The organism is Enterobacter sp. C3_dUdeg (assembly GCF_057536195.1).
Map to the genome: position 1 here is coordinate 1 of NZ_BAAKFX010000012.1, position 54,394 is coordinate 54,394.

Consider the following 54,394-nt stretch of genomic DNA (forward strand, 5'->3'; position numbering starts at 1 on the left):
CTTCCTTAAATTCAGGTGTAAATCGTGGTGTGCCCATACGCTCCTCCTATGCTCAAACTATAGGGCAGGATCGTCTAGCGGGGTCGGGTCAGACCACACAACAACTCAGAAGCGTCTAGATTATACGTGGCGATTCACTCACCTTTATTTTTCAATAGTAATCCAGTAATACTATTTTTTTAAAATTATCATTTCTCAGGTTGTGGATTTTTACTTTAATACCTCTGAAATGGAAATGCCCTTCATCAATATTACCCAAAAAAATCTCGTCCGAAATAGCAGGGTTATCTCTACATGCTAGCTTTATGTGTCCTGAAATGAAATGCCCCTTACACCCCGTGCTGGAAATGGAACCCGAGAAGAAGAGTAAATTAGCATGACCTACTGATATTGATGATGAAGCAATGAAAAACCAAAATGAAAGGACAATTAATTTCTGAACAAACATGAATACCAATCCATTAGAAAGTGAATAAACATTCTATAGCGGGGATTGAGCACCATCAAGGTCAAGAAAAGCGTTGTGTTATAATACAAACATTGTAGAAGTCAATAATAGATTGATTATAAAAGAAATTAAATTTTTCTTATTTAATTTTATTACTTTTTGTTATTAAAATAACGTGACAGACATCACATTTACTCAGCTAAAAAACCGATAGAAATTAAAAAAAACGCACAAAAAATGAATAAGAATTCACAATTGGCGTTAAGACGCTTCACCCTGGTAGTCAGTGTAAGTATTCCTGCAAAACGAACCATTCACTTCTAGAGATCTTCCGACATACTGATTATGTCCCCTGAAGAGATTGCTATGCGTAAGATCCGATTCACTGAACACCAGATCATCGCCGTATTGAAGTCCGTCGAAGCCGGACGTACCGTCAAGAATGTGTGCCGTGAAGCTGCTATTTCGGAAGCCAGCTATTACAACAGGAAGGCAAAGTATGGCGGGATGGAAGCGGCCGATATTAAAAGAATCAAAGATCTGGAAGATGAGAACCGGAGGCTTAAGCAGATATTTGCTGATCTCAGCCTTGAGTGCCGGGCACTGAAATATGTCTTCGAAAAAAGCTTTAAAACCAGCGATAAAGCGTGAACTCGTCAGCTATCTGACGACGCAATTTGCCATGAGTTTACGTCAGGCCTGCAGGACGTTATCGCTGAGCAGGACAGTCTATTTTTATCAGCCCGATACCCGACGTGATGAACCGGTGATCTGTGCGCTGACTGAACTGGCAGAACGCTATCCGCGCTACGGTTTTAAGAAGCTGTTCCAGCTGCTGCGCAGGCAGGGCCATACCTGGAACCACAAACGCGTTCACCGGATTTACTGCCCGCTGAAACTGAATTTTCGTCGTAAGGGAAAACAGCGGCTGCCGGTACGCAACCCGGTGCCACTGGTGACGTCTGAGGCACTTAACCAGAGCTGGTCGATAGACTTTATGCATGATGCGCTGGTCTGTGGCAGACGCTTTCGAACCTTTAAGGTGGTGGATGATTTTAACCGTGAAGCGCTGGCGATAGAAATCGACCTGAATATCCCGGCTCAGAGAGTTGTCTGGGTACTGGACAGGATAGTGAGAAACCGCGGTGATCCGCTAAAAATGAGGATGGACAACGGGCTAGAACTGGTCTCACTGGCGTTGGCACAATGGGCCGAAGAACATGGCGTGCAGCTCGAATTTATCAAGCCGGGTAAGCCAACACAGAATGCGTTTATCGAACGGTTCAACCGGACATACCGGACAGAGAACCTGTTCAGAACACTGAACGAAGCACGGAAAAATACATGATGTGGCCCCCTTAAAAGGCCCTCTGGTTTATGCCCTAACTGATACTCTTCGAAGGATAAGCCCAGTCTTTCGACGGGGCTTTTTTTTATTCAATTTCCAGCCATGCCCTGCGCCCTTCGAGGTGCAGCGCCTTGAGCATGTCGATCACCTCCTCAGAAGAGCGCCCGCCGTAGTTCAGTCGAGTCTGCCCGCCCTCAAACTCCACCACGATAATGGTGTCCAGCGTGACTGAAAGCAGCTCGCGCAGGTCGCGCAACATCTGCCCCGTGCTGCGCAGATGCATACAGCGGGTGATGGCCTCCTGACACAGCCCCTCAACGGCGTCGCGGTAAGCAAGACGCTGGCAGCGGTTGTTTTCTGTGTCACGGCCTGCTTCAGGGTTTTGATTTCAGACAATTTCGTTTTTGAGGAGCCTGACTGCTCCAGCAGGGATACGCTAGTCGCCGCTGCGGCATTAGGGGGGCTTGTCTATGTGTGCAGGTTCATCGTCATGGCTTGTTTCTCCGTCAGTGTGAATTTCGTCTTCGTATCGCCTGACGGTTCGGCCTCCCCGCCGTCGTTCCGGCCAGCAGGGGCGAGAAGCGTTCATATACCCTTGCGGGGCGGGTTGCGGTGGGGAACGATTACCGGAAGCCTGATACGCAGCCGAAAGGCAGCACAGGCGAAAATGACGATGCGCATGCGCGGGCTTAGCGCCCCTTATGCTGCGGTGCTGAAAAGGGTTGTAAGGTTAATGCCAGATAAACCTGAAAGTTGCCTTTCAGGTTTGCATATGATGTTAAGGAATAAATGATACGTTTTGCCTCGGCAGCGCGTTCCCTCATTGCATAAATCCCCTCATCATTCACACTGATTTTATATACAGTGTTTTGAGCGAATTTTTATGCCTCGACATTACGAAATCGATGCGGCCTGGCGCGCGGCAATCAGACGCGAAGCGAACGGGCACCAGACGGTCACAACCGGTGACTTTGTCCTTGAGCTGGAAAAGATCACGGGCACTGGTCGCCGCGACAGGCAAATCAGTGGATAGAAACATATGTGACGGTATTCCGGGATATCTCCACAGCGGAAGGGGAAAACCGCGCGTTTCAGCTCTTTAACCCCAACGGAGGGCGCTTACATATGACTCGAACGCATAATGCAGAGGGATGATTAAAGACTAAGCAGCCTCAGAAAAAATTTACTGTTCAATGCAATCTCTCAGTGTTTCATTTGCAAAAGTCATGAAAGTGCGGATTCTTGCCGAGTGATGTAAATCCTGATGTGTCAGAACCCATAAGCCTGTTTTAATCCTGTCAACCTCATGATTAGGTACACGCTGTAACCCAGCAGATGCATCACCAAGATAATGTGGCAGTATAGTAAACCCCATACCTGCTTCTGCAGCTTTTTTCAGACTGATTAACGAATCAGCCCGAACCGAGATCGCAGCGTCAGGAATATTTTTTTTTATCCAGTTAAAAATAGTCATACCACTTAATGTTATGTCAGGTATTACCCAGCGTTTATCTGATAAAATGCTTCCAGGACTATATTGTTGATTTAAAAATGGTGTGGCATAAACAGAAAAACCAGAATCACACGCTTTTCGTCCATAATACATCTCCTGTAGTGTGTCCCCAGTTCTGATAGCGACATCCGCGTCTCGTTGTGCACTGACAGAAACATAATTGCCGGTCGTAATGTCAAAAGTGATTTCCGGATTTGCAGCAGTAAACCTTTCCAGTAGAGTTGGAATCACTGAATCCATCAGCGTGTCACAGGTTGTCAGACGAATGCGGCCTTCAAGCCGGTGTTCTTTACCGGACAGACGGCGCTCCAAAGCTGAAACTGTCGCTTTGAGCTCCTGAGCGACCTGAAGTACTTCTTCCCCCGTCTCTGTCAGCGAACTTCCTGTTGCATTCCGTTCAAATAAACGGAGTCCGTTTTTTAGTTCAAAAGCGTTAATTCGCCTGAGCACCGTTGTATGGCTGACATGTAAAAATCTTGCTGCCCCAGACACGGATTTTTGCTCGACGACAGCCAGAAGGTATTTAAGGTCATCCCAGTTCCAGTTGTGCATTTTTGCACTCCAGATTCATTAAAGTTGCACATTGTCTGAAAGAAGTGACGAGTATAGCCTATGTTTCTGAATTTCCTGTAATGAGCACGGAGCTGTTTATGACTGATAAAAAATTAGCACCCTATGGAATATTTTTGCTGCGTATAGCCACGGGTATTGCCCTGCTGGCGCATTCTGCCTATTTAAAGATATTTATCTTTACCATGCCTGGAACCAGCAGTTTTTTCGAATCCCTGGGTTTGCCAGGCTGGATGGCATGGGCCACGCTTATAGTCGAAATTGTCAGTGGAACAATGCTCATTTTCGGTATGAAGCCAAGACTGGGCGCACTCATTGCTGTTCCGGGTATGTCAGGGGCCGTATGGGCACACGCCGGTAATGGATGGTTATTCAGCAATGTAAACGGTGGCTGGGAGTACCCATTATTCTGGACTTGCACCCTGATAGCTTTGGCGTTGCTGGGTGATGGGAAGTTTACCTTAATCCCGACTTTTACCAGACGTTGACATCCTCCCCGCCCGAAAGGGCGGGGATTCCTGCAACGTTCAGGCCGCGGCCAGAATCACCTCTGTGGGTTCCTGGTTCAACGGGCGGCCTGAGTGCGCCATCCCTCCACAGGCAAGCACGGCATGTCCTGCCACCATCGCTTTCACCACGTCAATTAAAGGGAACATAAATATTATGTTCTGATAATAATTAAAAAAATATGAGTTCACTTAATACTGAAAAATGAACATTCATTCAGAGTTCTATTTCTATATCACCTACTGGTAAACAACAACAGGGCAATATTTCATTTTCCTGAATAAATGCTAGCGGTTCTTGTACATAAATGATATCTCCTTTAAGAAGCTTCAAGCGGCATGCGCCACAAAACCCTTCCCTGCACTGAAACTCAACAGGTATTTTGTAAGATTCCAAGAGTGTAAGTAAATTAGAGTAAACTCCCGAGCAGTGCAGATTAGATCCGATATTACTCAGAGTTATAACAGATTTTTTTGTTCTAGAGTTTGAAATCATTAAATAAACTCTCATTTACTTCTGGATCTATTTGCCCAACCAGATATGAACTAACCTCAACCTCTTGTGGTGCCACTTGCACATTGTCAGAACTAAGCCATGAATTGATCCATGGGATAGGGTTAGAGCGAGCAGGAAAAGGACGTTCAAGTCCGACAGCCATCATTCTTTTATTGGTCAGGTATTCAATATATTGATATAGAATCTCTTTATTCAAACCAATCATTGATCCCCCACTAAAGAGATATTCAGCCCATTCTTTCTCCTGATTAGCAGCTTCCAAGAACAGGTTATAACAATCCTCCTCGCACTCCTGCGCGATAGTCAACATTTCGGGATCATCCTCTCCGGACCGCATAAGATTAAGCATATGCTGCGTACCTGTAAGATGAAGTGCTTCATCGCGTGCTATAAGCCGAATAATTTTTGCATTACCTTCCATGAGTTCCCGTTCTGCAAAAGCAAAGGAGCAGGCAAAGCTTACGTAAAATCGTATAGCCTCAAGGGCATTAACACTCATCAGACACATGTACAGCTTCTTTTTTATATCTCTCAAACTGACAACTATCTTTTTCCCTGAAATTTCGTGTACTCCTTCACCAAACTGGTGCCAGAGATTACTTGATACGATCAATTCATCATAATATTTAGATATATCTTTTGCGCGTGAAAGAATACGTTCGTTAGTTATTATCTCATCAAAAACAATAGAAGGTTCATTTACAATGTTTCGGATAATGTGAGTGTACGATCGTGCGTGTATTGTCTCAGAAAAAGCCCAGGTTTCGATCCATGTTTCCAGTTCAGGAATTGACACTAGTGGCAGAAGGGCAACGTTCGGACTGCGGCCCTGAATAGAATCCAGTAACGTTTGATATTTGAGATTACTGATAAAAATGTGCTTTTCATGCTCCGGCATTCCCTGAAAATCAATGCGATCACGTGAAACATCAACTTCTTCTGGGCGCCAGAAGAATGAGAGTTGTTTTTCAATCAATTTTTCAAAGATCTCATGTTTTTGCTGATCGAACCGGGCAACATTGACTGGTTGCCCAAAAAACATAGGCTCTTTCAGTTGATCATTCTGTATTTTTGAAAACGTGGTGTATGTCATCCCGAACTCCATCTACGTTAAATTGAAAGAAATCGCATATAGGTCACAACTTGCTTTGTAGTGAAACAAAAAACCACATAATGTGTGGATTCAACATCAATGGCACTATATGTTGCAATTCTTAACTATAAAGTGGATTGCGGCAAGTCATTTTAGTGCCCCTTATGACGGGGTGGTGAAAAGGTTTTTAAGACGCCGCGGCAGGGGCAGTAGAATGCGCGCTGGCTAGCCGGGGCGGCATCACCGGCGCTGACGCCAGGAATAATGCGCAAAAGGTTTATGCCGTGCAGAACGGGGGAAATGGTACGCTGTACATCCGGTCAGAGCGCCTTTCCCATAAACCGGGGGCGGTTTGTTTCCAGGGCGTTCTGGCCGGGTCCCCTTCCTCGCTTGCACAAAATCCCGCTTCAATTATACTGTGTTTATATACAGATCTCTTAGGTAATAATCCTATGCCCCGACGCTATGAAATCGACGCCGCCTGGCGTGCAGCCGTCACGCGCGAGCCGGACGGTCGCCAGACCGTGACGACCGGTGCCTTTGTGCGGGAGCTGCACAAATTCAACTGGCACTGGACACCACGGCAGAAACAGATGGATTGAAACTTACGTGACCGTGTTTACGCACTCACTGGAGTTTTATAGGGTGTGATGGGCTGATAGAGGTTCCGGTATCCAGCCGACTTATCGTCGATCATGGTGAGCCTCTTTTGCGTGCGGCGGTGGCTGGAATGGGGATACTGCTTCAACCCCAGGAACTTGTTGGACCGGCCCTAGCAAACGGACAACTTGTACAGTTGCTCCCTGACTTTAGTGTTCCAGCGCGACCGACTCACATTCTTTATGCTGCAGACAGGCAAATAACACCAAAACTTAGGAGCTTCATAGATTTTTCAGTTAATAGATTTGCCTGAGCATTTTGTCGCAGCTTAATAACAACTACCTTTCCAGTCGTCTTATCATTTGGTTAAGTAGCTGGATGATCATAAAGACCAGCTGGTAATTTCCACTCTTCGCTCAAAGCTTCCAGTCATCGTGGTTTATCTCTATTACCGCAGCCCAAAAGTACAAAAAACAACCTTAACGTACAATAATTTTCGATATCCAAACTGACCCCTTACTCTAAGCATCAGGTAGAACCGGCAGGCCATCAGTGGGTAATGCATTGCAGCAAACACCTTTTGACAGTTGGATAAGATGCACGAAATGGAAACTGGTAGCGCAGCGAAGCAAAAATATCGCCGGGGACGAAGGTGATTCCATTCTGGACACAAAAGTTTAACTTCACGTCGAGACTTGGTATTTCAGTTTATTGAAGACTACCCTGTTTTTTTGCAATATATGCAGGTATTAGTTGCTCTTTGCAAAACCGACAGGGAAGTTTTTTTACTGATTCAGTAAATGGTCCTCTGGAGTTGTGAGGACCATTGACCGGGAGGGAGACCGGTTGTTCGTCGAAATGCTTTATAAAAGCCTACCGATGAATGATATCCGACGTCAGCAGCAATTCGTTCTATTGGGCAGCCCCTTTGGATGAGTTTTTGAGCAACATTGATCCGTATGCGAGTCAGCATTTCATTTGGTGTGTACCCACTCAGCTCTTCGGTTTTGCGGATGAAGGTTGAGCGACTCATATGGACGTGCTCTGCCATAGATTCCACTGACCATGAGTTTTGTGGAGAGGCATGAATCGTCAGAATAAGGTCGAGAAAGTGCGCATTGTCAGATAGTTTTATGAGGTTGATATCCAGCGACTGTTTTTTGGTTGCCTCTTCAAGAAGATAAACCAACAGAAGATCTGTCAGGCGAGTGATTTTTATTTCGCAAGTATCATCTACCTCTATACATTCCATGCGAAGAAGTTGTAACAATGAGCTAAGACGATTATAGGCTGGGCAATGTGTGTTTATGATAATAAACTCAGGCATCAATGCGAAGAGAAGCTCAAGAGAACGTAGCTTGGCATTAAGAAAACCACAGATAAGTGATGTACTTTCTTCTTTCTTTTCTGCGAATGAGAGCATCTCACGAGCAGGTAACTCAGTAACGGGAGTTTTTTCAGAGGACATTATATAAAATGGAATATTGGTGAAGAAAAAGACCATATCACCGGCGTTTAGCTTCCTCCTTTTCTTATCATTATTAATCTGCAACCAGCAATGTCCATTCATTACGATATGGAAGCTGGGTTTTCCTGTATGGAAAGTAGATGCTTTCCATTGATGACAATAATTGCCCATGTGAAAAACAGAAGTAGCAGAATCGCTCTGCATGGCAAGCCATTTCTTTACATCCATCAATTAACCTTTTTTTGTGTTGTCGATAAAGTGTTTTGCACCGACAAAAGAATAATACCCACCATGTCATCGTTGATTTAACATTCTAATAGTTGACAATCGTTATTAACCATGACCTATCATTCCACATGGAGTCTAAATAATGGTATTTTTGTTAGTTGCCATGATGCGCCATGGCCCGTAAAGTAATCATTATTATCAATTGGTGCTTTTTATGGTTTTAGTCATCACCAGGGATTATTTCCTATTTACCGCAATTCAACATCTTTTACCAGACGAAAATGTTATTCAACTGAATGATACAAAAAAAATAAAAATCGCGCGCAATCAGAAAATAAAAATCATTATTGATAACTTCTATAATAACGTCATACATACATCACTAGTCAGGCAACTTGTATTTCTTTTTCCTGAAAAAGTAATTATTTTTTCAGGTTTCAAGATTAAGTTGTTATTTATGGGTGTAAATGTTACATGCCTTAACAGAAAAATAGCCCCGACTTTAATTGTCAATGCTATAAACGGTATTGACGTGTGGGAACAAAATCTAATTACACTGACTCGTAAACAGCATTATATTCTGACGGAAATTGTATCTGGAAAGCGGAATGATGAAATAGCAGATAAAATGAATGTTTCAGTTAAAACTATCGGAAGCCACGTCAGTCATATAAAGAAGATTATACAAGTTAGTCGTATGCACCTTATTACCAAAGTTCACGAGTATAAATACCTTATAACCAAATGAGTTAAAAATTGTATTACTTTATAGCTGAACCAATTTATAGCAATAATGGCCAGCTTTTTGCTGTGGAAATACTGACTCGCTTTACAAACCTTCTTTCTTCAAAGGATAGAGAGTCATTTTTTGCTAATATGTCAGCCACAGATAAACTATCCATTTTTATTGAACAGATTGATGCAATTAATAAAAAAGAAAATTTTTTCTCAGCTAACAATGTGTTATGCACCCTGAATATCGACTACGAATCACTGAAAAAACTTTGTAGATATCAGGATCTAGCTAAGACTATATTTTCCATTCCTCATTTGAGGATAGAGCTTAACGAAACCACAAATCCTTTTCAAATTAATTATCTCAACAACATATTAAGACCTCTAAGAATTAATCACTTAAGAGAATTTGTTTGGCTTGATGATTTTTGCAGGGAAAGATTCAGCCCTGAAATGTATTTGATATGGGGAAATGCCATCAGTTTTATTAAAATCGATAGATCTTTATTGCTGAATAAAAACTATAAAGAACTGGAGAAACAAATTGAACTGGTAAAGTCAAGGAATTGCAAGGTCGTAGTTGAAGGTGTTGAAACAAAAGAATGTGCCAATATTGCTTTTTCCTCCGGGGCTGATTATATCCAAGGATATTTATTCCCAAAGCATGAATTACAATACATTAATGGCATAATTCCAAAATATATATTTTAACCAACCTGTTTTCTTGATTAATAGAATATCAAGCTTGCATGTATAATACCTTGAGGTTTGCAATACACTGTCCTACATTAATTTGCAATGAATGTAGGACAGTGTATTTTAGAAGACTATATCACTGAGAGATGAAATATGTTTGTTTGATGAATCCTTAACTATATCCTCTGTATCCATTTTGGGTGATTGAAGGATAAGAGTGTATTAATGGAATTGAGAAGATATTAATTACCCCCCCACCCTAATTATAGGGCGAGGGAGCAATCACAGAATATTTAACAGATAATCATTATTTGTAGGTAACGGTATAAGTCATGCTGGAGCTTACACGCCCCGGAGCTAGATCACCCGACGTTCTGACCATTCTTGCACCAAAAGGAAATGTGTAAACCGGAGTATTAACTCCCGTGGTTGTATTCATCGATACTGTTGAAGCTAAATTTTGAGGCGTATACACATTACCTGATAATAAATAGCCAATTTGGATTCCCACTCCTGTTGCCGTGGAGCTTGAGTCGAGTCCAATTATGCCATTTTTTGAATCTATAATGCCGGCATTTGGGCTTAATGATACGTTCAGTACGACAGGTTGTTTCGCCCCTAATTCCTGCGGGTTTTGCCCATAGATATTAGTATATGTCCTACTGCCATTTGAGTTATTACCATAAAAGGTAGGGCAGTTAGTTAATTTAATTGGCGTATCTATCCACGGTGAGTTTTGTCTGTCTCCTGTAAAGCTCGTCAGACCCACAGTGAGCAAATCATAGGTGTAGTCAGGTGTCGTGCAGGTTGGTTGTTGAACACTAAATGAACCACCAGTAAAGTTAAATTGTCCAACTTTATAATTCACCCCATACTCAACAGCTTGAATGGTTAATACAGGGAATGCGCTGGTATTTACTACTCCAGGGCTGAGCGGCCCCATTATTATGAATTCAACATCCACTGATACTATATTATTTGGGATGAAACTATCAGCTAGTGCATATCTGGAACCAGAACCGTAGATAATATTAGGTGCACCCGTGACCTTGAAGCGAACACCTAATCCCTGAACGCCTGTCTGATATATATTTTCTGTCCCACTGCCATATAACACTCCTCCGATTGTATTAAATGTTAAATATGTCCCAGTATAACAATATACTGGTTGTGGTACACCAAAAAATCTCTGGAGCCTTATTACTGTTCCCGGTGACATATCCTGCCCTGCACTATATATACCATATTGCCCAGGCTGAAGTGTTGAGTTTGCATTAAATGCATTGTCTGTTGTGCAGGCGTAACTATTAAATGAAATAGTTGAAAGGACAACGCCCAGCAAAACTAAAGTTTTGATATTAAAAAAACCTCTGTATTTCTTTAAAGAAAAATGAGATCTATTTTTATTTTTGGTATTGCGAAATATATATTTTGTATATGACATTATATTCATCATGTTATATCTCAATAAAGCAGATTAAAAAAATAAATCTGCTTGATTTTTAAAGTGGTATGATTGGTAATCATGTGCTAATTACATGTGTATGTCGCCTTGTTAAGCTTATTGCCATCCAGGTTGATATGATATGGAATAATACATGTTTCTGGTTTACCATTATTTTGTACGACGGCAAAAAGTTTCCCTGAATACTCTTCCACTCTAGCATACAGCATTCCTCCCTGGCCGCTTAAACCGAGACTGTTACCCTGAGAGTCTGTAACATTTGTACCAAACGGTAATCCCGTTGTGCCCGGAGCAGGCTGCATCAATACTGCTTTACCTTTTTTCGACTTAAACTCAGCGATAACAACAGAGCCGGCACGGGGAATCACACTTTTTGTCGTTCCTTCGAGCTCTACATCATCAGAAAGACCGTTAGGATCGATATCTACACTGTTTCTCTGGTAGGCTTGTGGAGAAGGAGTGGCGGCATTACCCCAGCGATCAATTTTTAGCCCCGGATAGTTAGTGACATCGGCTCCTGATGCCCCCGGAGCATGAACTACAACCCACGTATCTCCCGTATAAGGTGTTAGTGTCACACCGTGCGGGTGCGCCACAACTGCTCCCATAACACCGGCAGAGTAAGTTTGATAATTCTGGCCAAATGAAGCTGCAGCGCTCGCGGTCGTCCACGGTGATATATACTGGCCACCCGCCCCCCCGGTATCACCGTTGATGCGATCGTGAGAACCTGAAACATTCCAGCTAAGTTGCTGTCGATCTCCTGCTGTTCCAGAGAGTGATGCCTGTTCGCCTAAATTGCCTGCATAATCTCTTTTTACACTGGTACTGAAGGTCACCGGATGCTCCTGTCCCAGAGGAATGCTTAGCGACAGCAGCCAGCTGGTATCCATAGAGCCTTCTACTGTCCTGCTCCTGTTTGCAGTAATTGAGTAGGTTACGGAATTCCATCGATTGGAATACCCCAGTTGGTATTGCACATCACTTTCCTGGCGATTCCAGTAGTTCTGAGCGATCCCGCTGGCATAAATGGTTCCCCAGCCCTCGAACAGACCCTGACTGAGGGTAACACTGTATCGATTTTTTGCTCGGTACAGCAGCCCTGAATAAACCGGTTTATTACTCTGGTAATTTTGATATTGTACGGCCTGACTAAAATCGAGATAATCTCTCGTTGAGAAACGGTAGGCAGCCAGCGCGATATTACTGTTTGTGTCAGAAATAAGTTTGTTATAAGACACCTTATAGCTTTGTCCTGTCAGACTGTCATTGACAGTCCTGGTCGTTGCCTGAGTGACATCGACACCCAGTGCGCCCAGAGGGGTGGATACCGCACTTCCAAGTTGGTAACTTTGATATCCGTCACTGAACTGAAAACCACCATAAAGCGACAGGAGGTTAGTAATCCCCTGCTGCCACGTTCCTTGATAGAAGGACTGGTCTTTTTGTCCCTCTGGAGCCCGGTATTTGCCAGCAACCGCTTCATAGCGATGTGCACCGGGTCGCAGTAAATCAGTCACAGAAGAATAGGGGACAAGGAATGTGCTTTCACTACCGTCCGATTCACGCACCGTAACCTGAAGATCACCACCGTACCCTGTAGGGTAAAGGTCATCTATCACAAAACCGCCCGCCGGGACGCTGGTTTCATAGATAATATTCCCACCCTGACGGACAGTGACACGGGCATTACTTCGTGCAATCCCGCGGACTTCCGGTGCATAGCCTCTCTGGGATTCCGGAAGCATCTGGTCGTCACTAAACACGGAAACCCCGACATAGGGCACGGTATCAAATTGACGTCCGGAAGTATTTGACTGACCCACGACCAGACGTCCCTTCACGGGGGTAATATCGTGTTGCACGTAAGTGTTAAGGCTCTGATAGCGACTTTTTGCATCTGTCTGCTGCGTCAGTGAACCATTATGGCGGAAGAACCATCCGCCAATATTAATTCCCGAATTAACGCTGACGTACTGTGAATCAAATGTGTTATTACCAGTTCTGGCCTGGTAAGCATTCGCATTGTATGACAGAAATGCGGCTGTACTACCATACTGCCATAAAGCGGGTAACACCGCACCACGGGCAGTTTTTTGCATATATTCCTGGGGAATGCTTAGCATGAGAGCCTGGCGTGCCCCATCAAATTTAACCTGCGCAGAAGGGATAACTGTCTGATAGGGGGTACAGGTTTCTGTAGACAACCGTTCTGTATTTCTCAGGGCTGTTGTCATCACATTCAGATGCGCCAGCACGTCAGGCGTTAGACAAGGCTCAACCACACCATCCGCACGTTTACTGAACGTGACTGTATCGGAAGCGATCAGCTCATTATTTTGATAAATATCTACGAGGTATTTGCCTGGTAACAGGCCATCTCCCTGACTGAATTGCTTAAGATCGAGATTTTTCGTATAGCTAGTGTTCAGAAATGAAGTATTGAATTCAACATTTTGTTTGGTGCTATCTTCAGCAGCATATGCATTCAGTGATAACAACGCAGGATAAAGAAAGTAAATAAAAGGCTTGCAGACCAGTGGTCGTTCGGTCGGCGAAAACACAGCAAGAGAAGAAGTGCGCATAACCTTTACCTGTATTTATCACGGTTGAATCGGTTGCGTAACAATCGCGCCGAAATCATTCATCGTTTTTACGCTGACTGTAGTGTTTGGGCCCAGTTTAAGTGTCTGAGGGATTTCAAAAGAAGCGGTGCTTTTCGGCGCGACCATATCCGCAGGAACAGAAACAGGCTTTCCATTCTGCATGGCTGAAATTTCCAGAATGGATACGTAAAACGGGGTTGGGTTATTGATAGTTATGCGGTTATTCTGCTCATTCCAGCGCAATTGAGCAGGCGCTTCCTGCGCACTTTTATCACTGAGGCTGGCTGGGCGATAAAATATTTTTATACGCGAGCGAAAAGCCACCTGGATGTTGTTGGTGTTTTTACCGGCAACCGGAGGAATTTCAAGCACATTCAACCAGTATACACTTTCACGATCTGCAGGGAGGGCGGTGCCGACAAAGGCAAGGCGTAACGTCTGTCCTTCACCTCCATTGACTCGGGTAAGAGGAGGGGTAAGAACAAATGGAACGTTTATTTGCTCAGGGCTTAATTGCGCATTTCCATCATCAATCCAGCTTTGCAGCAACACTGGATCTTTCCCTGGATTATTAACCTGAAGACTTACATTTTTGTCATCTGAATGGTAAATAACACGAGTGGCGCCTAACTGTACGCTGGCAATAGCAGGTATTGTTAACGCAGCTGTTATAACAATAGCAGCAGGGACATGACGGGTCAGAAACATAATATATAACCTTATTCAGGAAATTTTAGTATTATTTTTCCTGTTAATGTGTTGTGTTGAAAGGCAACCAGAAGAATCAATGACTGCCTTAGTAAAAGGCTGAAACTTTATAGCTTGGGAGAGATAAACTCTCCCGGCTATTATTACTGGTAAATTAATGAATAAGTGGCGCTGGAAGTAACCACACCTGCCGTTGCTGTGCCCGTAGCATAGTAACGTACGGAATATGGCAAAGTTGCTTTACCGCTGGCAATAGTCACAAAGTTACCGGTGTTTTGAGCAATGTCACCCGCTTTGATTGCAGAGTTGTCGTTACCATCAACCAGTTCAAGAGCAACATTTTTCGCTCCGTCTGTAGTCTGGTTAGTCAGACGACCGTTAGCATCTACCGTTGCACCCTTTTCAAAATAGGCTTTCACAGTACTGCCACCAGTAGGTGAAGTAGCTGCACAATTCGTGAGTGCAATATTAAAACTCGTCTGTCCAGCTGTACTACCAGCAGTACCAAGTACGTTTGCCTGAACAGTTGGAAGAGTCACTGAGGATGTGTTAGCAGCTCCATTTACTGCGGCATCACATGTCTGAGCAACCACTTTACCGGTGAAATTAATTGTGCCGTTACCTGCAGCCTGAATGCCAGTGGCTGCGAATGCTGTTCCTATTGCAATAACAATAGCGATTTTTTTCATTTTATTTTCCTGATGATAATTGTGTTACGTGTTTTTGATTTCCCATGGCAATTTTGCTGGGATAGGATTATTCTCCTTTTTGTTTCTTAATTATGCAATAGGTAACTGAACCGTTTTAGCAAGCAAGGCGAAAATGAAAGTGAATATCAAATAACCCAAAATGTAACTATAGTTTCACCATTTTCCAATTAATGACGTTTATGATTATTGTTAGGCGGTTGTATTAACGTGCTAATGAATTTTAATTCAGTAAGTATGAAGGTGTATGCGTGAGTTTTTTTTGAATTAATTTTAATAGGCATAGTTTTTATATGGTATTATCCGTGGTGTTATAAAAAACAAATGCGAGAGATTATCATGTAGAGCTTTCGACATTACAAATTTGCGCCGAAATGATGGGTGTGTGATACCTCAACTCCATGATTATAATCAATTACAATATATGTTTTTTCATGTGACACATAATTCAAATGGCGTGTGAAAACGATAATAACGCTTTACACTAAAATAACTGTCTGGGCTGTTTTTAAAGGTCCGCTTTCTGGCTGAATTGAGATGTCCGCGTGTGTGTTAAGGTTCAGCTTTTGCCGAAGATTTCCTGGTTCCGGGTCTGGAGTTGCTGCTGGGCTTCCAGCATGTCGTTCTTGTCCAGGCTTCGTTGTGACTTCTTGCCGGGCTGTTTCTTTCTGCGTGGGGTCTGGCCGTCAAGAGATGGCAGGGCCTATGAGCGGGTGTTATCCCGTTTGTCCTGAACCAGCTTTATCATCTCCAGAGCCCGTCCCAGGCGCTTGTGGTCGACGATGGGCCCTGGTACAGTTCTCCCAGCCGGTCGTACGTGATAAAGGGCAGGGAAGTACCGTTAGCCCGGAGCTCAATAGCGCTGTCCGGATACTGCCAGACATCAATGTATTTCCACTGAAAACGCCGGTTTTCTTCATTATCTTCAAGCAGATATAGCTTCTTATTGTAATGTAATGTCAGGTTTTTTGAGACCTTACGATGTTCACGCCATGTGAATGTTGCTTCCAGATTTTCATTATTCTCAAGCGGAAGGTGAACGTCGAAATCGTGACGAAGTGGCTTTGCAAAACGGCGGTTGTAGTCAGCCATAAACTCTTCGGAAAAGGCGTTTGCGGCCTCAGATGTACTGAAATCACAGAGCCGAAACTCCTTGACCAGGTGGTCCTATAACATGAGGTGAGCCCGTTCAACACGGCCCTCAGCTTAACTGGGGTTGGCACAGATGCCGGTGGCCTGCTTGTTGTTGATCCTAAGTCGGTTCACATCGTTCATTGAGAAAAATTCCGTTCCGTATGCCGTCATGAGTCTCATCCTTTGGAAGCAGTGATCGCTGTGGTGAAACTGTAGTGCAGACATGTCTTATATCTGGTCAGAGACGGACATCTCATTAGCTACTACATAATCACTTTGCATAACGTACAATATGTTAAATAGAGCCATTTTTGATGAAATTTCGTCGCGAACGGGCGGGGCATACTAACCACCCTTGGTTAATCGGAGCCCGCACCCGTCACGACACAATATATTGTACCCGCTCCAGCTGTACGAACCACGACATATTGATTATCCACAGATTCCGGGGATAACCCTGTGCGTTTCCTGGTACCTTCAGTAAATCTGAATGACCGCGCGCCGACCGGCGCGGATTTCGCCAGCTGGCCAGCGTCCTGCAGCAGCTGGCGCCCACAATCAGAAGTGAAGTAAAACAGTTACTTATCGCCACGCTTGGTGGGGTAAGTCAGACAAAAAACCTGAATGAATCCGGGCTGAGTATCAGCAAAATTGGTGTTTTATCGAACGGCGAAAAGACAGGCACGTCCAACTGCCAGCTCGACGCGAAGAACCCACAAGAGGAAGGAAAAGACACTTAAGTTGCACAATAGAACAAACACTCACAAGGAGTTCTAAATGGTTCTATTACTACTTGATGCGTTCCTTGACCTGCCCCCAGTATTAGATACAACCTTCAGTTAGTAATGTCGGTTGATTTTTCTTCATGCTTCCCGTTTCGCCAGCCTGCTGCAAATTCAGATGGCGTCTGGTAATTCAGCGATGAATGAGGTCGACACTCGTTATAATCCTGCCGCCAGTCATTAATGATTTTCCGGGCATGAAGAACATCGCTGAACCAGTGCTCATTCAGGCATTCATCCCGAAAGCGACCGTTGAAACTCTCAATAAATCCGTTCTGAGTTGGCTTGCCCGGCTGGATTAAGCGCAACTCAACACTATGTTCAAAGGCCCATTGATCCAGCGCGCGGCAGGTAAATTCCGGGCCCTGATCGGTTCTTATCGTCTCAGGATATCCACGAAACAGCGCAATGCTGTCCAGAATACGCGCGACCTGAATACCTGAAATCCCGAAAGCGGCGGTGATCGTCAGACACTCCTTCGTGAAATCATCCACACAGGTCAGGCACTTAATCCGGCGGCCGCTGGCAAGTGCATCCATGACAAAATCCATCGACCATGTCAGGTTCGGCGCATCCGGGCGAAGAAGCGGAAACCGTTCAGTCGCTAGACCCTTACGGCGGCGCCTGCGTTTTACACCCAGACCGTTAAGGTGATAGATGCGGTAAACGCGCTTGTGGTTGACGTGAAGGCCCTCCCGGCGCAATAACTGCCAGATGCGCCGGTAACCAAACCGGCGGCGTTCAAGTGCCAGCTCTGTGATGCGTAGAGACAGTTGTGCGTCAGCAGCCGGACGCTGAGCCGAATAACGGCAGGTTGAAAGTGACAGACCAGTCAGCCTGCAGGCACGGCGTTGCGACAAACCCGTTGTCTCACACATGACTTCCACGGCTTCCCGCTTCTGGTCTGTCGTCAAAACTTTCGGCCCAGGGCCACCTGAAGCGCCTCCTTATCCAGCATGGCTTCAGCGAGTAGCTTCTTGAGACGAGCGTTCTCCTCTTCAAGTGACTTGAGCCGCTTCACTTCGGGGACTTCCATGCCACCGAACTTCTTACGCCAGGTGTAGAAGGTGGCGTCTGAAATGGCATGCTTGCGGCAGAGTTCCCGGGCCGAAACCCCGGCTTCTGCCTCGCGGATAATACTGATGATCTGTTCGTCGGAAAATCGCTTCTTCATGGGGATGTCCTCATGTGGCTTATGAAGACATTACTAACATCGCGGTGTATTAATCAACGGGGAGCAGGTCAATCAGCAGTGCCCCCTGCTTAATGCCCTCCCTGAATGAGGTGCAGTCGCTGCGGAATAGGAACACGCCCGGACGGCCGGTTTTACAGTGGCTGTCGAGAGAAAGGCGACTTTCCAGGTAGTCCATTGCCGGTGACGGAAATCCCATATCAGCGCCCCCCGTTCGGGTTAAACAAGCAGAACGTCCGGTTTTCTCCCTCCGTGGGGGAGACGTCCCGGAACACCGTCACATACGTTTCTATCCACCGGTTAGCCTCGCGGGGTGTCCAGTGCCAGTTGAATTTGTGCAGCTCCCGGACAAAGTCCGCCGTCGTGACGGTCTGACGGCCATTCTGTTCGCGGGTGATGGCCGCACGCCAGGCTGCGTCTATTTCATAGCGTCGTGGCATCAGATTTCACCTTATTTGCACTGTGTATGCGTACAGTGTGAGTGGCAGGGGAATTTCTGCAAGCGAAGGGGGGAGCCGGTCAGCCCGTCCCTGAAAACAAACCGCCCCCGGTTTCAGGAAGGGCGAACTGACCGGCAGCGGCAGTGTAACACCGCACGTCACAAAGGCAGCTCTGACGTCGTCAGGGCGCTTTTTACCCGTCCTCCCGGACGCTGAAGGGCGGTTTCACCTGTGCAGCTAAAGGGGCGCTAAGTCCGGGTATGCACATCGTGCATTTTCTCCTGTGATGCCTTTCTCCCTCGTATCAGCTTCCGGTAATCGTCCCCCGTCACAACCTGGTCCGCAAGGGTAAATGGCACGCTGCGCGCCCCTGCTGACCAGAACGATTCCGGGGAGGCCGAACCGTCAGGCGACACGAAGACGAAATTCACACCAACGGAGAAACGACCATGACGATGAACCTGCACACCCCGACAACCGCCCCTAAAGCTGCACCGGCGACCAGCGTATCCCCGCTGGAGCAGTCAGGCTCCCCAAAAACGAAATTTCCGGAAATCAAAACCGTCAAAACGGCGGTGGTTAAACTTATCAGCGACATCGAGGCCAACCTCTGCCAGCGTCTGGCGTACCGGGAGGCTGTGGAGGGGGTGTGCCAGGAGGCGGCCAACCGGATCACCCAATGCATGCATTCACGCAGCACAGGGCAGACGTTGCGTGAACTGCGCGAGCTGCTGTCGGTGACGCTGGCATTATCGTGGTGGAGTTTGAAGGGGAGCAGACCCGTCTCAACTACGGCGGACGTTCAGCAGAAGACGTGATCGCCATGCTGAAAGCCCTGCATCTTGAAGGGCGCAAAGCCTGGCTGGAAGTGGAGTAAAAAAAAAGCCCCGTCCGCAGACGGGGCTGATTCAGTAAAGGGCATTCAGGGGAGTGCCCTCATCCCACAGGCGGTTGAATTCACGCTGGTACGCCTCCGCGAGTTGCGCGCGTCCTCGATCAGCAGCACGTTCTCCGCGTTGCGCGAGTCGGCGCTGGCTGCGTAGTTAAATGAGCCGGTCTGAACGTTTTTACCGTCGATCACCATAAACTTGTTGTGCATGATGGCATAACGGCCGTTGAGGTGTACGGGCACGCCCTGGTTTATCAGGTACGTCACGGCAGTGTAGCGGTCGCTGTTGGCCTTTTCGTCGGCCACCACGCGCACGGCCACGCCGCGCCGGTTAGCGTCGGCGAGCGCCGTCGCCACCGGCTTACTGGTGAAGCTGTAGGCCGCGACGTCAACGCGCTGCCTGGCGTTTTTTATGGCGCCGAGCACCACCTCAAGGGCGGAGCGCCCGTCAGACGGCGAAAAACCCGCCGAGAAGACGGGCGCGGCAGTGGCGAGAGCTGGCACAAAGAGGACGGCGGCCAGCACCAGAAGGGTGGTTTTACGCATAGTTTTCCAGCTCCAGGCTTTTCAGTTCGTCGAGGGTGTGAAAGCGAAAGACATCGCGGTGTTTTGCCTCCAGTGGCACATGCTGGTTATTAGAGATCACATGTGTGATGCTGTTAAAAATTACCTGGAGGGCGCGTTTTTTAGTTTCATCAGGTGTGACATAAAACACGTAAAACCAGTGCCGGTTTGTTCTGGCCGTCAGATGGCTGGTCATGATGGACTGATAGCGCGCCTTTGTCTTGATGCTGCGTTCGGTTTCAATGGCGATCTGTCTGCCGTCAGGGAGGGTGATTAATCCATCGGGCCTGTGTTTACTGCTGTACTGGTTCAGGAAGCCTGAGCGATCTCCATTTATCCAGTTTGATGCCCCGTCCAGCAAACGATAGTTTGATGGTGAAGGTTATCTGATAGCCTCATTTTTACATATATGCTAATGTGGGTTTGTGTATTCCAGAGGAGATAAGCTTGTGAGTCGGCTGACAATTGACATAACAGACCAGCAGCATCAGAGCCTGAAAGCGCTGGCTGCCCTGCAAGGTAAAACGATTAAGCAATACGCTCTCGAACGTTTGTTCCCCGGCGATGCAGACGCCGATCTGGCATGGCAGGAGCTGAAAAAGTTGCTGGGAAACCGTATTAACAATGGGCTGGAGGGGAAAGTTTCTACCAAAAGTATCGGAGACATTCTTGATGACGAACTGAGCGAAAATCGCACGTGACGGCTTATATACTTACAACTGATGCGGAAGTAGACCTGAGAGGCATCATCCGCTACACGCGTAAACAGTGGGGGACCGCTCAAGTTCGTCGCTATATCGCCAGGCTGGAACATGGTATTGCAGATCTTGCTGCCGGACGAGGTTCCTTCAGGGATATGAGCGAACTCTTTCCTGAATTACGGATGATGCACTGTGAGCATCATTATGTTTTTTGTCTGCCACGCGGGAGTGCGCCCGCACTGGTTGTAGCGATTTTTCATGAACGAATGGATCTCATGACCCGACTGAGTGAGAGGCTCAATATCGAAAGTTAGCGGTCAATGAAACCCTGGCCAGTTTCAACACTTCATCCAGCCGAGTAATGTTTAAATGGTCACTTTATCTGCGGCATCGATTATGTGGTCACATTGGCACGATCCTGAACATCAATTGTTGGTCCCTCAGAGGTATACCCCAATGTGACAGTCTGACGCGCCCGGCGGGCTTGTCCAACCCCTCCCCTGTTCAGAAACGAGTTCTGAACAGACTCACGGTTTTCGCTGCTAGTCAACAAAATTAAATACGATCATCAGAAATATTTTCTGGACACTTTTTCCGATAGTGCCTAAATGTCCAGGATGAACAGCATTTTTTGTTCGTTGCTCAAGGGCCGAGACGAATGGATGAAGATGGTAAACATAATGCTGGACAGAAATACCGGACTGTCCAGGTGGTCCGGGAATTACACTAGGGGCGTAAAAAAGGCCGCTGGCGCGGCTTTGTCTGAAAACTAAATTTCATCAAAAATCGCAAGGCGTCGACCAGGTTTTTTTCCCGCAAAGAAACGACCTCGGGGCAAGCGATCATTTTTATTAAGGCGCTCAATCCAGTCCTGAAAGGCTGGCCGAGGCTTATGTCGACCAAAGGAAGTTAAGGACTGAGTAGCCATAACGGTTTGACTGCTGTACTTTCTCATTTCGCTGAATGAGTTTTTCATAAGAGAACGGTAATCCATTATGACCTCCAATTGTAAAAATGAATGATTATCTCATTCGTTCACTGGCAAGATTATAAACGTCACTACGTTCACGTTTTCCTACAGCTACAACAGCGATAATTAATTGATCGTCAATCACCTGATAGACCAGACGAAAGCCAGAGGCTCGAAGTTTGATTTTGTAGCAGTCCTTTATCCCGCGCAGTTTTGCTGAAGGGATGTGCGGATTTTCACTGCACTTCTTTAGCTTTTTCGCAAATTGCTGTTGAATGACTTTATCCAGCTTCAGCCACTCTTTCAGCGCATCATCCCTGAATTTGACCGTATACGTCATAAATAACTATCCAGGTCCACGTCATGCAGCTGCTGGTTGCTGCGTTCGGCGACAAGCTTAACCAATTCCTGATCGTCCAGGGCATCGAGCATTTTCTCGTATAGCTCTGCCGGAACACAGTAAAAGGCGGGCTGGTTGCGGTTAAGAATAGCAACCGGGTAGCCATCACCGGAGCTGACAGTCGCCATTGGGTTTTTCTTAAGTTCGCTGACACTGGCGCTTGTGTCACTGAGAATGATGTTGGGCATAGATTACCTTTTGAGACCGTTTAACTAGTCTCTAAAATACACCCGCAAAGACCTGTTAACAAGTCTTTTGTCTCTTGCCTGCTCAGATGCAAGCTCTGAACAGACACACGGTTTGCGTTGTGGGCCAACAAAATTTAACACGACCCCAACGATTGAAAGCAAAACGAAAATATTATGATTTTTTTCTTGCAGTATGATGTTTTTTGTTCAAAATGACAAAAAACGTCATGAGGTGAAAGATGGAAAATATTGAGCAGTTGCGGAAAGTCGCCACACGTGCAGGTAAACTTCTGACATCCTTGAGCGAAAGTATCCGCCAGCAAAAAGAGGAATTGAAGCTTACCGAGTTCTATCAGGAATACAGCAAAGCCGCCCTATATAAGCTGCCTAAGCTCAGCAAAGGGAGTGTGGAGTATGCTGTGGCCGAAATGGAAGCCAGTGGCTACATTTTTAAAAAGAAACCTTCCGGCAATACGATGAAGTACGCGATGACGATTCAGAACGTCATCGATCTGTATTTCCATCGTAAAGTACCCAAGTACAGAGATCGCTTCGATAAAGCCTTCACTATTTTTGTATGTAACCTTAAAGGTGGCGGTTCCAAGACAGTTTCTACCGCTTCATTATCCCATGCTTTTCGGGCTCATCCTCAGCTTCTGTTCGAAGACCTGCGTATTCTGGCCATCGATTTCGATCCGCAGGCATCTCTGACAATGTTCCTGAGCCATGAGAATTCAGTGGGCCTGGTTGAAAATACGGCTGCTCAGGCCATGCTCCAGAACGTGTCTCGTGAAGAATTACTGTCCGATTTCATCGTGCCGTCAATTATCCCGGGCGTTGATGTTATTCCAGCTTCCATTGACGATGCATTCCTTGCTGAAGGCTGGAAGGGATTGTGTGAAGAACATCTGCCAGGGCAAAATATTCATGCAGTGCTTAAAGAGAACATTATCGACAAGCTCCGGTATGACTACGACTTTATCTTTCTTGATAGTGGTCCTCACCTCGATGCGTTCCTGAAAAACTGCATCGGTGCGGCAGACCTGATGTTGACCCCTCTTCCACCGGCAACGGTTGATTTTCATTCTTCCCTGAAGTTTGTAGCCAGCCTTCCTGCGCTTATTGATTCGATCGAACAGGATGGACACACCTGCAATCTCATCGGAAATGTCGGTTTTATGTCCAAAATCCTGAACAAGTCTGATCACAAAATTTGCCATAGTCAGGCCAAAGAGGTATTCGGTGCCGATATGCTCGACATGGTTCTGCCGCGGCTGGATGGCTTCGAGCGCTGCGGGGAGACTTTTGACACAGTTATTTCCGCAAATCCAGCAACCTATGATGGAAGCACCGAGGCGCTTAAAAGCGCAAAATCAGCAGCGGAAGACTTTGCGAAGGCCGTATTTGATCGCATTGAGTTCATTCGTACTAACGGAGGTATGTGATGTCGAATGAGAAAAGAAAAACCATTGGCAGACAGTTAAATACCCAGGCGTCAATGTTCGAGATGACTGACACCCAAAGAAGTCAGGTATTTACCCTAAAAACCGGCAGGAAGATAACGTTCAGGTTTGTTCGGGTACCTGCATCGGACGTTGAAAGTAAGACATTCGTAAACCAGGAAACCAACGGAAGAGATCAACTTGCTCTGACAAGGGAATCCCTGAAATCAATTATTCAGACGATTAAGTTTCAGCAGTTCTTCCCCTGTATTGGCATTCAGCAAGGTGAAAGGATTGAGATACTGGATGGTTCAAGACGTCGGGCCTCAGCGATCTATATCCGTACAGGCCTTGATGTAATGGTTACCGGTGAACATTTATCAGCTGATGAAGCTCGCCAGCTGGCTAAAGATATCCAGACAGCTAAAGAGCATAACCTTCGGGAGATCGGTCTGAGATTGATGGCTCTGAAAGAGTCCGGATTCAATCAAAAGGAAATTGCTGAACTGGAGGGGTTATCCCAGGCTAAAGTCACCAGGGCGATGCAGGCGGCGGCAGTACCGCAAGAATTGATTTCTCTGTTCCCGGTTCAGTCTGAGCTGTCGTTTAGTGACTATAAAATTCTGTTAGAGGTTAATGAAAAACTCAGTGAAAAGGGCTTAACGTCTGAAGGGCTCATTCAGTCTGTCTCAGATCAGCATGATGCAATTTTAAGTGACCACGAGCGACCAGAAGACGAACAGAAAGCCAGTATACTGAAATTGATTTCTCAGGCCTCTCAGGCATTGATAGCTCCGCCTCCTAAGGAAAAGTCAGTAATTTCCGCACTCTGGACTTTTGAAGAAAAGGACAAGTTCGCGCGCAAGCGTGTGAAAGGGCGTACGCTGACTTACGAGTTTAGCCGTATGTCAAAAGTGGTTCAGGATGAACTGGACAAAGCTATCAACGAGGTCCTCAACAGAAATTTGAGTCAATAATTTCGCCACGGCGATTTCATACCTAACTTATTGTAATCATGTAATTTACGTTGAGAATTTCAAGGTGAAATCGCCAGAATTTCAAGTCAGTTTCGCTGCAGGAATATCAGCCCAGCGTGTCGTATAAGCAGGTGAAAGCATTTCTCGTTTCATTTGCCATTCAGGAGCAATGCCTCGTCCCGCAAACCACACTTTCCCCAGACCGGAATGGTTAATGCCATCCACGACTTTCATCAGCTGGTTACTGTTGCTCCGGGGCTGAGTATCATCGAAGAGGTTCAGCTGTGAAACCCCGTCAGGAGTAAAATCGTTGAGCATGCAACCCGCTTTTGCATATCGATGCCCATTCACCCAGATCCGATCCAGTGCTTTCACCGCTGCGGCTATGATGTCCCTGGTATCCTGCGTGGGAGTCATCAACTTCTCACTGGCCACATTCCCGTAATACGGTTCGTTCACCGCGAACGGTGACGTCTTCACAAATACAGCAATATGCCTGCAGAACTGCCGCTCGCCGCGCAGCTTTTCAGCTGCACGCTCAGCGTACTGACAGACGGCCTGACGCATGGCTTCATATGTCGTGACTCGCTCCCCAAAGGACCTGCTGCAGACAATCTGCTGTTTCGGCGGAGGGGCTTCTTCAAGAGAAATACAGCTTTCTCCATTGAGTTCCCGGACGGTTCTCTCCAGCACAACGTTGAAATTTTTTCTGATAAATACAGGGTTCGCGCGCGCCAGCTGCAGTGCCGTAGTGATACCCATAGTGCCCAACTTTTTCGAAATTCTCCGGCCTACTCCCCAGATTTCTTCCACAGGCTGCAGGGAGAGCAGTTTCTCCGTTCGCTTCGGATTATTTAAAGTCAGGGCAAGCACCCCACCGAATTGTGGCCACTCTTTCGACGCCCATTGCGCGCTTTTAGCCAGCGTTTTGGTCGGCCCCATCCCGACGCCGATTGTCAGCCCGGTACCGGAGCGCACGTGCTCGCGCAGCTGCCGGCCGAAGTCCTCAAAATTAATGCAGCGGTCTGTGCCGCGAATGTCCAGAAACATCTCGTCAATGCTGTACTGCTCCACGCGCGGTGCCAGCTCCTCGAGATGAGACATAACCCTGTTCGACAGCGATGCATAAAGCTCGTAATTGCTCGAGAACGTGATGATCGGCTCCGGGAATTGTGCCGTCTTAAGCTGGAACCAGGGGACGCCCATTTTAATACCCAGCCGCTTCGCTTCGGCACTGCGCGCGATGACACAGCCATCGTTGTTGCTGAGCACCACAACGGGCCTGCTACGCAGGTCCGGACGAAACACCTTTTCACAGCTGGCATAGAATGAATTCACGTCAGCGAGCGCAAACATCAGTCCGTCCCCCGCGTCTTGTGTATGAATGCCGTCACCACGCCGAAGATCTGCAGTTCCTCCTGATAGAGAGTGGGGTAGGCGGGATTCATCGGCAGCAGGGCAATTCGGGGTTTAAGCTGCAGGCAACGGTGAATTCGCCATCTGTTTCTGCGATGACGATATCCCCCTGCACAGGTCTTTCGGCCTTGTCGACAATCATCAGGTCGCCGGAGTGCAGGCCCATATCTTTCATGGAGTCGCCAATGGCCCGGACAAAGTAGGTCGCGCTGGGGCGACGGATACAGTAGGCGTTCAGATCCAGTTCGTCTTCGGTATAGTCCGCGGCCGGTGAAGGAAAACCTGCCGGACAGCGCTCTGTGAAAAGTGGTGCGGTGAACAGTGCTGGCTCAGATGCGGGAGAGACAAAAAGGATCATGGCATACCTCTTAAAATGCCTGTTTTTATATACAGTATTATTTAAGATATTTTCCGTCTTGCAAGGAGAATTTTACCGGTTCCTGCCAGGTCATTGTTCTGGCGGATAAAACAGGCTCAGGGTTATCCACAGAAACGGTACATAACCCTGTGAGTGGATATCGGGTATCTCATCGTCTGCTAAGCCAGTGGCTCTATAAGTTCCCGGCCCTGGTTCCGGGGATTGCCAACAGCCCGGCTGACGGGGTGCCATGTGAAATCTTCGGCGGAAAGACTGCCCTCACGGGCAATGTCTTCCGCCTCTTTACCGGTTGTGTTTTCGCTGAGCCATTTACGTGCAGCAGCTGGTGAGTACACGAGCGGTCGCCGATCGTGAATGTCCAGCAGTCCCTCATCCGCAGCTGCCGTGACGATCAGGAATCCTTCCTGGTCATTGCCGTTCTCAAAAGGTGGTTTCCCGATGGCAGCGAGCAGGAGTGGATTTCCGTCCTTACGGTAAATGAAAAACGGCTGTTTCACGCCGTTTTGCTGTTTCCATTCGAACCAGCCGTCGGCAAAAACAATGGCCCGTCCGTGCTCCCAGAGTGGCCTGAACATCCGGCTGTCGGCCGCAGTTTCACTTCTGGCGTTGATGAGAGCAGGCTTGTTCCACCACTCCGGGGCATAACCCCAGTGAACAGGATCAAGCTGCAGCTGCGAGTGGCGTTCACTCAGCAGCAATACCCGGGTTCCGGGCGCGACGTTGTAGCGGCCTACGGGCTCCGGATCATACGGAATATCCCGTTCAGCTTCTTCTCCGAGAAAGGCCAGGTACTCCTCGCGGGAGTTGTATTGTGTAAACCGACCACACATTGTGTTTCTCCGCTGTGGATCTCTAATCAGGGTTCACCTCAGTTCTGAACATAGGCTGTATTTCAGGTTCCTGCCATCGTGTGGGCGCCGTGCCGCTACTGTAGCCGGGACGCTGCGAATGCAAGGGTTCGCTCTGCCGGTGTCCTCACCCGGTCGCAGTTAATTTCAAAGGCTTTACCCGCTGTCTTCCCGTCGTTTTCCGTCTCAATTTTCGCCGTCAAACCGTCCAGCCAGCGTCTGCTTTTTTACTGCGCTGCGGCTTGCGGCACCGCCCCTGCATTCTCCGCTTTTAACCCGGCTGTCGTATCGGCACGGCGTAACTGGCGCCGCATTTGAGAAAGGAGAACTATCATGTCACGATTTATCTTGGGTAATTGCGTCCATATCATGACCGGATTTCCGGATAATGCTGTCGATTTTATCCTGACCGACCCGCCATATCTGGTTGGTTTTCGTGACCGTCAGGGGCGTACCATCGCCGGCGATAAAACCGATGAATGGCTCCAGCCCGCATGTAATGAGATGTACCGCGTCCTGAAAAAAGACGCGCTGATGGTGAGCTTCTACGGCTGGAACCGCGTCGATCGCTTTATGGCCGCCTGGAAACATGCCGGATTCAGCGTTGTCGGCCACCTGGTGTTTACCAAAACCTACACATCGAAGTCCGCTTATGTTGGCTACCGCCATGAATGTGCCTACCTGCTGGCAAAAGGCCGTCCGACCCTTCCGCAAAACCCGCTGCCGGATGTGCTGGGCTGGAAATACAGCGGCAACCGGCACCACCCGACCGAAAAACCCGTAACCAGCCTGCAACCGCTGATCGAGAGCTTTACACACCCGAACGCCATTGTTCTCGACCCCTTTGCCGGAAGCGGCTCGACCTGCGTTGCGGCATTACAGGCCGGACGCCGATACATCGGTATCGAACTGCTGGAGCAGTATCACCGGGCCGGCGTTCAGCGGCTGGCCGCTGTCCGGCGTTCAATGTGCCTGCCCGCTGCCAACGGTGACTGGCTTCCGGAGGCTGCATGACGAATTACGCCGGAAACGAAGCGCTGCGTGCCGACGTTGCCGCCCTTGCAAACAGCATGTGCGATCTGCGCGCCACGCTCAATGCGCTGGAATCCCGCTACCGCTACGACGCGGAGAACCTGACGGAGCGCCTGGCCCGCCAGACAATTTGCCGCATCAACGCACTTTATCTTGAAGCATACCGGCAGGCGCTGGAGCTGGACGCCAGCTTTAAAGACTGACACGGGCGGGCAGAAACGCCCGCCAGAAGAAGACTCTGGAGAATCAAAATGTACGGAACACGCGAAGAACTCTGCACCCGGCTCGAAAACATGTTCACCCCCGACGAGCCGCTGGTACTGCTGGTCTGGACCGAAGAAGCTTTTTATGTCGCCTGTGGTGAACTTGATGTAAAGCCGGACCCTGCCGAGATTAAGGGACTGATGGAAACAACCGGTAATGCGGATATGGCTGTATATCGCAGGGAAGGCGTTACAAATTCAGGCGTATGCGACCTTCTGGTACGACACCGTGAGGCCGTGGCACGCGAGGTAAGCGTTCCCGCGGCGCTGCTCATGCGCGTACTGCGGCGACAGGAAAGCGACCTGGAAAATCTTGTCGGGCGGGCATGGAAGGCGGGCCGACCCACGCCTGCATCCCTCAAACAGGCACTGCACGATGTCAGAATGCTGATGGAACGAATCTGATGCAGCCACGGGGCCGGGAGCAATCCTGGCCCTGCCGGTCCAGCAAAGCAAAAGGATGTCGCCAGCTCCTCTGTTCCGGCGCGACCTCCACGGCGTTACGGCCGCGCGGTGAGTGACGTTCGTGCGGCCTGCGGCTTACGCCGTGCCTCTACTTTAGCCCGAACGCTGCAAATGCAAGGGTTCACTGACGTCGATGCTTTCACCCGGTCGCCGTATGTTTAAATGCCTGTCGCGCTTCTTCCCGTCGTTATCTCGCTCAATATTCGCTCGCTAACCGTCCAGACCCTCTCCGCTGTTTACCGGCGCCGCGGCTTCATGCATCGCCCCTGCATTTTTCGCTCCCTGTCGGGCTGTCGTGTCGGCACGGCGTTAGCCGGAACTCAGACAACATCGACTATGGAGGATTTTTTATGCGCACTACGACCACCACACCGGCTGTTTATGTGGGTACGTATCACAAATACAACTGCGGCAGCATTTTTGGCAAATGGTTTGACCTGACGGAGTTTGACGGCAGGGAGGATTTTTACGAGGCCTGCCTGGCGCTGCACGCTGATGAATGGGACGCAGAATTTATGTTCCAGGACTGGGAGGGCATTCCGTCGCAGTTCGTCTCTGAAAGCTCCATTGACTGGGATTTTATCGCCGCTTACAAACGCGCCGAAGAAGAGGGCAGGGAGGCTGCTTTTATCGCCTGGGCGGAGTATACCGGCGAGTGTGACTATGACGCGTTTGATGATGCGTACCGCGGCGAGGCGGAAAGCGAGGAGGACTATGCGCGGGTGATGGTTGAGGACAACGGCCTGTTAAATGAGGTGCCGGAGCCGTTGCGCAGCTATTTCGATTTTGAAGCCTGGGCGCGTGACCTGTTCAGCAGCGGCTATGTGTTCCATGACGGTTATGTCTTCAGTAACTGATTTTCCCCGGCAGGCGGTTCAGCCGCCTGTCAGTCTGCGCGCAAAACCCCGGCAGGCTCTGCCTGCATGCGAAGTACGCCGCGCCTGCGGCGCCGCGTATCTACGCCAGTGCCAGATGTCCCGGTGGTGTCAGAGTATGAATATCGATGTGGTGTAGCCGGTCGGCGATATTCCTGTTCTGTTGATAATCTCTGCGTTGTCGTTGTCGTTGTCGTTGTCGTTGTCGTTGTCGTTGTCGTTGCCAATAGTGGCCATACTGGTGGCGTACTGGCTGATATCGCTGTTCTGTCGGTTTTTCTTCCTGTTGTGTCTGCCTGTGGGCGACTTCCCTGACGGGAACCGGCGCTGTCGTAAACGGAGCCGGTAAACCGTCTCCGCCCTGTCGGGCTTCCATCGCACTGTCGCAGGTTCAACATCACGCTTGCGGCATCCGTCTACGGATGCGCCGCTTTCACCAGCCCGGCGGTAATGCTGCCGGGCCTCTTCGGGGCAACGCCGTTTCGCGCCCGCGCGTTCCGTCGTTGCGGCGGGTTCCTGCTCATTCCCTTGCCTGGTTTTTTCACCCTTTTGAGTCCTTTCGCCGGGGCTGAGACAAGCACAGCCGCTCTCAGCTGTCCAGGGTAAATGGCACGCGGTAAACCGCGCCCCGGACATCCGCCATCGCCCGCGCTGGTTTACGCCCCTGCGGCGAACGGCTCTCAAACGGGTGAAGGTAACAACCAGCGGGGGCGTTCAGCAGGTCCCCGCAAAACGTCAAAACCGCGGCCCCGGCAACTCAACGGGTGATGGTTTTTTAAAAGCAAAACAGGTTCAGAAGGAGGAGCAACATGAGCGAGGCGCTGGCTGTTTTACCCGACGACACCTTTACCCGCGAACAGGCTGAGGCCGTTGCGTCACAGTACACCAACGTGGCGATAGAGGACGATCAGGGGGCGCATTTTCGCCTGGTGGTTCGTCAGAACGGTGAAATGGTCTGGCGCACGTGGAACTTTGAGCCGGGCGGCACGTACTGGCTCAACCGTTATATCGCGGACTACGGTATCCGCAAGCCGCAGTAAGAAGGTGCCCTGCCGGAGTGGGCAACTCCGCAGGGCCGGACAATCATCAATCAGTGAGGTATTAACTATGTCAGTAACCGATGTTAAAGCAAAAGCACCCAAAAAAGCGAGCAGCAAAAAAATCACGCAGGCGCAGGAGGTTGCCCTGAAGGCCGCACTTGAGGCCGCCGTTATCGAGTACGTTCCGCTGTCCGATCTCGTTAAATCTCCGCTGAACGTGCGCACCATTCCGTATTCCGTGGACAGCGTACGCGGTCTGGCCGACTCCATTGAGGCTCTCGGGCTGCTGCAGAACCTGATTGTTCACACCCTCGCGGACGGACAATACGGCGTGGCTGCAGGTGGCCGCCGTCTTACCGCCCTGAATCTGCTGGCGCAGGAGGGGCGTCTGGATGAAGGCCATACCGTGATGGTCAAACGCGTCTCAGACGACATTGCGGCCCTTGCCTCCGTTGCCGAGAACGAGCAGCGCGCCGCCATGCATCCCGCCGAGCAAATCGCAGGTTTCCGTACGCTGGCAGAGCAGGGCAAAACCCCCGCGCAGATTGGCGACGCCCTCGGCTTCGGCTCCCGCCACGTGCAGCGCATGCTGAAGCTGGCAAACCTCGCCCCCTCCCTGATGGATAAGCTCGCGCAGGACGAACTGACCGTTGAGCAGTGTCAGGCGCTCTGTCTCGAGGACGATCCTGCCCGTCAGGTTGAGGTATTTGAAAGCGTGAAGGCCAGCTGGTCGAACGCGCCCGCACACCTGATTAAACGCGCCATTACCGAAACCGAGATGCGCACCGACAACACCAAATTCCGGTTTATCGGGCGCGAAGCGTATGAGGCGGCAGGGGGTTACGTCCGTGAAGATCTGTTCAGCCAGGACGAGGGCGACGGCACGGCAGACAGCGTGCTGGTTGAGCGTCTGGTGCAGGAAAAGCTGGAGCGTATCGCGCAGGACATTCAGCAGCGGGAGGGCTGGGCATGGAGTCGCGGACGCGCAGCCCGCATCTGGTACCACGGCGAAGACGGTAAGGAGTTCGTGCAGCCTGTTGAACCCGATCCGGTGTACACCCCTGAGCAGCAGCAGCGTCTTGATGCGCTGCGGGAGCAGTACGATACATATGACAGCGTTTGCGACGAGTCGGATGCGATCGAAGCGGACATCCTCGCCATTCAGGAAGCGGCAGAAGTCAGCGCGTGGACTGACGACATGAAGTCAGGTGCGGGGGTGATGGTCAGCCTGTACGAAGGGCGGGTGTACGTGCAGCGCGGTGTGCGCCTGAAAGCGGATATGCCGGAAGATACCGAAAACAGCAGCGTAACGGTACCGTTCACCTCACGCCAGCCCGACGCCGCAGAGGGGATCAGCGTCCCGCTGCTCACGAAAATGACCTCCGAGCGTACGCTGGCAGTCCAGGCGGCGCTGATGCAGCAGCCCGAAAAGGCGGTGGCGCTGATGGTCTGGCGCATGTGTACCTGCGTCTTCTCGGGCTGTCTGACCACGACGCATCCGTTCCGTATCAGCCTCACCGTGTCTCACGGCAGCCTGACGGAGAACGCCCCGTCCGGTAAGGATGGCGCAGCGTTTAACATCCTGATGACCGAACGGGCAAGGCTGAAAGCCCTGCTGCCGGAAGGCTGGGAGAAGGACTTCACCACCTTCTTTGCCCTTGACGGCGGGGTGTTGATGCCGCTGATGGCCTTCTGCACTGCCTGTTCCGTTGACGGGGTACAGACCCGCGATATGGGGCACACCTCGCGCAGTACCCTCGATACGGTCGAGGCGGCAATCGGCTTCCACCTGCGCGACTGGTGGCAGCCGACGAAGGACAACTACTTCGGCAGCCTGAAACATCCGCAGATTGTCGCCTCCCTGAAAGAGGCGGGGCTGACGGGCGCGGCGGGTGACGCGGAGAAGATGAAGAAGGGCGACGCTGCAGCACATGCGGAGCATTTCATGCAGCACACCCGCTGGGTTCCTGCCTGGCTGAAAGGACCGGAGTCAGCGGGTAAGGCCGATGCTGACGACGCTGCTTCAGATATCGCCAGCAGCGACACCACCAACACGGCACATGCCGCCTGATAACGGAGAGCCGCCCTGTGGGGCGGCAATAAGGAGATACCCATGCGCACTATTCTGACCCCCGATGTACTGAAAACGATGTCCTGTGATGAGTTTGAGGACTGGCGGGACAGCGGCGAGGACTTTCGCCGCGAACTGACCCACGCCGTCATGCGTGACCTGTCCTGCCCTGAAAACTGGGACATAAACGGCGAGTACCGCAGCGAGTTCGGCGGCTTCTTCCCCGTGCAGGTGCGCTTTACACCCTCGCACGGCAACTACCATATTGCCGTGTGCAGTCCGGGTGCCATCAGTCCGGCGTGGATGGTGGTGTTCGTTCCCGCCAGCGGTCGCCCGTTCTCCGTTATTCGTACCCTGAGCGGCTACCAGCCTGAGCTTGTCAGCCACACCGTCAGCCTGACCGCGCGTCTCGATGCGGACGGATACAGTCAGGCCAGCATCATCAGCATTCTGGCAGCGGAGGGCGCGGTATGATCCCTTCACATCTCTCTCTGGTTCCCTTCAGTCCTGAGCGACGCGCCGCGATGGAAGCCATCGCCGAGGTTGAGCGCAGGCGGTCTCGCGGCTCGCTGTCTGCGGCGTACCCATATGCCAGCGCCTTTTTTCGCCGGCTCACGGGCAGCACGCGCATCACCATCAGGGAAATCCATTATTTTGCGCCGGTGCTGACGGCGCGGGAGCTGCGGGGCAGCAGGGACAGCTGGCTCATTGCCATCGATGCGCTGATTGAAAGTCGCGGGACGCGTTGCTGGCTGCCGCTTCCTGTCGGTGCGGGTCAGCGCCTCTTTCCGGAGGTGGCCTTTCAGCAGACCGAGCGGGTTCGCTGTCAGGACGCCCTGCGGGATGAAAAATACACCCGCCAGCGCCGTAAGGAACAGTGTCAGCGTGAGCGGGCGTACCAGGCGCTGGCGGGGCAGGCGGAGATTGAGCTGGCATTCCATACGCCGGAAACGGTCAGCAGCTGGAGCGCTCGCTGGTCGGGGACTGAACTGCGCCAGTACGACCTGGAGGAGATGTTCTGGCGCTGGAGCGAGCGTTTCCCGTCACTGGCGCCAGTGGAGCGCTGGATGACGGAGAGCCAGCCTTTCTGGACGGTGATGGCTGAAACGGATGCGCTGGCGCGGGAAAGCACTGAGTCTGTCAGGCAGCTGGAGCGCTGGATGGTCCCCAACAAGCTGACCGCGCGGAGTCAGGTATGAAGTGGCGTTACTCGCTGCGCTGGAAGCGTCCCGATCCCTGTCCCGGTGAACCTGAACTGGCGTCAGAAGTGGTGGAGGCAGGGAAGCCCGCCCCTGAGTCCGTGATGTCACTTTGGGTGGCCGGAGCCGGATATGCTGTCTGCGTTGATTTTCTGTGTGACAGACAGATCAGACGCTGGACCGACGAGCGTAAGGCGGCCACCCGCCGACGGAATCTGGCGCGTCGTGTTAACAGAATTGCGCCGCTGTTTGCTTATGAACTCATCGGGCGGGAACTTGCGGCGCGACCGGACTATTATCGAGGGAAGTCTCACCGGTGAGTTTTGTTATTATCCCCTGGAAATCTTCAGGGCTGCAGGAGCCGGAGAGCAGTCGTGGTCTGCAGCCATAAAAGGAGGCTGATTCTGAATAAAGGACTGACATTATCGGCGCTGGTTGCCATGACGCCGGAGGATTATGAGCAGTTTCGCTCTGATGGCTGGTCTTCTCGTAAGGTGCTGACGCAGGCCGTGCTGCGGGAGTTGGTTTTGCCGGAGGGCTGGGTGGTTTCACCCGAGAATCACACTGAATACGGTGGCGTATGGCCCGTTAGCCTGCGGTATGTTCCACCGCATGGCAGACACTGGTTCATGCTGAGCAGCCCCGGCGAAGTCTGTGACCACTGGATGCTGTTGCTTCAGTCAGCCAGCGGACAGCTGATTAAATGTCTGCTCAGAATGCCGGTACTGGATACCTTTCTGATAAACAGCCTGCTGCTGCGGGCTGATGTGCTGGATAAAAAACGGTACACGCTGGCGGGGCTGGCTAATGAACTGGCTGGCATCACCGTTACGGCAATATCCGGGCGTCGTCCCTGACGGGACACGGCTGTCGTGAACGGAGCCGGTAAACCGTCTCCGCCCTCCGGGCATCCATCCTGACGCAACGTCAACCCCTGCGCTTGCTGCGTCCGTAAACGGACGCGCCGCTTCACCCTGTCGGCGGTAAAACTGCCGACAGTCCTCTGACGCCCCGTCGTTCCGCCGTGTCGGGTGTGTTCATCCTCTCCCCGTACCTCTGGCGAGCCCTCTCCCGTTAAGTCCCCGGGCGGAGGGCTGGTCGTAGCACCGCCGTGTCGTCATCCGAAGGGTGAAATGCACTCCGCCAAAACTTTTTGCGAAGGATCGCAAAAACTTTTGTCTCCGCCCTTCTCCTGCCGCCCCGCCGTTGCTCCTTTGCCCTTTGCCGCCAGGGAACTCACCGAGAGATGGATTAACCACCAGACAGGAGGAAAAGCAGGATGAACACACAGAACGTCAACGTCAAAACCGCCACCAAAGAATCTTCCGAAAGATGGGGTTCAGACCCAGAAGCGCGTCTGGCTTGCGTTATCGCAGAGCAAAAGTCATTCCTGCTGGAGCTGTGTCAGGTCTGGAACCTGCAACTGTCAGAGGACGACGAGGCGGAAGAAGTCTGCAAAATCCTGTGCGCCATGAGTAAAAACGTCTGGAACGAGGGCGTGATGGACTGGCACACCCGCAAGCCGCTTCTCTCATTCCACATTGTCCAGCCGTGGCTACAGGCTAAGGCTCAGGCGGTGCGGTTATACGGAGAAACAGGGCGGGCGGCATGGGCGTATGCAGACAAGAGCCTGAAAGACTGTATGGCCTTTGAATGCGCCATGCTCAGCGAGTAAGCCCCCTTAAATGTCAGCCACGGCGGCAGGGGATGCCGCCAGTCACAACGGAGAAACATCATGAGCATCAGCAACATGAACAGCACATTCAGCTTCAACGCATGGGAGAAAAGCGCGCTCAGCGAGCTTGATACCCTGCAAACCCTCGTCAGTAAAGCCCTCATGAAGTACCAGAGCAATACGGACAAAACGGCGCTGGGCGAGTCTGCAAACCGCTATATGGGCGAACTCAGAACCGCTGTCACGCGCATCCTGAAAGCCACGCCAGCCATTCAGCAGAAAGTCGACGAGATTGCCGACATGCTGCACCTGATGGCGCATTTTTCCGGCATCACGTTCGACGAATAACCACCACGGCGAAATATCAACGCCATTAACCAGAAGGAGATAAACCATGCACTTAAATCTGACCGAATCCTGCGCCGAAGCAGGTATTTACGCGACCAGTGAGGCCGAACGCGCGTACTGGCTGAGCCGCGAAAAGTCATATCTGACCGCGCCCGTCGAAATCGACGTTCACGCCTTCCATGATGCGCTGGGGCTGATGTACCCGATGAACTGGCGCAGCAGTGAAGACGGCGAGTGTGAAACCTTCATGCTGGCGGAAATAGTCTGCGGCAACGTGACCGAAATCTACGCGCGGATCGGTATCCGTTATTACCGGATGCGCGACTACAGCAACCTTGACCACGCGGAGATTCTGGCACGCGTTAAGGAGGGAGTGCAGCGCCAGAAATGAGAAAAGCAGGCTTTCGCCTGCCTTAACCCGCCGGATTAGACGCCTAGGAACGATTAATCCGGCCTTCACCAAAAGGAACAAACCAATGCAATTCAGTGAAGTTTCGATTGTTACACCGACCGCCCTGTATGTCCAGATGCTTGAGGCGGAAAACGCACCCGTAAAAAAACAGGTGCGTATTAAACGCAGTGATATCGACCGTGACGACATCAGCGCCGAAATGCGGGCGCTGGGCCGTCACATAGCGCACTGCCGGAAGAAGGGGCGCGCCGTTCGTATTCCTGCCATGCGCGGGAGTGAGTGGGGGCAGGTGTTACGCACGCTTGAACTGAAGCGGGCATTTAACTGATAACTGAGCCGCTCCTTACGGGGCGGCATTTAAGGAGGAAATATGTCTCAACTCAGTTTTGCCAGCTTCTTTGATCAGGCGAGAGAAGCCGCACCAGTAACACCCACTAAACCCGTATTGCCCGCCGTGAATGCGCAGCCGATACCGCACCGGATGATGACAATCGACCAGGCCCGCCGCCAGTTTATCAGCGTGTTCAGGGATACCGCCCGCAGCCTGCGCCGCTGGGAGGTGTTCAGCGACTTTATCACGCTGGCCGCCAGCGAGCTGGATATGGCGCGGATAAGAACGCCGGAGAATATTGAGCACAGCCGTGAAATCTGCGCGAAGTACAGCGAGAGCGATATCAGCAACCTGCATACGCTCTTCTGCCTGATGGTCTGCGCACTGGAGGCCAAATTCCACGACTTCCTCGGCGCGATCTTCATGGAGCTTGAGCTTGGCGACGACCGCAACGGACAGTATTTCACGCCGTATCACGTCCAGTCACTGCTGGCGAGGCTGCTGATGCCGGACGTCGACGAAACGATACGCCGTGAGGGATTCGTTACCGTCAGCGATCCGGCAAGCGGTGCGGCGGGAATGATTGTGGCGTATGCGGAATATCTGCTGGAGGCGGGCTATAACCCGTCTGAACATATGTTCGGAAGCTGCATCGATATTGATCCTGTTGCGGCCGATATGGCGTTTATTCAGCTTTCCCTGCTGGGTATTCCTGCCGAGGTGGTCACGGGCAATACGCTGACGATGCAGTTAAACAGGGTGCGGTATACGCCTGTGTACTACATCAACAACTTTGGTAAGCGCCTGGAAGACCAGCGCCGGGTGAGTGCCATGCGAGAATTTATGCGCGGCATGAATAAAGCCGCATAGCCAGCCTGAAGGGCAGGGGTATACCCTGCCTTTGGTGGCATCAAAGGCCGCGCGCCTGCGGCGCAGAATAAGCAGGCTGCGCTGACGCGCTGCCTGCTTATTCCGGCGCGAGGTTGTCTGAAGTTCCTGTCTTTTGGTTAGCTGATTACTATTCTTCATTCTCCTGCTGGCGATGGTCTTTATTATTCTGCCGCTGATATGGATATTATCCATTCTTTTCCGGGCGTCGTCCCTGAAGGGACACGGCTGTCGTGAACGGAGCCGGTAAACCGTCTCCGCCCTTCGGGCGTCCATCCTGACGCAAATTCAAATTCACGCTTGCTGCATCCAGAATGGATGCGCCGCTTTCACCGTGGCGGTAATAAATTACCTCCACTCTGAAGCCCGTAACGGTAATTCGTCTTACGCCGATTTTCCGTTACGGGATGTGTGCATTCTCCTGGTGTGACTATCGCCCGATTTCATCAGTTCGCGGAGGGCTGCTTTTAGCATCAGCCAGTAAGGAAATAAAGGGGTATATAAACGCTGCGCGCCCCTTTATTTCCTTACTGTCAGCTGCTCATTGCCCTTCGCCGCTCAGTGATGAAGTCGAACGATGTAATAACCCAATGAGGAGAAAACCAGAATGCACACATTAAACGTCAAAACCACCACTCGTGAATCAGCCGAACAATTTAAAGTTGATAAACGCCAGCGCTACTCTGTTACAGATGGTGATGAACGTCTGGATTTTATTCCTGCGCTCTTTTTTACGCCTTCTGCTGATAACATGATTGCCAGCTGGTTACGTCAGCATTCAGATTATGATGGTGGTTTCTGGCGTTACTGGATTATTCCGCAGGGCACCGGAGGAAACGTGGCTCCGAACTGTGTCAGATTCACAACCGCGCAAACAGGATATATCGCACCGGAAGGAGAACAGCGCTATAACATGGTTATTCCCGGTAATTACTTTAAAGCAGAGGTCAGTGCCGATGCTGCCGGAATTATTGCTACACTGATGATCATGAACTGGTTGTCCTGGCAGGTTGCAGATATGGGGCCTGAATATTCGAAAGTCTGTAAACACCTCGTCGCTCGTCAGGATGCACTGAAAGACTACATCAGTATCATAAAACACCCTGAAGCAGATTTAATTTATCGGGCTATTGATTGAAGACATAAATACTGGATGAATAAAAAGACCTCCTGTTGAGGTCTTTTTACTGTTTTGCAAGAGTCTGCGCTGCATTTTTATTATTCTTTATCGCCCGATATGTTGCCTCAATTTTTCTGGCATAGACATATCTTCTCTGCGCCTGTTCTTCTGTTTTCCTGAAACCTGCATTATAAGCGCCCACGGCCTGCCAGCTGACTCCCCACTTTTTGAATGCAATTGCAAGATAGTAAGCCCCGGTGTAGATATTCATACACGGATCGGAAATAAGGTGCTCCGGTTTTATTCCATAACGAGCCAGTTCGTTAAAGTGCTGGGAGTCCACCTGCATAAGTCCGGAGCCAAAACCCGAAACAGGATTGTAGCCTTTTACGTCTGTGCGGAAGTTCGATTCATTCCAGGAGATTGCCCGAAGCAGATCTGGATCTATATGATAATCCCTTCCTGCAAGATCAAAACAATCAGCAGCGTTCAACATTCCAGAAAAAGCCAACGTTAAAAACGTAAGAGCAATCCGTTTCATTTCTTCCCTCCGGGCGCCATGCCGGAAATACGTTAACCCATCCCATGCCCAGACTCAACTAATATGCACTCCTCACCACCAAAAGCACCACACCCCACGCAAAATTAAAATTTTGCTGATTGGCTCTTTAAATCATGCTGTTAGAGAAAAAGTAATGTGAAATAATTTATTTTAATGTGTGTAAACGACTCGGTAGTGAGTTTTATTCGACTCGGTAAAAACTCTGCTCAGAGTCATTTGTGACTATTTTTAATAAATCCATTGAGTTATGACTACGGGGGGTCTATATTCGAGTCGTGAATTTTTACAGTGTGTGTCGGCATGCAAGCCGTCTGTTTTCTGGCAGAGTGTCTGTGCCGAGTCGTGCATTTTTAGCTTTTCAAAATATTCTGTTGTACAGAAGTTTTGGAAATATAAATAAGGAGAAAATTATGGCCAGAGTTCAGGTCTATGTAAGCGATGAAGTGTCAGAGAAAATAAGAGTAATCGCTGAAAAACGTCGCGCTGAAGGAGCGAGAGATAAAGATGTAAGTTTTTCAAGCATTGCATCAATGCTGGTCGAACTTGGTCTTAGGGTCTATGAAGCGCAAATGGAAAGAAAAGAGTCTTCCTTTAATCAGGCGCTCTATAATAAAACTATCCTTGAAAATGTAATGAAAACTCAATTTATTGTCAGCAAGCTGCTGGCGATGGAGTCGCTGAGTCCACATCTCGCAGGAAATGAAAAATTTGATTTCAGGGATATGGTTACGTGTATACGTGAAGATGTGCAACAGATTGTTGAAAAATTCTTCCCACAGGAGGAAGAGTCTCAAGATAATTAGCTGAAAATGTTTGATAAATAGGATTTAGATCTGCTGTTTTTGAGTGACTTTGTCGTCAGTAATTGATATATTTTATGCAGACATAAGTAAAATTTGATGCCCGCCATTCAATTTGGTGGGTCGCCGGTACACCGGGCTACTACCCCGAGTGTACCGACTATACACAGAAACCTTCAGAGGAGGCTTCAATGCACCCGCGCGATCCTAGAGATCTCTCCCAATCAAGTCAATCATTAGATGATGTTCTAAGTCATTTTAATGGCCTTTATAATTCCTCATCACTACCTTTTTGTATTCGCGATCAATCCAGAAAAGTAATTTATAAAAATGATGCTTTTTCCGACCTCTTTCATCCACTTTCGAAATCATTTTCAGGTATAAGCTTCGATTCTGACGAGGTTGAACTCGAACTATCATCTATTGAATTAGAGGCATTTGTTATGGGACCTGAAACAGCACTATGTCGTACCTTTAACTTTAACGGTGAGTTTTATCAATTGAGAGTCGAAATACGTTTAATTGATGGGGATCTTTATGCTATATGGCTTATAAATTATTTTCCAGATTACCAGGCATTATTCAAGGTAAACACTAAGGTACTGAATGACAGCTTTGATGTGGACATTTTTCTTTCTGAAATGACAACGAAAAAAATGATTACTTTATGTTTTTCTGTTCTCGGATTTCAGCTTCATACTATGTCGAGGTGCCTTGGAGTTTCTGAATCTGCGATTACTAATAGGCTTGCTAGTGTTAAAAAAGAAATTAGAAAGCATTTCCCTGATTATGATGACTTCAGATTCTTTTGTCTGAAGAATGGTGTTTATATAAGAATGACGTCAGTAGTACTCAAGGTACTTAATGTTAAATCTTTGTTAATAAAATAGTGTAGAAAACTCGGTATTGAATAAATTGTATTTCACGTGTCACTATCCTGACGCAGGAATATGTTGAGAGGGAAAACATGATTAGACGTCACAGGCTTCGTGGCCCAACGGTAACTATGTCGATCTACCTTGACCCACAAACCGATCTTCTTATTTTGAAGGCGAAGGACAGAAGTGGTCGTTCTAAATCAGCTGAAGCGCTGATTCGGTTACGTGACCACCTGGAAAAATTCCCTGATTTCTATAACTCTGAAATGGCGGAGGTGATCCCAAACAATCTTGAACCCAAGTCACAAAACTAGTTTTTTAGGATTTTTATTTCAACAAATCTATCCGGTGTAATTAAAGGATTAATGAATATGACTGATGTGTCTGTTATTAACGCTGTACCCGCGACCCCTGCAAAGAAAAAATTCAGCAAAGTCGCGTTACTCAAAGCGCTGAAGTTTGCCCTGCCTGTCGCAGCCCTTGCTGCGTTTTTCCCTGAAACGGTTCTGGCCTCGACTGCGGGTAAAGATCTGATGTCCAGCGGCGATGCAACCGTTAAGGGTACATTTGGTAAAGATTCCAGCGTGGTTAAGTGGGTTATTCTTGCCGAAGTCCTGGTAGGGGCCGTGATGTATATGACGACCAAGAACCTCAAGTTCCTGGCGGGCTTTGCGATCCTGTCCGTATTCGTCACGGTAGGTATGTCTGTCGCAGGATACTGATATCCAGCGGCAGCCGTTCAGAGCCACTTCCGACTATTAAATTCCGGTTTAATTCTGAATGCCCTTCACGAGCATTCACGGGAGGGCTTTGCCTGTAATCCGGCTGGCAGGTATTTCCATACTGCCAGCTGTACCGGAGACGGAACATATATGGCAGATGAATCTCTCAAAAAATATCGCTTTCCCGAAACCCTGACGAATCAGAGCCGCTGGTTTGGCCTCCCTGTAGATGAGCTTATTCCGGCCATTGTCTGCCTGGGGTGGGGATTCTGGACCCAGCATTATATTCCCGGAATTATCGCTGCCGTACTGGCCTATCTCGGAATTAAAAAGCTCAAGAAAGGGCGGGGCAGTTCATGGCTGCGGGACCTGGTCTACTGGTATATGCCGACCTCACTTCTGAGGGGGATTTTTCATGATGTACCCGACTCATGCTACCGCCAGTGGATTAAATAGACAGGAATAATCAGATGGAACACGGAGCACGATTAAGTACACAGCGGGTTATTGCCATCGGCTTTATTGCCATGGGGGTGGTTATTCTGGGAAGTATCACCACCAATGTTATTCAGGCCGTCAACAACTACCGCCTTCAGAATGAGCAGAAGTCTATCGTCACGCCAATGCTTTTCAACGCGCCGTTTGCCGTGTCGCAGAACCAGGCGGATGCCTCCTACCTGCAGCAGATGGCCCTGTCGCTTATCGCCCTTCGCCTGAATGTCACCCCGGAGACCGTTGATGCCTCTCATGAGCAGCTGCTGGCCTATGTCAAACCTGCGGCGCAGAACGAGCTGAAAATCCGGCTTGCTGAGGATGCGAAGCGCATTAAGGACAACAACGTTAACTCGTCTTTTTATATGACCAGCGTGAAGGTTTACCCGGCAAGCAGCCGCGTGGACGTGCGGGGCCAGCTGAAGACCTGGATAGGCGACTCGAAACCGTATCCCGAGCTGAAACAGTACGTTCTCAAGTTCGAGCGTGAGGACGGCATCAGCTGGCTCAGTCACTTCGGAGAAATCACCGATGAACAAAAATAGTCGCCGTGCGCTGCTGGCGTTGCTGATGCTCGCGTCCGGTCAGACGGTCGCCGCACCCGCTGCGCTTTCTGCCACGATTGTCCCGTTGACGAACGGCGGACAGGCCAGCATCGCGGTCAGCAATACCGACCCGAACCTTTTTACGGTCGCAGGTGACCGCGTGACGGCCCTGACCAGCCTCGACGGTGAGCTGACACGTCAGGAACAGACGGCAAGCGGCGGTGTGATTGTCAGCACCCTCAACAAAAAGCCCTTCACGTTCATTCTGGAAACCGAACGCGGCCTCAACTTCTCGGTACAGGCCGTGCCGCGAGCGGGCGCAGGGCGAACCATCCGGCTTGTCAGCGAGCTGTCCGGCACGGGAGAAGCGGCGCGCACCTGGGAAGAGTCTTCCCCCTACGAGGCCACGCTGGTTTCCCTGAGCCAGCATCTGCTGGGCGGGCAGCTTCCGTCCGGCTGGCAGGCTATCCCCGTTACGCATGAAGCCCTCAACGCGCCCGCCGGACTATCAGCAGTCCCCGAGCGCGTCTGGGTGGGTAATCACCTTAAGGTGGTGCGCTATCGCGTCACCAACAATACCGGGATGGCCCGCAACATCGCGGAAAGCGACTTCTGGCAGAGCGGCATTCGCGGCGTGCTGTTTGGTGAAGCCTCGCGTCAGCTGATGGCGGGCGGCGCCCTGCAGGTCTTCATTATCAGCAGCGGAGGTGCGGCTGATGGCCAGCATTAATTCAGTTGTGAAGCGCAAGCAGTTTATCTGGCTGGGTATCGTGCTGGCGACCGTGGGCGTGGTGGGCGGCGGCGGCTGGTATCTGGCGGATGCACGCTACGAGGGCAGCAGCGATGCGGCAGCCGCCGGCGAGCCTGCGCCCGATATGACCGGCGTGGTGGACAGCACCTTTGACCAGAAGGTGCAGCAGCATGCCACGACCGAGATGCAGGCTACGGCCTCCGAGATGCAGAAGCAGTATGCCGAAATGCGCCGCGAGCTTGAGCTGCTCAGCAAGGGGCAGGCAGGCTATCAGCACCAGATTGACAAACTCAGTCAGGATAATGCGGCGCTTTCCGCTCAGGTCAGCGCGCTGGGGGCGAAACCCGTCACCGCATCGGGTGAGCCGGCCCCGCAGCCGCCAGTGCCTGCGCCGGGGCCTGAAGGTGAGCCGCAGCCGACCGGTTTCCCGCCGCAGACGGGGGCCGTCCCGCCGCCGACCGCGTTCTATCCGGGTAACGGCGTAACGCCGCCAGCGCAGGTACAGTACCAGCCCATCCCCGTGCCCAACCAGCTGCGCCGTCAGTCTTTTGCCCGCAGCGACGAGAGCAAATGTCCGTCCCTGCCGTACATCCCGTCGGGCAGCTTCGCCAAATCGATGCTGATTGAGGGGGCTGATGCCAACGCCTCCGTAACCGGTAACGAGTCCACGGTGCCGATGCAGCTGCGCATTACGGGCAGGGTGGAAATGCCCAACAGCAAAAGCTACGACCTGACCGGCTGCTTCATTGGGCTTGAGGCCTGGGGCGACGTGTCCAGCGAACGCGCCATCGTACGCACCCGCAACATCAGCTGCCTGAAGCACGGCGTCACCATCGACCAGCCCATTGCCGGACACGTGAGCTTCCGGGGTAAAAACGGCATCAAGGGCGAAGTGGTGATGCGAAACGGCAAAATCCTCGGCTGGGCATGGGGTGCGGGTTTTGTTGACGGCATCGGTCAGGGGGTGCAGACCGCGTCCCAGCCTTCGGTCGGACTCGGCGCCACGGCATCCCTCGGCGCGGGTGACGTGATGAAGATGGGGATTGGCGGAGGCGCCTCCAAAGCCGCCCAGACCCTCAGCGACTACTACATCAAACGCGCAGAGCAGTACCACCCCGTCATCCCGATTGGGGCGGGTAACGAAGTGACCGTTGTCTTTCAGGACGGTTTTCAGCTGAAAACCATTGAAGAGCTGGCGCTCGATAATGACAGACGCAAAGCGGAGAGCGATGAACGCAGTCCTGTTCCGCCGCCGTCAGTCCCGCAGGGCGGCATGAACGGGTTCAGTACCGACCAGATGCTCAACCAGCTGGGCAGGCTTAACCAGAGCCAGTTTATGCCGAAGGCCGACTCACAGTAACCCCACGTAAAGGAACCGCAAATGAACAAGACAGTGCCTGTTGCGCTCACGCTGGCCAGTCTCCTGACGCTGTCGGGATGTGCCGGTACAACGAGCGATTTTGAGTGTAACGCGACGACATCCGATACCTGCATGACCATCGAGCAGGCCAATGAGAAAGCTAAACGACTGGAGGAGGCCAGCGCGGTAAAGCCGGGTGCGACATCGCTGCCACGCCTGGCTGAGGGTGATTTCCGGACCCGGTCCGTGCAGCCCCTTACGCTGCCGGCTGAACCGGTGCATGCCGTCGCATCCAGAAATACGCCGCTGACGGGTACGCCGACTCTCCCCCGCCCGCAGCCGCACTCAGCCTCACGGGCGCCGCTCTCCACGGTCACGCCGGTTATTGCGCCGCCGCCAGGGCGCGAGTCCATCGTGGACCCGAGGCCGCTTCGCGTCGGTGAAAAGACGGCCGGGCTGTGGATCGCGCCCTATATCGATACGCAGGACGTTTATCACCAGCCGACGCGGGTGTTTTTTGTTGTGAAACCCTCAGCGTGGGGAACCCCGCGCGTTAACTGAAACCTGAACCGCCACCGCGTGTGGCACCCATTTTAACAATCTGTCGTTATCACGCGTGCCCTGAAACGTGAAAAGGGATGGGCGGTAGCGTGTCCGGACAGTGTGAGCAGGGAGCGTTGATGGCAGACGAACTCGATCTCCTGCAGGAGCAGGACGAATTGCTGAACCAGCTTCATATACAGGCCGCGAGGCAGCGGTTCTGCCTGGAGGGAAAAAGCCGCAACCGGTGCGAATGCTGTGGCAGTCGCATCCCCCTCAGGCGGCAGCAGGCCATCCCGGGCGTACGTACCTGTACGGAATGCCAGCGGGCTTTTGAAATACGACAAAAACAGTATCTGAGGTGAACGATGGGTAACGCAATCTCCGGGCAGGGCAATTTTATGGTCCCGGGCAGCACGGGAAGCGGTAAGACGGTTTTCTGCGCTCAGATAGTACAGGCGCTTCTGTCAGGACAGCGTTCTGACAGCGGGCGCAAACGCATTGAGAAAAAACACAACGATTCAGGAGAGCGCCATGACAACCAGGGATAACGGTGGTCCGGGGAAAACCCGTCACCTTAACGATATAGCGGCCTGCTGTGAGGCGCAGGGGATGCGCGTCATCTGTGTTAATGCCGCAGAGCATGACTCAGGTTCCGATATGGGCGTAACAAAACAGCATATGGCCCGGGTTTTCCTGGCGAAGTCTGACGTCAGCCGGATTAAAGCGCTGTATAGCGGAGAGGAAGGGCAGAGGCTGGCGGCGGCTATCAGAGACAACTGCAGCGTCTGGTTTCCGCTGAATCCCGGAGGTAACGGGAATGATGCTTAAGCTTCTTTCCGTCCTGCTGTATTGCCTTCGATGGCTTGCCTGGGCTTTTCACTATCTGATTGTCTGGCCTGCCGCCACGCTGATGCTGCTGGTTGCCATGCTTTTCTGGCTGGACAACAGTACACCTGGTCAGGTTGCGGCAGACGAAATAGCTGCCTCAACGCGGTATGTCAGTCACGGGGAATTCAGAATACCCGGACACTGTGGTCCAAATCCTGGGGGGCCTCTTTACGGAGAGCGTTGTCGTTCCACGGATGCTGCAGGTTATGCCGCTTTCGTACAAAACAGTGTTGATGAGTTATGGCGTGGAAACCTGAAAGCGCTTTGGGTCGTGATGGGCGTTGTGTTTTCAGGGGCGGCGCTGCTTATGGGATGCCGTCCGTATTTCTGCCTGTACGGTCAGATGCGCTCAGCGCGTTTTCGCTACGGTATCCCTGCCAGCCGCCCGGCCCCTGCGACGGAAACGGTAAAAACGGCCGACAATAAAAAGGAGGATAACCGTGAGTAATCCACTGGATACCGTCACCCGCACGGTCAACTCGCTGCTGACGGCGCTGAAGATGCCCGATGCGTCCTCTGAGGCGAACGATGTCCTCGGGCAGATGCGCTTCCCGCAGTTCAGCCGCGTGCTGCCGTACCGCGACTACGATGCGGAAACCGGCCTCTTCATGAACGAGAAGACGATGGGCTTTATGCTCGAGGCGCAGCCCATCAACGGCGCCAACGAAACTATCGTGTCGTCGCTGGAAAACCTGATGCGCACCAAGCTGCCCCGCGAGGTGCCGGTGGCCGTTCACCTGGTGTCCAGCCATCTGGTGGGTCAGGATATCGAGTATGGCCTGCGCGAGCTCTCATGGACGGGGGAAAAGGCCGATACGTTCAACGCCATCACCCGCGCCTACTATCTCAGGGCCGCAGAAGAAGGGTTCCCGCTACCCGATCACCTCAACCTGCCGCTGACCCTGCGTAACTACCGGGTGTACATCTCCTGCTGCGTCCCCCGCAAGCGCGGGAGCAAGGCCAGCGTAATGGAGATGGAGAACCAGGTCAAAATCATCCGCGCCTCGCTGCAGGGGGCGCAGATAGCCACCCGCAGCGTGGACGCGGATGCCTTCATCCGCATTGCGGGCGAAATGATTAACCACAACCCGGATGCGTTGTATCCCACCGAACGGGAACTGGACCCGCTCAAGGATCTGAACTACCAGTGCGTGGACGATACCTTTGACCTGAAGGTGAAGGCCGACTACATGACGCTGGGGCTGCGCGGTAACGGTCGCAACAGCACCGCGCGCATCATGAATTTTCAGCTGACCAAAAATCCGGAGCTGGCCTTTCTCTGGAATATGGCCGACAACTACAGCAACCTTCTCAACCCGGAACTGTCCGTTTCGTGCCCGTTTATCCTGACGCTGGTTCTCAGCGTGGAAGACCAGGTAAAGGCGCAGAACGAGGCCAACCTGAAGTTCATGGATCTTGAGAAGAAGTCCAAGACCAGCTACGCCAAGTTCTTCCCGGGCGTGGCGCAGGAGGCGAAAGAGTGGGGCGATCTGCGCCAGCGCCTGTCGTCCGGGCAGTCCTCGCTGGTGAGCTATTTTCTGAACGTGACCCTCTTCTGCCGCGATGACCAGGAAACCGCGCTGAAGGTCGAGCAGGACGTGCTGAACAGCTTCCGTAAAAATGGCTTCGAGCTGATTTCCCCGCGCTTTAACCATATGCGCAATTTTCTCGTGAACCTGCCGTTTATGGCGGGAGGCGGCCTCTTTAAGCAGCTGCGCGAGTCCGGCGTGGTGCAGCGCGCCGAGAGCTTTAATGTCGCCAATCTGATGCCGGTGGTGGCGGACAGCCCGCTGGCCACTTCCGGCCTGCTGGCACCGACCTACCGCAACCAGCTGGCATTTATCGACCTGTTCAGCCGCGGCATGGGCAACACCAACTTCAATATGGCGGTGTGCGGCACCTCCGGCGCGGGGAAAACCGGGCTTATCCAGCCCCTCATACGCAGCGTCATCGACTCCGGCGGCTTCGCCGTGGTGTTCGACATGGGCGACGGCTACAAGTCCCTGTGCGAGAACATGGGCGGTGTCTACCTCGACGGCGAGACGCTGAAGTTTAACCCGTTCGCTAACGTCACCGACGATACCATCGATGAGATGGCCGAACGCCTGCGGGACCAGCTGTCCGTGATGGCCAGCCCCAACGGCAACCTGGACGAGGTGCACGAAGGTCTGCTGCTCAAGGCGGTGAAGGCCACCTGGCTTACGAAGAAAAACCAGGCGCGCATTGACGACGTGGTGGACTACCTGATGATGGCCCGCGACAGCGAAGAATACAGCGGATCGCCGACCATCCGCAGCCGCCTCGATGAGATGGTGGTGTTGCTGACCCAGTACACCCGCGACGGGGTGTACGGCAGCTACTTCAACTCCGACGAGCCGTCCCTGAAGGACGAGGCCCGGATGGTGGTGCTTGAACTCGGCGGGCTGGAGGACAGGCCGTCCCTCCTGGTGGCGGTGATGTTCTCGCTCATTCTCTACATTGAGAACCGCATGTACCGCACGCCGCGCAGCCTGAAGAAGCTCAACGTGATAGACGAAGGCTGGCGCCTGCTGGACTTCAAAAATAATAAGGTCGGGGCGTTTATCGAGAAGGGCTACCGTACCGCCCGTCGCCATACCGGTTCGTACATCACCATTACGCAGAACATCGTCGACTTTGACTCGGAAACGGCTTCCAGCGCCGCCCGCGCGGCATGGGGTAACTCGTCCTACAAAATTATCCTCAAGCAGTCGGCTAAAGAGTTCGCCAAGTACAACCAGCTGTACCCGGACCAGTATTCGCAGCTGCAGCGCGACATGATTAAGGGTTTTGGCAGCGCGAAGGACAACTGGTTCAGCAGCTTTATGCTGTCGGTTGAGCACCTGACGTCCTGGCACCGCCTGTTCGTCGATCCGCTCAGCCGGGCAATGTACTCCTCGGACGGTCCGGACTTTGAGTTTCTGCAGCAGCGACGCCGGGAGGGGCTGAGTATTCACGAAGCCGTCTGGGAGCTGGCGTGGAAAAAATCCGGGCCGGAAATGGCCGCGCTGGAGCGCTGGCTTCACGAGCATGAAGGGAAGACCATCTCATGAAAAAACACGTACTCATTAACGCCGCGCTGATTGCCGGCATGCTGGCTGCGAGCGCAGGCGTCAGCTGGCTGGTCTGCCAGCTTAACCGTCCTGTGGTTGTGGCCTTCAACATGAAATCCACGGTGGATGCCTTCTTTGACAGCGCCGGTCGCCGTTCGCTGGACGAGGCGCAGACAAAAGCACTCTCAGACCGCTTTAACGCGTCACTGGAGGCCAGCCTCCGGGACTGGCAGATCCGCCATCGTGCCCTCATCCTTGTCGCACCTGCCGTGGTGCAGGGGGCGCCGGATATCACGCGTGAAATCCAGTCTGACGTGGCCCGCCGGATGAAGGAGGGGGCGTGATGCGCGCCCTTGCCCTGGGCCTGACGCTGCTGACCGGCAGCGTGACGGCCGCTGACCTCGGGACGTGGGGCGACCTCTGGCCGGTGGCGGAGCCGGATATGCTGACCGTTATCGAAAGCCGGCTGCAGACGCTGGCGCAGTCCGGCGAGATGGACAAAAAGATGGCGGAGTTTAAGGCACGCGTGGTGCGCAACAGCCAGCGCCCGCCTGCCGTTGAGGGAATAACCCGCGCGGTGCGCTACGAGCGGCGCTGGTTTGACCCGAGCGTGCGGGTGGACAAGGCGCTTGCCGACGACAGGGGCAACGTGTTTGCTCAGGCCGGGCAGGTCTTTAATCCGCTTGATGTGGTGCCGTTTAACGAAACCCTGCTGTTTATCAACGGCGACGATGCGGAGCAGCTCGCGTGGGTACAGCGACAGAAGCCTGACACCCTGATCACCCGCATCATTCTGGTTCAGGGCAACATTCCGCAGACGTCGGAGAAGCTCGACAGCCGCATTTTCTTCGACCAGAACGGGGTGCTGACCGCCCGGTTCGGCATAAGCCAGGTGCCGGCGCGGGTAACGGCGGCACCCAGCGGGAAGCGCCTTCAGGTGGAAATTATTCCGCCCGATATGGAGCAGTATGACGCAGGAGGTGCCCGGTGAAAATGCTGACTGCGTGTCTGTTCGGGCTGCTTCTGTGGGGCAACTGCCCCGTGGCTTCGGCGGACGCCGCCTGCGAAGGGCGTTTCGTCAATCCGATCACCGATATCTGCTGGCGCTGCATGTTTCCTCTGTCGCTCGGCAGCACAAAAGTCACGGGCGGAGATTTACCGGACACGTCCAATCCCGGGAGCCCGATACAGTTTTGTCCAATGCCGCCCCCGGTATTTCAGCGCATCGGCCTGGCAATAGGGTACTGGGAGCCCATGGCCATGACCGATGTGGCGCGTTCTCCGGGCTGCATGGTGAACCTCGGTGGATTCACCATTAACCTGGGGAAAATGGGGATGGGCACCGCCAAAAAAGATGACAAACAGGTCAATGGTGCGTTCTACCACGTGCACTGGTACAAATATCCGCTGACGTACTGGCTCAATATCATCACCTCCCTCGGGTGCCTGCAGGGCGGCGATCTGGATATCGGATACCTGTCTGAAATCGACCCGACATGGGGGGACAGCGCCCTGACCTCCATTCTGAATCCGGAGGCGGTCATTTTTGCCAACCCCATCGCGCAGGGCGCATGTGCGGCCGACGCGGTGGCCAGTGCAGCAAAAACGTCGGTTGACGCGCTGTTCTGGTGTGCCGGATCGCAGGGGTCAATGTATCCCTTTAACGGCTGGGTGAGCAATGAGTCCAGCCCCCTGCAGTCTTCCGTTCTGGTCAGCGAGCGCATGGCGTTCAAGCTGCACCGTCAGGGTCAGATAATGGAGAGCATCGGGGAGGATAAAAAGGTCTGCTTCGAGTATCCGTCACCCATTATTCCCAAAACGCGCTGGCGCTATCAGATGGTGAATATGTATCCGGACGTGGCGCAGTGCCATCCCTTCGGCCGAACGGTCATGCGCTGGGAAACGGGGCGCAACCCGCCAAACACGAAGAAAAACTACGGCTATCTGCTCTGGCGCAAGCGCAACTGCGTCTTCCTCTGAGAAAAAGGAAACTTCCATGAAAACTCTGTCCGGTCTGACGGTGGCGATGCTGCTGTCAGCATATTGTTGCACTGCGCTGGCTTCAGGGGCTGATGATGCGAACCGCGAGTTTATTCGTCAGCAGGAGTCTTTCAGCCAGCAGCTGAGGGGGCAGGACAACGCGCCGCTGCGCCAGATGCTGGAGCAGCAGGTGCGCCAGAACCCTCTTTCAGCAGACGACGCCCGCTTTATCGGGGAGCTGAAACAGAGCCAGCGCGAGGACCAGCAGGATAAACCCACGCACGGTGCCCTGTATTTCGTCTCCTTTGCCATCCCGCAGGCGGGGCTTAAACGCATGCTGACTGAGGCGCGCCGCTACGACATCCCCGCCACCCTGCAGGGTATGGTCAACAACGACATGAAAACGACGGCAACCGCCGTGATGGCGCTTGTTCAGGACGATTCAGCCAGCGGTGTTGCCATCGATCCCACCCGCTTTCGTGAGTACGGGATCACCAGCGTGCCGTCCCTGGTGGTGTACTGCGAGGCGGGCCACGACGTGATTCGCGGCAATCTTCATCTGAAGCAGGCGCTGGAAAAGGTGGTGGAGAAGGGCGAGTGCAGGGATGAGGCGCAACAGCTGCTTAGTAAAGGAGAGGCCCGATGAAAAGAGCAATACTGATGCCGGTGCTGGCCATTGCCACCACGATGGCAGGCGTAAATGCATTTGCCGATGCTGACGCGCAGTACAGGGCGGGGGCTGATTTTGCCCGTCAGGTACAGGGGCAGGGGGAGAGCAGCCTGAAAAACTTTAACCCCTCAGCGTCTATCCCCAACTATACCGCCTCACCCGGTGAGAAGAAGTACTATGGCGGCGTGACGGCGACCGGTGATGGTGCGCTGAAAGCGGACGGTACCACGGGCTGGACTACTAATGAGGCCACAAAGGCCGTCACCGACTCGTTTGTTAACAACCCGAAGGATCCCATTTCACCCGACGCGCCGTTTATTAAGGCCAGCCAGGATGTCCAGTCCCGCGCCGATACCATCATCGGCAAAACGGGGCAGACGCAGTGCGAAGCGCAGAACATCAGCCGCAGCGAGTTCACCAACTATACCTGTGAGCGCGACCTGCTGGTTGAGCAGGCCTGTACGCGCACGGCCAGCATTACCGGCCACTACGAAAACACCACGGTGACGCGCACCTACACGGTGCCCAATAGCGACTTTACCTATACCTACGACGGCAACAAGACGGTGAACTTCCGCTTCCGTGCACCCGCAACCGGTACCGTGCTGAGCGCGTCGGTTGCCGTCCACTTTAATGACAAAAATATGTACTACGGCTTCTCGTGGTGGGGCGTAAATGCGGATTCTGTGGCTAAAAGGGATAACGGATGGGCGCTGCCCGGTGCCGCGGGGGCTGCGCTGACCGCCGGACAGTACTCTCCACAGGGGGCAATGCTCAACAAAAACTGCCTGAGCGGTAAACAATCCCGCTGTCGGGAATATGCTCAGAAGACGCTGTCCTGGATGCAGGGCGGTACGCAGGCCTGGATGACCGCCACCCTGACCATGCAGGTGACGGACAAAAAATGGGTGCCGGACGTGGTCTGGAACGAATCCTGCCCGTTCAGCAAGAGCGAAGGCACGCTCAAAAAGACCGAATGTATTGAGCCGGGGAGCACAAAAACGGTGGTGGTTGACGGGGTGTCATACCCGGTCACGCAGGCTTGCTGGAAGTACAAAGACACGTATATGACCCAGGCTGCTGACAATGGCACCTGCAAAACCTACATGAACAATCCGGCCTGTACGCTTGCCTCACGCACCTGCGCCTTCACGGCAGAAGACGGCAGCGGCTGCCTGCATGAATACGCGACGTACTCCTGTGAAACACGTACTTCCGGTCAGGTGATGATATGCGGCGGCGACACCTTCTGTCTTGATGGTGACTGTGAGCGGGCGCAGAACGGTAAAAATAACGATTTTGCACCTGTCGTTTCGGCACTCGCCGCGCTGGCCGCGGCGGGCAAGGACGTGGCCGCCATTAACAGCGTTAACGTGCGCGCCTTTACCGGCAGCGCGAAGTTCTGCAAGAAGTTTGCGGCAGGATTCAGCAACTGCTGTAAAGACGGCGGCTGGGGCCAGGACGTCGGGCTTGCCAGGTGCAGCAGCGAGGAGAAAGCGCTGGGCAAGGCCAAAGAGAATAAGCTCACGGTCAGTATCGGTGAGTTCTGTTCAAAAAAAGTGCTCGGCGTCTGTCTCGAGAAAAAGCGCAGCTACTGTCAGTTTGACTCTAAGCTGGCTCAGATTGTGCAGCAGCAGGGACGTAACGGTCAGCTTCACATCGGCTTTGGCAAGGCCAGCAGCCCGGACTGTCGCGGCATCACCCAGACCGAGCTGCAGCAAATTAATTTTGAAGCGCTCGACTTCTCGAACTTTTTCGACGATCTGCAAAAGAACAAGAAAATCCCGGATAACGACACCCTGACGAAGCGCGTCCGAGAGGAAATCGCCGCGCAGCTGAAGAACAAACAGTAAGCCACTCATCACTCACTCAGGACTCTCCAT

The 54,394-nt window shown here is 51.7% G+C and carries 62 protein-coding genes and 8 pseudogenes; 46 read left to right on the top strand and 24 right to left on the bottom strand.

What is annotated here, in order from left to right; all coding sequences use genetic code 11:
- Positions 1–151: 151 nt before the first annotated feature.
- A complete protein-coding gene (locus tag AC27FC_RS19500) occupies positions 152–448 on the bottom strand; it encodes a hypothetical protein (protein WP_487160263.1) in 297 nt (98 codons plus the stop codon).
- 366 nt (positions 449–814) lie between these two features.
- Here AC27FC_RS19500 and AC27FC_RS19505 point away from each other — a divergent pair.
- A pseudogene (locus tag AC27FC_RS19505) lies at positions 815–1,793 on the top strand (IS3 family transposase); the annotation flags it as partial.
- An 88-nt stretch (positions 1,794–1,881) separates the two neighbouring features.
- Here AC27FC_RS19505 and AC27FC_RS19510 read toward each other — a convergent pair.
- Positions 1,882–2,055: a hypothetical protein gene (locus tag AC27FC_RS19510; RefSeq protein WP_487160336.1), complete on the bottom strand. Its 174-nt coding sequence runs from the start codon at positions 2,053–2,055 to the stop codon at positions 1,882–1,884.
- A 624-nt stretch (positions 2,056–2,679) separates the two neighbouring features.
- Here AC27FC_RS19510 and AC27FC_RS19515 point away from each other — a divergent pair.
- Positions 2,680–2,951: pseudogene (locus AC27FC_RS19515) on the top strand (DNA polymerase V).
- 28 nt (positions 2,952–2,979) lie between these two features.
- Here AC27FC_RS19515 and AC27FC_RS19520 read toward each other — a convergent pair.
- Positions 2,980–3,861 carry a LysR family transcriptional regulator gene (locus AC27FC_RS19520; protein ID WP_487160264.1) on the bottom strand — a complete coding sequence of 294 codons (882 nt, stop codon included), beginning with the start codon at positions 3,859–3,861 and terminating at the stop codon, positions 2,980–2,982.
- A gap of 98 nt (positions 3,862–3,959) precedes the next feature.
- Between AC27FC_RS19520 and AC27FC_RS19525 the strand changes: the two genes are divergently transcribed.
- Positions 3,960–4,367: a DoxX family protein gene (locus tag AC27FC_RS19525; protein ID WP_487160265.1), complete on the top strand. Its 408-nt coding sequence runs from the start codon at positions 3,960–3,962 to the stop codon at positions 4,365–4,367.
- A gap of 39 nt (positions 4,368–4,406) precedes the next feature.
- Here the strand turns inward: AC27FC_RS19525 and AC27FC_RS19530 are convergent.
- The 3 genes and pseudogenes from AC27FC_RS19530 to nrdB form a co-directional block, all read right to left on the bottom strand.
- Positions 4,407–4,505, bottom strand: a pseudogene (locus tag AC27FC_RS19530) (hypothetical protein); the annotation flags it as partial.
- Positions 4,506–4,602: 97 nt separating this feature from the next.
- On the bottom strand, positions 4,603–4,881 hold the full coding sequence (gene yfaE, locus AC27FC_RS19535; protein ID WP_487160266.1) for a class I ribonucleotide reductase maintenance protein YfaE: 279 nt from the start codon (positions 4,879–4,881) through the stop codon (positions 4,603–4,605).
- On the bottom strand, positions 4,865–5,995 hold the full coding sequence (gene nrdB, locus AC27FC_RS19540; RefSeq protein WP_487160267.1) for a class Ia ribonucleoside-diphosphate reductase subunit beta: 1,131 nt from the start codon (positions 5,993–5,995) through the stop codon (positions 4,865–4,867). Before nrdB ends, yfaE begins: the two co-directional genes overlap by 17 nt.
- 452 nt (positions 5,996–6,447) lie before the next feature.
- On the opposite strand from nrdB, the gene AC27FC_RS19545 reads away from it, so the two are divergent.
- Together AC27FC_RS19545 and AC27FC_RS19550 are read left to right on the top strand one after the other, a co-directional pair.
- Complete coding sequence (locus AC27FC_RS19545) at positions 6,448–6,597, top strand: hypothetical protein (protein ID WP_487160268.1); 150 nt, start codon at positions 6,448–6,450, stop codon at positions 6,595–6,597.
- Between the two features lie 38 nt (positions 6,598–6,635).
- Positions 6,636–6,908, top strand: a complete 273-nt coding sequence (locus AC27FC_RS19550; RefSeq protein WP_487160332.1) for a LysR substrate-binding domain-containing protein — start codon at positions 6,636–6,638, stop codon at positions 6,906–6,908.
- 480 nt (positions 6,909–7,388) lie between these two features.
- Here AC27FC_RS19550 and AC27FC_RS19555 read toward each other — a convergent pair whose 3' ends face one another.
- Positions 7,389–8,291, bottom strand: coding sequence for a cupin domain-containing protein (locus AC27FC_RS19555; RefSeq protein ID WP_487160269.1), 903 nt, complete (start codon positions 8,289–8,291; stop codon positions 7,389–7,391).
- A 214-nt stretch (positions 8,292–8,505) separates the two neighbouring features.
- Here AC27FC_RS19555 and AC27FC_RS19560 point away from each other — a divergent pair, with 214 nt between their 5' ends.
- The gene (locus AC27FC_RS19560) at positions 8,506–9,039 is read left to right on the top strand and encodes a response regulator transcription factor (RefSeq protein ID WP_487160270.1); all 534 of its coding nucleotides are present in this window, start codon (positions 8,506–8,508) and stop codon (positions 9,037–9,039) included.
- A gap of 8 nt (positions 9,040–9,047) precedes the next feature.
- Positions 9,048–9,737: an EAL domain-containing protein gene (locus AC27FC_RS19565; protein WP_487160271.1), complete on the top strand. Its 690-nt coding sequence runs from the start codon at positions 9,048–9,050 to the stop codon at positions 9,735–9,737.
- Positions 9,738–10,029: 292 nt separating this feature from the next.
- On the opposite strand, the gene AC27FC_RS19570 is transcribed toward AC27FC_RS19565, so the two are convergent.
- The 8 genes and pseudogenes from AC27FC_RS19570 to AC27FC_RS19605 all read right to left on the bottom strand — a co-directional run bounded on the left by AC27FC_RS19570 (position 10,030) and on the right by AC27FC_RS19605 (position 18,756).
- Positions 10,030–11,178 carry a fimbrial protein gene (locus AC27FC_RS19570; protein WP_487160272.1) on the bottom strand — a complete coding sequence of 383 codons (1,149 nt, stop codon included), beginning with the start codon at positions 11,176–11,178 and terminating at the stop codon, positions 10,030–10,032.
- 74 nt (positions 11,179–11,252) lie between these two features.
- On the bottom strand, positions 11,253–13,772 hold the full coding sequence (locus AC27FC_RS19575) for a fimbria/pilus outer membrane usher protein (protein WP_487160273.1): 2,520 nt from the start codon (positions 13,770–13,772) through the stop codon (positions 11,253–11,255).
- Between the two features lie 18 nt (positions 13,773–13,790).
- A complete protein-coding gene (locus AC27FC_RS19580; protein WP_487160274.1) occupies positions 13,791–14,501 on the bottom strand; it encodes a fimbrial biogenesis chaperone in 711 nt (236 codons plus the stop codon).
- Between the two features lie 143 nt (positions 14,502–14,644).
- A complete protein-coding gene (locus AC27FC_RS19585; RefSeq protein WP_487160275.1) occupies positions 14,645–15,190 on the bottom strand; it encodes a fimbrial protein in 546 nt (181 codons plus the stop codon).
- A gap of 577 nt (positions 15,191–15,767) precedes the next feature.
- Positions 15,768–16,462 (bottom strand): annotated as a pseudogene (locus tag AC27FC_RS19590) (transposase family protein); the annotation flags it as partial.
- A gap of 715 nt (positions 16,463–17,177) precedes the next feature.
- A protein-coding gene (locus tag AC27FC_RS19595; protein ID WP_137467517.1) for an IS3 family transposase occupies positions 17,178–18,298 on the bottom strand; the annotation gives its coding sequence in 2 pieces (ribosomal slippage) (positions 17,178–18,040 and positions 18,040–18,298; 1,122 coding nt in all).
- A gap of 70 nt (positions 18,299–18,368) precedes the next feature.
- Positions 18,369–18,515, bottom strand: a pseudogene (locus tag AC27FC_RS19600) (S24 family peptidase); the annotation flags it as partial.
- Between the two features lies 1 nt (position 18,516).
- Complete coding sequence (locus AC27FC_RS19605) at positions 18,517–18,756, bottom strand: DNA polymerase V (protein WP_487160276.1); 240 nt, start codon at positions 18,754–18,756, stop codon at positions 18,517–18,519.
- Between the two features lie 455 nt (positions 18,757–19,211).
- On the opposite strand from AC27FC_RS19605, the gene AC27FC_RS19610 reads away from it, so the two are divergent.
- The gene (locus AC27FC_RS19610) at positions 19,212–19,574 is read left to right on the top strand and encodes a hypothetical protein (RefSeq protein ID WP_487160277.1); all 363 of its coding nucleotides are present in this window, start codon (positions 19,212–19,214) and stop codon (positions 19,572–19,574) included.
- Positions 19,575–19,664: 90 nt separating this feature from the next.
- On the opposite strand, the pseudogene AC27FC_RS19615 reads toward AC27FC_RS19610, so the two are convergent.
- Together AC27FC_RS19615 and AC27FC_RS19620 are read right to left on the bottom strand one after the other, a co-directional pair.
- Positions 19,665–20,191 (bottom strand): annotated as a pseudogene (locus tag AC27FC_RS19615) (phospholipase D family nuclease).
- Positions 20,184–20,561, bottom strand: a pseudogene (locus AC27FC_RS19620) (MobC family replication-relaxation protein); the annotation flags it as partial. The pseudogenes AC27FC_RS19620 and AC27FC_RS19615, both read right to left, overlap by 8 nt.
- 97 nt (positions 20,562–20,658) lie before the next feature.
- Between AC27FC_RS19620 and AC27FC_RS19625 the strand changes: the two are divergent.
- Positions 20,659–20,910, top strand: a complete 252-nt coding sequence (locus AC27FC_RS19625) for an antitoxin (RefSeq protein ID WP_487160278.1) — start codon at positions 20,659–20,661, stop codon at positions 20,908–20,910.
- Positions 20,907–21,224: a type II toxin-antitoxin system RelE/ParE family toxin gene (locus AC27FC_RS19630; protein WP_487160279.1), complete on the top strand. Its 318-nt coding sequence runs from the start codon at positions 20,907–20,909 to the stop codon at positions 21,222–21,224. The genes AC27FC_RS19625 and AC27FC_RS19630 overlap by 4 nt, the downstream gene beginning before the upstream one ends.
- A gap of 455 nt (positions 21,225–21,679) precedes the next feature.
- Here AC27FC_RS19630 and AC27FC_RS19635 read toward each other — a convergent pair whose 3' ends face one another.
- Genes AC27FC_RS19635 through AC27FC_RS19645 form a run of 3 tightly spaced genes read right to left on the bottom strand, consistent with a single transcriptional unit; the run spans position 21,680 to position 22,468 of the window.
- On the bottom strand, positions 21,680–21,904 hold the full coding sequence (locus AC27FC_RS19635; RefSeq protein WP_125366751.1) for a hypothetical protein: 225 nt from the start codon (positions 21,902–21,904) through the stop codon (positions 21,680–21,682).
- Between the two features lie 28 nt (positions 21,905–21,932).
- On the bottom strand, positions 21,933–22,220 hold the full coding sequence (locus tag AC27FC_RS19640; protein ID WP_000222768.1) for a type II toxin-antitoxin system RelE family toxin: 288 nt from the start codon (positions 22,218–22,220) through the stop codon (positions 21,933–21,935).
- The gene (locus tag AC27FC_RS19645; RefSeq protein ID WP_040079629.1) at positions 22,217–22,468 is read right to left on the bottom strand and encodes a type II toxin-antitoxin system Phd/YefM family antitoxin; all 252 of its coding nucleotides are present in this window, start codon (positions 22,466–22,468) and stop codon (positions 22,217–22,219) included. The genes AC27FC_RS19640 and AC27FC_RS19645 overlap by 4 nt, the downstream gene beginning before the upstream one ends.
- 239 nt (positions 22,469–22,707) lie before the next feature.
- On the opposite strand from AC27FC_RS19645, the gene AC27FC_RS19650 reads away from it, so the two are divergent.
- Together AC27FC_RS19650 and AC27FC_RS19655 are read left to right on the top strand one after the other, a co-directional pair.
- Positions 22,708–23,913 carry an AAA family ATPase gene (locus AC27FC_RS19650; protein ID WP_000427674.1) on the top strand — a complete coding sequence of 402 codons (1,206 nt, stop codon included), beginning with the start codon at positions 22,708–22,710 and terminating at the stop codon, positions 23,911–23,913.
- Complete coding sequence (locus tag AC27FC_RS19655; protein ID WP_487160280.1) at positions 23,913–24,887, top strand: ParB family protein; 975 nt, start codon at positions 23,913–23,915, stop codon at positions 24,885–24,887. The genes AC27FC_RS19650 and AC27FC_RS19655 overlap by 1 nt, the downstream gene beginning before the upstream one ends.
- 81 nt (positions 24,888–24,968) lie before the next feature.
- On the opposite strand, the gene AC27FC_RS19660 is transcribed toward AC27FC_RS19655, so the two are convergent.
- From AC27FC_RS19660 to AC27FC_RS19670, 3 genes and pseudogenes are all read right to left on the bottom strand, one after another.
- Positions 24,969–26,243, bottom strand: coding sequence for a Y-family DNA polymerase (locus AC27FC_RS19660; protein ID WP_487160281.1), 1,275 nt, complete (start codon positions 26,241–26,243; stop codon positions 24,969–24,971).
- A pseudogene (gene umuD / locus AC27FC_RS19665) lies at positions 26,243–26,661 on the bottom strand (translesion error-prone DNA polymerase V autoproteolytic subunit). Before umuD ends, AC27FC_RS19660 begins: the two are co-directional and overlap by 1 nt.
- A 179-nt stretch (positions 26,662–26,840) precedes the next feature.
- The gene (locus tag AC27FC_RS19670) at positions 26,841–27,512 is read right to left on the bottom strand and encodes an SOS response-associated peptidase family protein (RefSeq protein WP_047359678.1); all 672 of its coding nucleotides are present in this window, start codon (positions 27,510–27,512) and stop codon (positions 26,841–26,843) included.
- Between the two features lie 351 nt (positions 27,513–27,863).
- On the opposite strand from AC27FC_RS19670, the gene AC27FC_RS19675 reads away from it, so the two are divergent.
- The 16 genes from AC27FC_RS19675 (at position 27,864) to AC27FC_RS19750 (ending at position 39,267) form a co-directional block, all read left to right on the top strand.
- Positions 27,864–28,544 (top strand): DNA methylase, encoded by a 681-nt coding sequence (locus AC27FC_RS19675; protein WP_487160282.1) that lies wholly within the window; start codon positions 27,864–27,866, stop codon positions 28,542–28,544.
- The gene (locus tag AC27FC_RS19680; RefSeq protein WP_045420362.1) at positions 28,541–28,765 is read left to right on the top strand and encodes a hypothetical protein; all 225 of its coding nucleotides are present in this window, start codon (positions 28,541–28,543) and stop codon (positions 28,763–28,765) included. Before AC27FC_RS19675 ends, AC27FC_RS19680 begins: the two co-directional genes overlap by 4 nt.
- Before the next feature lie 48 nt (positions 28,766–28,813).
- Complete coding sequence (locus AC27FC_RS19685) at positions 28,814–29,230, top strand: DUF1380 family protein (protein WP_487160283.1); 417 nt, start codon at positions 28,814–28,816, stop codon at positions 29,228–29,230.
- 410 nt (positions 29,231–29,640) lie between these two features.
- Positions 29,641–30,147 (top strand): antirestriction protein ArdA, encoded by a 507-nt coding sequence (locus tag AC27FC_RS19690; protein WP_487160284.1) that lies wholly within the window; start codon positions 29,641–29,643, stop codon positions 30,145–30,147.
- A gap of 827 nt (positions 30,148–30,974) precedes the next feature.
- Positions 30,975–31,205: a DUF905 domain-containing protein gene (locus AC27FC_RS19695; protein ID WP_487160285.1), complete on the top strand. Its 231-nt coding sequence runs from the start codon at positions 30,975–30,977 to the stop codon at positions 31,203–31,205.
- A 67-nt stretch (positions 31,206–31,272) separates the two neighbouring features.
- Positions 31,273–33,276, top strand: a complete 2,004-nt coding sequence (locus AC27FC_RS19700) for a ParB/RepB/Spo0J family partition protein (RefSeq protein WP_487160286.1) — start codon at positions 31,273–31,275, stop codon at positions 33,274–33,276.
- A gap of 42 nt (positions 33,277–33,318) precedes the next feature.
- The gene (gene psiB / locus AC27FC_RS19705) at positions 33,319–33,750 is read left to right on the top strand and encodes a conjugation system SOS inhibitor PsiB (RefSeq protein ID WP_280030470.1); all 432 of its coding nucleotides are present in this window, start codon (positions 33,319–33,321) and stop codon (positions 33,748–33,750) included.
- Positions 33,747–34,475, top strand: coding sequence for a plasmid SOS inhibition protein A (locus tag AC27FC_RS19710; RefSeq protein WP_487160287.1), 729 nt, complete (start codon positions 33,747–33,749; stop codon positions 34,473–34,475). Before psiB (AC27FC_RS19705) ends, AC27FC_RS19710 begins: the two co-directional genes overlap by 4 nt.
- Positions 34,472–34,795, top strand: coding sequence for a theronine dehydrogenase (locus AC27FC_RS19715; RefSeq protein ID WP_487160288.1), 324 nt, complete (start codon positions 34,472–34,474; stop codon positions 34,793–34,795). The genes AC27FC_RS19710 and AC27FC_RS19715 overlap by 4 nt, the downstream gene beginning before the upstream one ends.
- 54 nt (positions 34,796–34,849) lie before the next feature.
- The gene (psiB, locus tag AC27FC_RS19720; RefSeq protein ID WP_487160289.1) at positions 34,850–35,332 is read left to right on the top strand and encodes a conjugation system SOS inhibitor PsiB; all 483 of its coding nucleotides are present in this window, start codon (positions 34,850–34,852) and stop codon (positions 35,330–35,332) included.
- A 422-nt stretch (positions 35,333–35,754) separates the two neighbouring features.
- Complete coding sequence (locus tag AC27FC_RS19725; RefSeq protein ID WP_487160290.1) at positions 35,755–36,150, top strand: ammonia monooxygenase; 396 nt, start codon at positions 35,755–35,757, stop codon at positions 36,148–36,150.
- Positions 36,151–36,210: 60 nt separating this feature from the next.
- On the top strand, positions 36,211–36,498 hold the full coding sequence (locus AC27FC_RS19730) for a hypothetical protein (RefSeq protein ID WP_487160291.1): 288 nt from the start codon (positions 36,211–36,213) through the stop codon (positions 36,496–36,498).
- Positions 36,499–36,544: 46 nt separating this feature from the next.
- Positions 36,545–36,889 carry a hypothetical protein gene (locus AC27FC_RS19735; protein WP_487160292.1) on the top strand — a complete coding sequence of 115 codons (345 nt, stop codon included), beginning with the start codon at positions 36,545–36,547 and terminating at the stop codon, positions 36,887–36,889.
- An 85-nt stretch (positions 36,890–36,974) separates the two neighbouring features.
- Positions 36,975–37,238, top strand: coding sequence for a hypothetical protein (locus AC27FC_RS19740; protein WP_008324174.1), 264 nt, complete (start codon positions 36,975–36,977; stop codon positions 37,236–37,238).
- Between the two features lie 42 nt (positions 37,239–37,280).
- Positions 37,281–38,111: an N-6 DNA methylase gene (locus AC27FC_RS19745; protein WP_487160293.1), complete on the top strand. Its 831-nt coding sequence runs from the start codon at positions 37,281–37,283 to the stop codon at positions 38,109–38,111.
- Positions 38,112–38,736: 625 nt separating this feature from the next.
- Positions 38,737–39,267: an antirestriction protein gene (locus tag AC27FC_RS19750; RefSeq protein WP_487160294.1), complete on the top strand. Its 531-nt coding sequence runs from the start codon at positions 38,737–38,739 to the stop codon at positions 39,265–39,267.
- 46 nt (positions 39,268–39,313) lie between these two features.
- On the opposite strand, the gene AC27FC_RS19755 is transcribed toward AC27FC_RS19750, so the two are convergent.
- Positions 39,314–39,790 carry a transglycosylase SLT domain-containing protein gene (locus tag AC27FC_RS19755; protein WP_045911933.1) on the bottom strand — a complete coding sequence of 159 codons (477 nt, stop codon included), beginning with the start codon at positions 39,788–39,790 and terminating at the stop codon, positions 39,314–39,316.
- Between the two features lie 431 nt (positions 39,791–40,221).
- On the opposite strand from AC27FC_RS19755, the gene traM reads away from it, so the two are divergent.
- From traM to traN, 18 genes are all read left to right on the top strand, one after another.
- Positions 40,222–40,614 carry a conjugal transfer relaxosome DNA-binding protein TraM gene (traM, locus tag AC27FC_RS19760; protein WP_008324167.1) on the top strand — a complete coding sequence of 131 codons (393 nt, stop codon included), beginning with the start codon at positions 40,222–40,224 and terminating at the stop codon, positions 40,612–40,614.
- Positions 40,615–40,802: 188 nt separating this feature from the next.
- Positions 40,803–41,501: a PAS fold family protein gene (locus AC27FC_RS19765; RefSeq protein WP_261905591.1), complete on the top strand. Its 699-nt coding sequence runs from the start codon at positions 40,803–40,805 to the stop codon at positions 41,499–41,501.
- Between the two features lie 77 nt (positions 41,502–41,578).
- Positions 41,579–41,803 (top strand): TraY domain-containing protein, encoded by a 225-nt coding sequence (locus AC27FC_RS19770; RefSeq protein ID WP_008324165.1) that lies wholly within the window; start codon positions 41,579–41,581, stop codon positions 41,801–41,803.
- Between the two features lie 57 nt (positions 41,804–41,860).
- Positions 41,861–42,211 carry a type IV conjugative transfer system pilin TraA gene (gene traA / locus AC27FC_RS19775; protein WP_058610053.1) on the top strand — a complete coding sequence of 117 codons (351 nt, stop codon included), beginning with the start codon at positions 41,861–41,863 and terminating at the stop codon, positions 42,209–42,211.
- A gap of 150 nt (positions 42,212–42,361) precedes the next feature.
- On the top strand, positions 42,362–42,667 hold the full coding sequence (gene traL, locus AC27FC_RS19780; protein ID WP_008324160.1) for a type IV conjugative transfer system protein TraL: 306 nt from the start codon (positions 42,362–42,364) through the stop codon (positions 42,665–42,667).
- Positions 42,668–42,681: 14 nt separating this feature from the next.
- Positions 42,682–43,248 (top strand): type IV conjugative transfer system protein TraE, encoded by a 567-nt coding sequence (gene traE / locus AC27FC_RS19785; protein WP_025759824.1) that lies wholly within the window; start codon positions 42,682–42,684, stop codon positions 43,246–43,248.
- Positions 43,235–43,978 (top strand): type-F conjugative transfer system secretin TraK, encoded by a 744-nt coding sequence (traK, locus tag AC27FC_RS19790; RefSeq protein ID WP_008324157.1) that lies wholly within the window; start codon positions 43,235–43,237, stop codon positions 43,976–43,978. The genes traE and traK overlap by 14 nt, the downstream gene beginning before the upstream one ends.
- Positions 43,965–45,359, top strand: a complete 1,395-nt coding sequence (gene traB, locus AC27FC_RS19795; RefSeq protein ID WP_487160295.1) for an F-type conjugal transfer pilus assembly protein TraB — start codon at positions 43,965–43,967, stop codon at positions 45,357–45,359. Before traK ends, traB begins: the two co-directional genes overlap by 14 nt.
- Positions 45,360–45,380: 21 nt before the next feature.
- Complete coding sequence (gene traV, locus AC27FC_RS19800; protein WP_487160296.1) at positions 45,381–45,920, top strand: type IV conjugative transfer system lipoprotein TraV; 540 nt, start codon at positions 45,381–45,383, stop codon at positions 45,918–45,920.
- A 119-nt stretch (positions 45,921–46,039) separates the two neighbouring features.
- Positions 46,040–46,264, top strand: a complete 225-nt coding sequence (locus AC27FC_RS19805; protein ID WP_487160297.1) for a TraR/DksA C4-type zinc finger protein — start codon at positions 46,040–46,042, stop codon at positions 46,262–46,264.
- Positions 46,265–46,433: 169 nt separating this feature from the next.
- Complete coding sequence (locus AC27FC_RS19810; RefSeq protein WP_487160298.1) at positions 46,434–46,730, top strand: hypothetical protein; 297 nt, start codon at positions 46,434–46,436, stop codon at positions 46,728–46,730.
- Entirely contained in the window at positions 46,720–47,238 is a 519-nt protein-coding gene (locus AC27FC_RS19815; protein ID WP_487160299.1) for a conjugal transfer protein TraP, read from the top strand. The genes AC27FC_RS19810 and AC27FC_RS19815 overlap by 11 nt, the downstream gene beginning before the upstream one ends.
- Complete coding sequence (gene traC, locus AC27FC_RS19820) at positions 47,231–49,861, top strand: type IV secretion system protein TraC (RefSeq protein ID WP_320735075.1); 2,631 nt, start codon at positions 47,231–47,233, stop codon at positions 49,859–49,861. Before AC27FC_RS19815 ends, traC begins: the two co-directional genes overlap by 8 nt.
- Positions 49,858–50,205: a type-F conjugative transfer system protein TrbI gene (gene trbI / locus AC27FC_RS19825; RefSeq protein ID WP_060446830.1), complete on the top strand. Its 348-nt coding sequence runs from the start codon at positions 49,858–49,860 to the stop codon at positions 50,203–50,205. The genes traC and trbI overlap by 4 nt, the downstream gene beginning before the upstream one ends.
- Positions 50,205–50,852, top strand: a complete 648-nt coding sequence (gene traW / locus AC27FC_RS19830) for a type-F conjugative transfer system protein TraW (protein WP_060446831.1) — start codon at positions 50,205–50,207, stop codon at positions 50,850–50,852. The genes trbI and traW overlap by 1 nt, the downstream gene beginning before the upstream one ends.
- A 2-nt stretch (positions 50,853–50,854) precedes the next feature.
- Positions 50,855–51,841 (top strand): conjugal transfer pilus assembly protein TraU, encoded by a 987-nt coding sequence (gene traU / locus AC27FC_RS19835; protein WP_487160333.1) that lies wholly within the window; start codon positions 50,855–50,857, stop codon positions 51,839–51,841.
- Positions 51,842–51,857: 16 nt separating this feature from the next.
- Positions 51,858–52,487, top strand: a complete 630-nt coding sequence (gene trbC / locus AC27FC_RS19840) for a type-F conjugative transfer system pilin assembly protein TrbC (RefSeq protein WP_487160300.1) — start codon at positions 51,858–51,860, stop codon at positions 52,485–52,487.
- A complete protein-coding gene (gene traN / locus AC27FC_RS19845) occupies positions 52,484–54,364 on the top strand; it encodes a type-F conjugative transfer system mating-pair stabilization protein TraN (protein WP_487160301.1) in 1,881 nt (626 codons plus the stop codon). The genes trbC and traN overlap by 4 nt, the downstream gene beginning before the upstream one ends.
- Positions 54,365–54,394 lie beyond the last annotated feature (30 nt).

Bases quoted from the DNA above. Each gene is read 5' to 3' on its own strand.
- psiB (WP_280030470.1), top strand. From the start codon at position 33,319: ATGCGCACTATTCTGACCCCCGATGTACTGAAAACGATGTCCTGTGAT.
- AC27FC_RS19675 (WP_487160282.1), top strand. From the start codon at position 27,864: ATGTCACGATTTATCTTGGGTAATTGCGTCCATATCATGACCGGATTT.
- AC27FC_RS19755 (WP_045911933.1), bottom strand. From the start codon at position 39,790: ATGAAACGGATTGCTCTTACGTTTTTAACGTTGGCTTTTTCTGGAATG.
- traN (WP_487160301.1), top strand. From the start codon at position 52,484: ATGAAAAGAGCAATACTGATGCCGGTGCTGGCCATTGCCACCACGATG.
- AC27FC_RS19725 (WP_487160290.1), top strand. From the start codon at position 35,755: ATGAACACACAGAACGTCAACGTCAAAACCGCCACCAAAGAATCTTCC.
- AC27FC_RS19685 (WP_487160283.1), top strand. From the start codon at position 28,814: ATGTACGGAACACGCGAAGAACTCTGCACCCGGCTCGAAAACATGTTC.
- yfaE (WP_487160266.1), bottom strand. From the start codon at position 4,881: ATGATTTCAAACTCTAGAACAAAAAAATCTGTTATAACTCTGAGTAAT.
- traB (WP_487160295.1), top strand. From the start codon at position 43,965: ATGGCCAGCATTAATTCAGTTGTGAAGCGCAAGCAGTTTATCTGGCTG.
- AC27FC_RS19740 (WP_008324174.1), top strand. From the start codon at position 36,975: ATGCAATTCAGTGAAGTTTCGATTGTTACACCGACCGCCCTGTATGTC.
- traU (WP_487160333.1), top strand. From the start codon at position 50,855: ATGCTGACTGCGTGTCTGTTCGGGCTGCTTCTGTGGGGCAACTGCCCC.
- traE (WP_025759824.1), top strand. From the start codon at position 42,682: ATGGAACACGGAGCACGATTAAGTACACAGCGGGTTATTGCCATCGGC.
- AC27FC_RS19805 (WP_487160297.1), top strand. From the start codon at position 46,040: ATGGCAGACGAACTCGATCTCCTGCAGGAGCAGGACGAATTGCTGAAC.
- AC27FC_RS19655 (WP_487160280.1), top strand. From the start codon at position 23,913: ATGTCGAATGAGAAAAGAAAAACCATTGGCAGACAGTTAAATACCCAG.
- AC27FC_RS19765 (WP_261905591.1), top strand. From the start codon at position 40,803: ATGCACCCGCGCGATCCTAGAGATCTCTCCCAATCAAGTCAATCATTA.
- traW (WP_060446831.1), top strand. From the start codon at position 50,205: ATGCGCGCCCTTGCCCTGGGCCTGACGCTGCTGACCGGCAGCGTGACG.
- AC27FC_RS19575 (WP_487160273.1), bottom strand. From the start codon at position 13,772: ATGCGCACTTCTTCTCTTGCTGTGTTTTCGCCGACCGAACGACCACTG.
- AC27FC_RS19660 (WP_487160281.1), bottom strand. From the start codon at position 26,243: ATGTTTGCGCTCGCTGACGTGAATTCATTCTATGCCAGCTGTGAAAAG.
- AC27FC_RS19700 (WP_487160286.1), top strand. From the start codon at position 31,273: ATGTCAGTAACCGATGTTAAAGCAAAAGCACCCAAAAAAGCGAGCAGC.
- AC27FC_RS19500 (WP_487160263.1), bottom strand. From the start codon at position 448: ATGTTTGTTCAGAAATTAATTGTCCTTTCATTTTGGTTTTTCATTGCT.
- trbI (WP_060446830.1), top strand. From the start codon at position 49,858: ATGAAAAAACACGTACTCATTAACGCCGCGCTGATTGCCGGCATGCTG.
- AC27FC_RS19610 (WP_487160277.1), top strand. From the start codon at position 19,212: ATGAACCTGCACACCCCGACAACCGCCCCTAAAGCTGCACCGGCGACC.
- AC27FC_RS19680 (WP_045420362.1), top strand. From the start codon at position 28,541: ATGACGAATTACGCCGGAAACGAAGCGCTGCGTGCCGACGTTGCCGCC.
- traK (WP_008324157.1), top strand. From the start codon at position 43,235: ATGAACAAAAATAGTCGCCGTGCGCTGCTGGCGTTGCTGATGCTCGCG.
- nrdB (WP_487160267.1), bottom strand. From the start codon at position 5,995: ATGACATACACCACGTTTTCAAAAATACAGAATGATCAACTGAAAGAG.
- trbC (WP_487160300.1), top strand. From the start codon at position 51,858: ATGAAAACTCTGTCCGGTCTGACGGTGGCGATGCTGCTGTCAGCATAT.
- AC27FC_RS19570 (WP_487160272.1), bottom strand. From the start codon at position 11,178: ATGATGAATATAATGTCATATACAAAATATATATTTCGCAATACCAAA.
- AC27FC_RS19815 (WP_487160299.1), top strand. From the start codon at position 46,720: ATGATGCTTAAGCTTCTTTCCGTCCTGCTGTATTGCCTTCGATGGCTT.
- AC27FC_RS19585 (WP_487160275.1), bottom strand. From the start codon at position 15,190: ATGAAAAAAATCGCTATTGTTATTGCAATAGGAACAGCATTCGCAGCC.
- AC27FC_RS19545 (WP_487160268.1), top strand. From the start codon at position 6,448: ATGCCCCGACGCTATGAAATCGACGCCGCCTGGCGTGCAGCCGTCACG.
- AC27FC_RS19690 (WP_487160284.1), top strand. From the start codon at position 29,641: ATGCGCACTACGACCACCACACCGGCTGTTTATGTGGGTACGTATCAC.
- AC27FC_RS19810 (WP_487160298.1), top strand. From the start codon at position 46,434: ATGACAACCAGGGATAACGGTGGTCCGGGGAAAACCCGTCACCTTAAC.
- traL (WP_008324160.1), top strand. From the start codon at position 42,362: ATGGCAGATGAATCTCTCAAAAAATATCGCTTTCCCGAAACCCTGACG.
- AC27FC_RS19730 (WP_487160291.1), top strand. From the start codon at position 36,211: ATGAGCATCAGCAACATGAACAGCACATTCAGCTTCAACGCATGGGAG.
- AC27FC_RS19560 (WP_487160270.1), top strand. From the start codon at position 8,506: ATGGTTTTAGTCATCACCAGGGATTATTTCCTATTTACCGCAATTCAA.
- AC27FC_RS19650 (WP_000427674.1), top strand. From the start codon at position 22,708: ATGGAAAATATTGAGCAGTTGCGGAAAGTCGCCACACGTGCAGGTAAA.
- AC27FC_RS19735 (WP_487160292.1), top strand. From the start codon at position 36,545: ATGCACTTAAATCTGACCGAATCCTGCGCCGAAGCAGGTATTTACGCG.
- traV (WP_487160296.1), top strand. From the start codon at position 45,381: ATGAACAAGACAGTGCCTGTTGCGCTCACGCTGGCCAGTCTCCTGACG.
- AC27FC_RS19695 (WP_487160285.1), top strand. From the start codon at position 30,975: ATGAGCGAGGCGCTGGCTGTTTTACCCGACGACACCTTTACCCGCGAA.
- AC27FC_RS19520 (WP_487160264.1), bottom strand. From the start codon at position 3,861: ATGCACAACTGGAACTGGGATGACCTTAAATACCTTCTGGCTGTCGTC.
- AC27FC_RS19580 (WP_487160274.1), bottom strand. From the start codon at position 14,501: ATGTTTCTGACCCGTCATGTCCCTGCTGCTATTGTTATAACAGCTGCG.
- AC27FC_RS19525 (WP_487160265.1), top strand. From the start codon at position 3,960: ATGACTGATAAAAAATTAGCACCCTATGGAATATTTTTGCTGCGTATA.
- traM (WP_008324167.1), top strand. From the start codon at position 40,222: ATGGCCAGAGTTCAGGTCTATGTAAGCGATGAAGTGTCAGAGAAAATA.
- AC27FC_RS19770 (WP_008324165.1), top strand. From the start codon at position 41,579: ATGATTAGACGTCACAGGCTTCGTGGCCCAACGGTAACTATGTCGATC.
- AC27FC_RS19640 (WP_000222768.1), bottom strand. From the start codon at position 22,220: ATGACGTATACGGTCAAATTCAGGGATGATGCGCTGAAAGAGTGGCTG.
- AC27FC_RS19645 (WP_040079629.1), bottom strand. From the start codon at position 22,468: ATGCCCAACATCATTCTCAGTGACACAAGCGCCAGTGTCAGCGAACTT.
- AC27FC_RS19745 (WP_487160293.1), top strand. From the start codon at position 37,281: ATGTCTCAACTCAGTTTTGCCAGCTTCTTTGATCAGGCGAGAGAAGCC.
- AC27FC_RS19750 (WP_487160294.1), top strand. From the start codon at position 38,737: ATGCACACATTAAACGTCAAAACCACCACTCGTGAATCAGCCGAACAA.
- AC27FC_RS19715 (WP_487160288.1), top strand. From the start codon at position 34,472: ATGAAGTGGCGTTACTCGCTGCGCTGGAAGCGTCCCGATCCCTGTCCC.
- AC27FC_RS19555 (WP_487160269.1), bottom strand. From the start codon at position 8,291: ATGGATGTAAAGAAATGGCTTGCCATGCAGAGCGATTCTGCTACTTCT.
- AC27FC_RS19710 (WP_487160287.1), top strand. From the start codon at position 33,747: ATGATCCCTTCACATCTCTCTCTGGTTCCCTTCAGTCCTGAGCGACGC.
- AC27FC_RS19510 (WP_487160336.1), bottom strand. From the start codon at position 2,055: ATGTTGCGCGACCTGCGCGAGCTGCTTTCAGTCACGCTGGACACCATT.
- AC27FC_RS19670 (WP_047359678.1), bottom strand. From the start codon at position 27,512: ATGTGTGGTCGGTTTACACAATACAACTCCCGCGAGGAGTACCTGGCC.
- AC27FC_RS19635 (WP_125366751.1), bottom strand. From the start codon at position 21,904: ATGGATTACCGTTCTCTTATGAAAAACTCATTCAGCGAAATGAGAAAG.
- AC27FC_RS19605 (WP_487160276.1), bottom strand. From the start codon at position 18,756: ATGCCACGACGCTATGAAATAGACGCAGCCTGGCGTGCGGCCATCACC.
- traA (WP_058610053.1), top strand. From the start codon at position 41,861: ATGACTGATGTGTCTGTTATTAACGCTGTACCCGCGACCCCTGCAAAG.